The organism is Pseudorhizobium tarimense, assembly GCF_022968135.1.
Classification (GTDB): domain Bacteria; phylum Pseudomonadota; class Alphaproteobacteria; order Rhizobiales; family Rhizobiaceae; genus Neorhizobium; species Neorhizobium tarimense.
Window position 1 is genome coordinate 57,672 of sequence record NZ_JALJRA010000006.1, and the last position, 57,671, is coordinate 115,342.

Here is a 57,671-nt window from a genome sequence, read left to right on the forward strand (position 1 = left end):
TCTGGTTTCAGGAAGCCGGAAATCATGTTGAAGACCGTTGTCTTGCCTGCACCATTCGGACCGATTAACCCGAGGATTTCTCCTTCCCTGAGGGTGAAGCCGACGTCGTTGGTGACGTGAAGGCCGCCGAAATGCTTTTGCAGGTGCTCCACACGCATGACGTCGGCACCGATCGGTGCCCTCTGCCTTGCGTCTGGCGTAGCCGCGCTTGCGGCAATCGTGCCTGCTAACACGCCCCGCTCACGCCTCTGCTTCGTGAAGCGAGAGATCAGCCCCATCAGTCCATTCGGCATGAACAGAACGACCAGCATCAATACGACGCCATAGACGAAGCCGTGGAGGCCAAGCGCATGCGCGCCAAGCCAAGCGCGCGCCAGTTCGCTGATGGGTACGAGAAGAACAGCGCCGAGGAGGGGACCGAACACGGTCCCCAAGCCGCCGATTAGGGCAAACATCGCGATCTGGATCGACATTTGCAGTGAGAACATCGCAGCGGGCTCAATGAATGTCAGATACATGGCATGAAATGTGCCGACAAAGGCCGTGAGTGCGGCAGATACCGCAACGGCTGCGAGCCGCACCCGTACCGTTCCAACGCCAGCGGCCAGTGCGGCCGATTCCCGCTCGCGGGTCGCGACGAGGTAGAAGCCTATCCTGTGCGAGCGGATCCACCAGGCGACTGCCAACGTCAGCAGAAGCAAACCGAAAGCGATGAGCAATTGCGGGAGCCGGTCACGGAAGACCATCCATTCCCAGCCGATCTGCAAAGGGATCATCAACCCGGTTGCGCCACCAGTGAGTTCACGCCAATGAAGGGCGAGAACCCTGAACACTTCCAGAAAAGCAATGGTAGCAAGGGCGAAGAAAGGACCGTGCAGGCGGAAACAGGGATAGCTGATGATCACTGCGGCAAGGACGGCTATCGCAGCGCCCGCGAACATCCCGATCCAAGGACTGATCCCCATGTTCATCAGGATGACACCGGTGTAGGCGCCAATCCCGTAGAAGATGGCATGGCCTAACGAAAGCTGGCCGGCAAAGCCACCCACGATATTCCAGGCTGTTGAAAGGGCAGCGAAGATGCAGATCGTGATGAAGATATGGTAGACGAACTGGTTGCCGACAATGACGGGGATGAGGACTAGCGATGCCAGGATTGCAGCAAGCGGGATAGCCTTCAACATCCAGCCGTTCGAGGCTGCTTGCGATCGAGGGGAGGTGGTGGAGATATCTGTCATGGCGACACGTGCGAGAGGTTGAGGCGCGAGCTGAACAGGCCCGACGGCTTCAGGATGAGGATCAGGAGGAACACGCCGAAGACGGCGACCTCACGAAGGTCGGAGCCGATGTAGAATCCGGCAAAGCTGTCGATCAGGCCGATGATCATGGCGCCTGCGAAAGCCCCTCCGATCGATCCAAGACCACCAAGCACGACGACGACGAACGCGGTCAGTACAAAGTATGTCCCGATTCCTGAGGAGGTTGGATAAAGCGGGGCGATCAGGACGGAGGCGACCCCGACACAAGCGGCGCCGATGCCAAAGGTCAGGATGTAGATCCAGTTGACGTTAATGCCCATCAATTGAGCGGCCGCGCGGTTCTGGGCCACGGCGCGGATCGCGCGCCCGGTTTGGGTTCGCGAAAGAAAAAGCTGGAGAACCACGACAACAGCAATTGACGCAACCAGGATGGCGACCTGTCCCGAGAGCAGACGTACAGGGCCAAGCTGCAGGGGAGTCCGAAGTCCACTTGCCGGCGTGCTGGCGATGTCGGCACCGAAGACCAACAGCGCCAGGTTGATAAGCGCGGTCGAAAGTCCAACGGTAGCGAAGATCTGTATGTGATCGTCGTCGGCAGACATCAGGGGCTGTATCAGGAACCGCTGTGTCACGGCGCCCAGCAGAAAGAGGGCCGGTGCAACGAGAATAACCGTCGCAAATGGGTGGATCCCCATCCAAGTCGTCAGCACGTAAGTCAGATACATGCCCACCATGAGGAATTCCCCGTGGGCGAAATTGACGACTTTGACGATGCCGAAGATCAAGGTCAGGCCCACGGCGACGATGGCGAATAGACTGCCGAGCATGATCCCGTTGGTGAGAACTTGTAAGAAAGTGTTCATTGGCCTCTCCAGGACAGAAAGGTACCGGGCGGTTGATCCGCCCGGTACGTCAGAAGGGCTTATTCGCCCAGCTTGATCGGCGTCATGGCGGCTGAATCCGGGAACACAGTCACAAGCTTGCCGTCCTGCCACTGCATGCCCATCATTTCGGCGCGTTCATTCTGGTTATCGTCGCCGAACTTGAAGCCGTAGCCCGCAGCGGTGACACCAGCCTCAATGTCGATGCCCTTCACCGTTTCGATGATGGTGTCTGGCTCGAGGTCTGAGGCTTTCCCGAGAGCTTCAAGAATGACCTTGGCACCCACATAATTATTGAGAGAATGTCCCGAGCGAGGAGCCGAGCCATACTTCTTCTGATAGGCCTCAACGAACTCTTCCAGGCCAGGTGTGTAGCTGGTGTTGACACTGTACTGGGTGAAGTCGACATCCAGCACACCCTCGATCACGGAATGACCGACCGCGTCTGCAGTAGGCTGCATCGAGTAGCCCCCGCCGCCGCCGATGATAGCAGCAGGCTTGAAGCCCGCCTCGTTCGCTTGCTGTAGAAAGAGCACAGAGTCGTTCTGGTACGAGGTCTGAAGGACAATGTCCGCCTCACGATTTTTAAGGTCGAGAACCAACGAAGACATGTCGACCGTGGCGGCAGGATACGCTTGGGTGGTTACGATGTTGAGGCCAGCTTCTTCGGCATAGGCGTTTTGCCGCTCGGCGACGGATGTGCCGTAGCTGGAGTCTTCGTGGATAATTGCGATCTTAAGATCGGCAGGCTCTTTGCCGATACCTGGTCCAACCTTCTCCACGATCATCTGGATGATCATTTTGGCCATGTCGTCAGCGGTGGGGTTGGTGCGGAATAGGTACTTCAGCCCACGCCCAGTAACTTCCTCAGCTACCGCACCGAGCTCGAAATAGGGAATGCCAGCCAGTTCCGTGACCTGACTTGCTGCAATCGAGCGGGCAGATGAATAGGTGCCGAAGATGGCTTTTACGCCTTCCAGCGATGTCAGGCGCCGAGCTTCACCGATCGCCTGATTGTTGTCGACTGCATCACCCCGGACCAAGGTGATCTGCTCACCTTGAATGCCACCCGCGGCATTGATTTCCTCCACGGCCAGCTCAAGGCCGCGGGCACTTTCCTCACCCAGCAGTGCGAGCTGCCCGCTGAACGGATAGAGCGCGCCGAACTTGACTTCGGCTTGTGCCGCAGATGCGGTCAAGGCCAGAGCGATAGCTGTAGTCTTCAATAGGTACGACAGTTTCATTGTTTCCTCCCGTGAAAGCGTCGTTGCTGATGGGTCTGTAGGTTAGTAGTTCAAGGCCTCCTTGCCTTCGAAGCTGGTGATGGGCGGATAGGCCCGCTGGTCGGTGATGACGTCCAGTACCGTCGTCCGTCCGCTTGCTAGCGCATCTTTCAGCGCAGGCAGGAAGTCCAATGGCTTCTCAACACGGATGCCTTCGCAGCCAACAGCGCGTGCGATCGCCGCGTGATCGACGGCTTCGAAGTCACATACGTCTGTGAAGTCGCCGAAGAGGCTGAGCTCTGCGTGTTTCTGATAACCCAGAATCTGGTTGTTGAGCACGACCACCACGACGGGCAGCTTCATCCGTCGAGCGGTTTCCAGCTCCGACCAGACATGTCCGAAGCCGCCGTCGCCCGTGAGGCAGATGACAGGTGCATTCGGCCGCGCCGTCTTTGCACCGATTGCATAGGGCAGGCCCCAGCCAAGCCCGGCTATGCCCCGCGGTGTGAGAAAGCGCTGACCGGCCTTCCGGGCCGTAAGAAAGTTTGAAACCCAGATAGACGAGTAGCTGGCGTCCGCCACCGTAATTGTCTCAGGCGTCAAAACGGCGTCGATGTCGGCAAGAATGCGCTCTGGACGAAGAGGAGCAGCATCCATGTCGACGAGACGCGTCATATCTTCGCCGTGGGCCGTGCGGCCGCTGGCGATGGTGGTTTCGAGCGTTGGGCGTCTCGATGCGATGGCCGAGAGGTCCCGCTTCTTCAGCTCTGCTTCCAGCGCCGCAAGCGTGAGCTTGGCGTCGCCGACAAGGCGGAGGGCTTCATAGTTTCGACCGACCTCGCTGCTCTCGATGTCGATATGGATATAGGTGGCGTTCTTCGGGTACAGCGACCAGCTATCGGTGCCGTTCTGGTTTGTTCGGTTGCCAACGAGGACGACGACGTCGGCTTCGGTGACCAGCGAGCGTAGGTGGGATGAGCGGCCCCGCGGCGCCATGAAGTAGCCTACGACGCCGACGGAAAGCGGATTACGCTCGTCTACCGCGCCTTTACCCATGACCGTAGTTGCAACTGGAAGACCAAGCGCTTGCACGGCTTCCAGTTGCGTCCACGCTTGGGAGGAATGCACTCCGCCACCGGCGATGACGATCGGCGCCTTGGCGGCAGCGATCAAATCGGCTGCCACCGAGACACGTTCCGGGTCGGCGACAGTTCGGTCGAGCGGGAACGCGCCGAGCGAGGCCGAACGCTGCGGCGCAGCAGGATCGAGATCAGGTCGCTCGTCCAGCACGTCGAGCGGCACCAGAAGCACTGCAGGACCAGCGCGACCGCTGGCGGCTGCCGTGAACGCCATGTCGACGTAGTCGTCAATGCGCTGAGGATCAGCGACCCGGCGCACCCATTTTGCGACCCCATTGAACAGAGCGAAATGATCGAGTTCTTGGAAAGCATTCTTGTCGGTGAAGCGGCGCGATACGTCTTGGACGATTGCCACCATCGGGATCGACGCCTTGAACGCCTCAGCAAGGCCTGGAACAAGAAGCGTAGCTGCAGGACCGTTCTGGGCAGTGACAACGGCGACCTTGCCGGATGTGCGGGCATAGGCGTCCGCCATGGCAGCACCGGCGTTCTCGGTACGGTAGCCGATCTGACGGATCCCGTAGTCCGGTGCTGCCAGAAACAGCGCGGAGGGAATGCTCTGGCCGAAGATCTCCTTCACACCATGTCTTTGGAGGGCAGCCGCCAGTAGGTGGGCCCCGGTCATATTGCTGCCTGCGGACTTGCCCGGATGGTTCGCGACCATGTTCATGCCCTTGCTCCCTGTTTTGGCTGGTCTTCGTCGTTCTGCATAGAAAGAACGATCTTCCCGATATGTGCTCCCGTATCCATACGGGCATGCGCGTCCTGGACGTCCTCGAAGGCGAAGACGGAATCGATTAGCGGCTTCACCTTGCCTGCTTCGATGAGCGGTAGGACAGTTTGGCGCAATGCGTTTGCGAGCTTGGCCTTCATCTCGATTGGACGAGCTCGAAGAGTGGATCCAGTGAGGGTGACGCGCTTCATTAGCAGTGGCGTGAAGTCCACCTCTGCTTTTGCCCCCCCGAGGAACGCGATCTGTGCGATCCGACCATCAACCGCGATGGCTCCAAGGTTTCGGGCGATATACTCGCCGCCAACCATGTCTAGAATAACGTCCGGGCCGCGGTTATCGGTGAGTGTACGGCTCTCCCTGACAAAGTCCTGTGTTCGGTAATTGATCGCCGCGTCCACTCCCAGGTCGAGGCAGGCCTGGCATTTTTCGTCCGAGCCCGCCGTTGCGATCACTCGCGATCCTAATGCCTTGGCGAGCGATATGGCCGTCGTACCAATCCCTGACGTACCGCCGTGGACCAGGATCGTCTCGCCCGGAGCCAGCCGCGCCCGCTCGAAGACGTTGCTCCAGACGGTGAAGAACGTTTCCGGAAATGCGGCAGCCTCAGTGAAGTCAAGGCTGTCTGGAATTGGTAGCGTGGCACCCTCTTGAACGATCGCCCAATCTGCATAAGCACCGCTATGAACGAGCGCCATCACTCGATCACCCTGCTTGAATTCACGGACGTTGGGGCCAACTACTTCCACCGTACCGGCAAGCTCCAGGCCCAGAACGTCGGAAGCTCCGGGAGGTGGTGGGTAGTGGCCCTGCCGCTGCATGACATCGGGCCGATTGATGCCCGCAGCACGGACACGCACCAGCATCTCTCCAATACCAGGAGTCGGGCATGGGCGGTTGACCATTTCTAGGACTTCCGGCCCACCCGGCTGTCTCGCAATCACGGCTCGCAAAGTTGAGGTCATACGTGTTGTCCTTCAGGAATTAGGAGGACCTTGACTGCCTCCCGACTGCGGGCGAGTTCGAACCCGTCGACGGCTCGTGAGAGAGGGAGGCGGTGTGTCGCCAGGGTTGATAGAAGTTGCGTGTGTTCAGCCAAGAGGGAGATCGCTTCCGAGAGCGCCTCATTGGTCGTGTCATGGGCTGCTCGGAGTTGCTTCTTCTCACGCACAAACCGGGTGAGGTCGAGCTCAAGAGGACGAGAGTGGATGCCGGCCACAACGAAGATGCCGCTGGAGCGAAGAACGGCGAGACCTTCCGCCACAGACGTGCTGATGCCGGTGGCCTCCAAGACCCGGTCAACCGGCCGACCGAAATGTCGTTGAACCGCTTCAGCCAGTGTTTCAGTTGAGAGATCTACGGTCCCAGCAATGCCAAGATCCCGCGCATGCTGCAGGCGCACATCATCCTTGAAGCCTGCGATCAACACGTCGGCACCGCGCCGCGATGCAACGAAAGCCATGCCAAGCCCGATTGGACCAGGGCCTAGAACGACAACGCGATCGCCGTCCGAAATCTCGGCGACATTTGCGGCGTGAACTGAAACCGCAAGTGGTTCGGTCAAAGCGGCGATGTCTAGTGGAAGATCGTTAGGTACCTTTCGACAATTGATCGCCGGCACCGTGACACGCCCGGCGAAGCCACCATCAACGTGAAGACCGATGATGCGCCGATCAGGGCAATCCTGAGGGCGTCCGGACGAGCATGCAAGGCACTTGCCGCAGGCAATCGTAGGCCAGCACACGACTCTGTCGCCTACTTCGATATCGAGGACGCCTGCACCAACGCCCTTCACGACGCCGGAGAACTCGTGACCGAGCGTCAGGGGAAGGCGACTCTCCATGAACTCGTAGCCCGGCGTCCACTCGTACGCATGAATGTCGCTGCCACAGATCCCCGCTGCCGCCACCTCGACAATCGCCATGCCTTCTGCTGGCAAAGTGGGCTCGGGAATTGTAACGATATCGGCGCCGATAGCCGGCGTCGTCTTACGAAAGGCAAGCAAATGTCACTCCTCCGATCGCACCTAAATTGGACCTCCTCGTCCAAGTTCATTCGCGAAACAGGCTTCGCTTGAACATCTTTGGGTGCTATATGTAATTTGTTATAACACTTTTTCTTAAAGGATCTTGGGTGTCAAGACGGCTGGTGCAGAATTATGAGCAGACCGGGCAGGGGGAGGATTGGGCCCGCCCACTCGTCAAGGAAAACCTGAGCGAAAGGGCGTATTCCGACCTCAAGAGCGCGCTCATGCACGGCAAGTTGAAGCCGGGCGAGCGATTAAGATTGCGCCCGATGTCAGCGCGTTTCGGTATCAGCGCCACTCCGATGCGCGAAGCCTTGCTGCGCCTCGTCAGCGAGAAGACGCTTACCCTGGACGCACGGGGAACTGTCGTCGTTCCTAGGTTGAGCCTAGATGAGCTTGTCGAGATCCGCAGTATCCGCGTCGACCTGGAGGGACGGGCAGCCGCGGCGGCAGCCGGATGCGCCACGGAAACCGAGATCAACACCTTAGAAGCAATCCATTCGGAAATATCGGAATGTCATCGCCTTCAACAATTCGAACGGGCAATCGTTCTGAACACGGAGTTCCACCTCGGGCTCTGCCGTTCGGGGAGAGTGCCCATCACCTACGATATCGTCGAAGGCCTGTGGATGCGCTGTGGCCCGATCTTGTCACACCTCTACGACAGTGGCTTGCCTGACTGGGAGCCGCATCCGCACAAGAGGATAATAGCCGCACTTAGGGCCGGTGACCCAGCGGCAGCCGAGGACGCCATCAAAGAAGATATTGTCCGAGGCGGACAAGGGCTTCTTGCGCATGTGAAGGCGGCGGACACGACGGATTGACGAGAAGGATCACGTCATCGCTAAGGAGCACCCGCTGGCATCACCAACGTGCTAGGGTCCCCAGCCAATTTTGTTAAGGATGTTCGAACGCCGAGGATCAGCCAAGGAACTGCGGCCGAGGTCGCCCAACTTTTTGAGAAGACGCCACTTTTCCGTGCGGGAGACAGCTGCCAATTCATATCGAAAAATCGGTCAGAAGTGACTTGCGTGAGAGACCTTTCTCACATGATTCCAATGACTTGATAGAAAAGCCTCTGAATTCCCTCTGTTTTCCCATCGCGAGCGACCGTGGGTGCCAACTTTGTGCCCTGGCTTCGGACATCAGTCAACTGGACGGCCGAAGCGGCAATGATTTCCGCTTTCGGACGTCAAGTTTGCAGTGAGCCGGCCATGCGCCGCTCCCGGCTCGCCGCGAGCGGCTTCTCTGTTACTTGTGCTAAGCCCGCGGTCAGCAACCCTCCCTGTTTTATAAGCAGCGATGGCGCGCAGCGTGGTCTCCGCTAGGCAGCTTCATTCTTCTGCTGAAAGGCACCTCTTGCGACCCCGTAACGCCAACGGTGGTTAGTGCTCTCGATGCGGCTTTGGTAGATCAACACAATCTCCCCATCATGCACAAGCACTGTCGAATGGCCGTTTTCACCCGCCTGATTTTGGTCAAGAACGGGACCCACGGAAACGTAGGGACCTTCAACCTTATCGGCCAGAGCGAAGAATACGCGCTGGCGGTTCCCCCGTAGCCCCGAGGGCAGAAAGCAGGTCGCGTTTAGCAGGATCTTGCCGGTGGGCAGTTCGACGAGCTGCGCGCCCTCGATCCCCCATTCGTAGTCCGGGTCATCGCGGCGGTTATGATGCGGGACGTCGTTGTGATCCAGGATCTTGCCAACGCGCTCCCAAGGGCCAAACCAGCTGTTGGATAGGCTTTTGGCGAGGAAGATGTCAGGTTGCGGTACACGATCGAACTGCGGCATCGCTGAATAGACAATGTACTTCTGACCCGCAATCTCTGCCGGATGCGGGTCATAGATCCCGTGCTCATCCGTACCGGATAGCGCAGTGAGGACGGGATTTAGTACAACCCAACTGAAGCCGTCATTGGAGACTGCGTGCTCGATCCGCCCGTGCGGCTTCATGAACTCCGTCTGGATGAACATGTGAAAAACGCCATCCACGTGGATCACGCCAGGGGCGGCTACGCCAGAGCCAGAGATAGGAAGTTCGATTGAGGCTTGCTCGGCCCAGGGTCCTTCCAACGTCTCTGCGACGGCGTGGAAGATCTTCCAGGTTTCCGTGGTGACTGTACCACCGGAGCCGAACATGTGCCAACGAACACCGTCAAAGACGGGGCAGGGATCTTTTACGTCGTCCATCCCCTGCGGATGAAAGAGCGGAAAAATGTTCTTTTGAAAGACGACCTTCATGACTGCCTCGGCGCGACGCACTCTTCGATTCGCGATCATCATGATCGGATGCGTCTGCTTAGCACTTTCAGCGCAGTCATCAATGCGATTTCATGCCTCATCCTCCTCCTGTTGACCGCCTAAAACACGCCCTAATTGCCCTCCTTCTACGCCGTCCAGCAATGTGAGGGAGGCCGCTGACAGATTAACTCTGCGCCGTTTTAGATGCGGTTGGAACTGCGTCCGCTTCCTACAGTTAGACCGGGGCCCACTTGGACTATACCGCTAGGCGGCCATCGCCGATGATGCCGTAGCAGGGCGGCAATCGCGGAGGCCGCATGAGCACTTCCTTTAAGACGCTGTCATTGGAACAGTCGCCTCTCCTGTGCTTCTCACACCTGCGATGGAACTTCGTCTATCAGCGACCACAGCATCTCTTGAGCCGTGCTGCGCAAAACCGCCAGGTCTTCTTCTTTGAAGAGCCCGCTTTCCTGGCAGGCATTGCGCCACGAATCGATCGCAGCGTAACGGATGAGGGCGTCACCGTTCTTACCCCAGCACTTCCAATCGGCCTCAACAGTGGTCAAGTGACGCGTGCCTTGCGCGTGTTGGTGGAGCGAACCGCCGATGAGATTGGCCGGACCGATCTGGTCTTGTGGTATTATACCCCGATGGCGCTGCCATTCAGCCGCCAGCTGCCTGCGTCGGTGCTTGTCTATGACAACATGGATGAACTTTCAGCCTTCAAGGGCGCGCCACTGCGGATGGTCGCGATGGAGCGCGAGCTGTTTCGGAGGGCCGATATCGTCTTCACCGGCGGCCAGAGCCTCTACGAGTCCAAGAAGAACCGTCACTTCAACCTCCATGCCTTCCCCAGCAGCATAGACGTTCCCCACTTTGCGATGGCCCGGCGCGCCTCGGCCGCCATTCCAGACGATCAGGCTTCCATTCCGTCGCCGCGCATCGGCTTTTTTGGCGTCATCGACGAAAGGATGGACCTTGCGCTGGTGGAGCGAGTTGCGGTGCTGAAGCCGGACTGGCAGTTCGTCATGATCGGGCCCGTCGCCAAGATTGACGCCGCCGCGCTGCCGAGGCAGGCTAACCTGCACTGGCTAGGCTCGAAAACCTATGCGGAACTGCCTGCCTACCTGCGCGGCTGGGACGCCGGCTTCATGCCCTTCGCCTTGAATGAGGCGACCCGCTTCATTAGCCCGACAAAAACGCCGGAGTTCCTTGCTGCCGCTGTTCCCGTCGTCTCCACGCCAATTGCCGACGTAATCCGTCCTTACGGAGAGAGAGGCCTCGTTGCCATTGCTTCCACGGCTGAAGAGCTGGTCACCGAGCTGGAAAGGCTCCTCAGCCAACCGAAGCCAGAGTGGCTAAAGAAAGTCGACCAGCATCTCGCCGGCATGTCCTGGGACCAGACCTGGGCCAACATGGAGCGCCTGATCCACAAGGCATTGCCTAAGGAGGCTCAGGCTGCAATACCGCTCAAGGAGCAGGCGCTTCATGTTTGATTGGCTGATCGTCGGTGCAGGGTTCGCTGGAAGCGTTCTTGCCGAGCGTCTCGCCCGGGAGAGGGATGAACATGTACTCATCATTGACCGGCGGCCGCATATCGGGGGGAACGCATACGACCGCCATGACGCGGCCGGCTTGCTAATCCACCAGTACGGGCCCCACATCTTTCACACGAACTCCGAGCAGATCTTTGACTATCTCTCAGCCTTCACAGGATGGAGGCACTACGAACACCGCGTACTGGCACAGGTGGATGGCCAGCTTGTCCCCATACCCATCAACCTCGACACAATTAACCGGCTCTATGGGCTCGAGCTGACGCCCGACGAACTTGCGCAATGGTTCCAGGCGCGCGCGGAGAAGGTGCAAGACATTCAAACGTCGGAGGATGTCGTTGTCAGCCAGGTCGGCCGAGAACTCTACGAGAAGTTCTTCCGCGGCTACACGCGCAAGCAATGGGGCGTTGACCCGTCCGAACTGGACAAGTCTGTCACAGCGCGAGTGCCAACCCGAACGAATAGCGACGATCGGTACTTCAACGACCAGTACCAGTACATGCCAAAGCACGGTTACACTCGGATGTTCGAGAACATGCTCGACCACCCGAACATCAAGATAATGCTCCAAACGGACTTTGAGGAGATCCGCAACGAAGTGGCCTTCCGCCGCCTCGTCTTTACCGGGCCCGTCGACGAATTCTTCGGCTATCGTTTCGGCAAACTCCCCTACCGCTCATTGCGCTTTCACCATGTGACCCATGAGAAGGAATGGCACCAGCCGGTTGCCGTGGTGAACTATCCGATGGAGCAGGATTACACGCGTGTTACGGAGTACAAGCACCTGACGGGGCAAAAGCATCCGCTCACGAGCCTCACCTACGAATATCCTTCTGACCTGGGGGATCCTTATTATCCGGTTCCGCGCCCGGAAAATGCACAGCGCTACAGGCTTTACGAAGCGCTTGCCAAATCCACCACCGACGTCTGGTTTGTCGGACGCCTCGCTACCTATCGGTACTACAACATGGACCAAGTCGTGGGGCAGGCACTGGCGACCTTCCGTCGGATCGACTCCTCTGTGCTGCGTCAAAGAAGAGGGACGTCCAATGGACACCGCCGAAGCGCGGATGGGATCGCCGCAGAAGCCTCGACCACCTTTCCAGCCCCTTGAGCTTTGGGGCGGGCTTGAATGCACAATTGCCCGGTTGTGCGATGGCTATCGGGATCAGTTTCGCGAAACCGGTCACCAGGAGCGGCCGGGAGATCTCGATGAGATTGCCAAACTCGGCATCCGAACGCTTCGTTACCCGGTCCTGTGGGAATCGGTATCTCCTGATGATCCCGGCCAAGTAGATTTCAGCTGGCATGATTCGCGATTGGCGAGACTGAGGGAGCTTGGAATCGAGCCCATCATTGGCCTCCTTCACCATGGCAGCGGACCGCGTTACACGAACCTCCTTGATCCTGCATTCCCGGCTCTTTTCGCGCAGCACGCCGCCCGCGTTGCTGAACGATATCCCTACCTTCGCGCCTTCACCCCGGTGAACGAGCCGCTCACGACGGCGCGCTTCTCCGGCCTCTATGGTGTCTGGTATCCGCACAAGACCGACATTCGCTCTTTTGCTCGAGCCTTCATCAACCAGTGCCTGGCGACTGTATCTGCGATGGAGGCCATTAGGTCCGTTATTCCCGATGCAAAGCTTGTGCAGACGGAGGACCTGGGCAAGACGTTTAGCTCAAAGCTGCTGCAATATCAGGCGGATTACGAGAATGAACGGCGCTGGCTGACCTTCGACCTGCTCTTTGGCCGCCTTACACCGCGCCACTCGTGGTACCCGATACTCCAGGACTACGGGATCCGCGAGTATGAGCTACAGGATATAGCCGACAGAGCCTGCCCCCCTGACGTCATTGGTATAAATCACTATCTTACCAGCGAGCGTTTCCTTGAAGATCGTGAAGATCGATGGCCTGCTGGTCACCCTGTGGGCGGTAATGGCAGGCACCGGTACGCCGACCTGGAAGCAATCCGCATGGACCTGCCGGAAGAAGCGCTAGGGCTTGAGGCAAGACTGATGGAGGTCTGGGAGCGATATCAGACGGCCATCGCAGTCACTGAAGTTCACCATGGGTGCAGCCGTGACGAACAACTGCGCTGGCTTATGGAGGCTTGGCAGGCCGCTTCCCAGCTGAGAGAAAAGGGAGTGGCCATTAAAGCCGTCACCATCTGGTCGATGTTCGGGGCCATCGACTGGAACAGCCTGTTGCAGATTGACCAGGGTTGCTACGAACCTGGATCTTTCGACATCCGAGCCGAAAAGCCTCGCTCAACGGCGCTGGCTACAGCAGCAAGGGCGTTGGCTACGGAGGGGAGGTTCGATCACCCCGTTCTCGACACCGCGGGTTGGTGGCGTCGCGCCGATCGGTTCTATTGGCCTCCACCCCGCGCTTTAAACAAGACAGCGCCTGCCCGCAGGCTAATCTTGATGGCCGGAGAAGGTCCTTACCGACTAGCACTGGAGGGTGTCTTGCGTCATCGCGGGCTGGATTTCGAGCCCGTCTGTTGCGCGGAGCTCGATATGACGGACATGCTCTCCGCGGGGCGGATGCTTGACGAACGCCGTGCTTGGGCGATCATTCGTTCGCCGTCAGTTCAGAGTAAGGTGCCACAGGCTGCCATTCTGGCTGCCGCAGCATCACGCGGACTACCAGTGTTGACATTCACAGTCGCTTCTCTGTCGAGCCAAACCCGCACGGATTTGCATGTCACGGCGCGCGAACAAGTCTGGGACCACGGCTCTTTGGATGCGACAGGACCAAACCTGGTGATCTCGGTCAACCGGCCCTTTAGCGTGTGGGAGCGTGAGAACTTGCTGTTTCAGATCCTCGAGCATGTCCGACGCGGGGAAACTATCGAGTTTTGCGCGATGACCTCGGCGAGCGCCGCATACATGCCAGATGTCTTCCATGCAGGGCTCGATCTTTTGATCGATGGAGTGCGAGGTTCCTGCTGCTTGGAGAACGTCAGCGACAAGTCCTGGTTTGATTTCGCGCGATGGTTCGCGGCGAGCGCGGGGCTTGAGGAAGATTTGATTGCGCGAACCGACCTTAGTGCCGCGCTTAAGAGCCCAAGCCTATCTCCTGCCATCCATCGCCTGATGCCAAGCCTAGACGACGCCGCGGGTCGATACCTCAGTAGCCTTAATGCATGTGCCTGCACCAGGTAATGCAGGCGCTTGTTGAGCAAGTGATATGAAATCGGGCTTGTTGTAGGGGGCGTAATTGGCAAACCAGCGTTCCTCACGCTGTTAGGTTGGACGCAGATCAAGACCAAGACCACTGAATCTTTTCGTATTCTGGAGAAAGGCGATTTCTCTCGTCGTACCGGGATTGTCGTGCACTGTCCGCCGGCTGATGCTTTCAGGGAGAGCGAAGAACCCCACGCGATTGCAACTCGGAAGACAAGCCCGCTCGGGCTGCTGAACTGAAGTTTACCAATCCTCCGTTAACTTAAACTCTCAGATCTTGGGCCATCGGTTCGATTCCGCTCAAGACGTAATGCAGGCGGCATCGCTACCCGATCTATCGCTCCAGATCGCAGACCACGTTCTGAGCGGCGCTTCGCCAATCTGCTTTCCATTTTGGGTGATGGACGTGCCCAGCCGACTTCGTCCGATGCTATGATCAGAGTTTCGATTGCCTGCGCTTCGTTGAAGGCGTTGATCAGGCCCGTGTTTGGCGCCTGATCCTGTTGAGAGGGCGACCGCCAGCATGAAGGGGTCAAGGTAACGGGAACGTCCTCGTCCAGAAACGGACATCCTGGCGCTGATGTTGTCACCCCCGCTAGGCGGAAGTCGTTCGAGGTCTGATTAGCCCTGACGGCGGGTTGCTCCAGGATCTTGTTCACCCATCGTTACATGGCGCTGATGCTGGCTATGCGCCGAGCGTGGCGACGGCAATGGAGGGACCAGGTCATTGCGGGAGAACAGAGCAAACATGATTGTCAACTCGACGCTACTCGCAAATCCAAGGCGCTAGTTCCGAAAGAACTTCTTTGAAGGAAACTGACGCTAGTTCTACACCTGTTTCATCCGCAATAACCATGACAGCAGGGCCGAAGACGCGGCCGGAGCGGATGCGCTCACTGATGAGGCTGCGAACATCCTCTTTGGCTGAGGCAAGGGCGGCTGCTGGGTCCGGCAGCTCAGTCCCATCTGGATCTTTAAGGAAGATCTCGTCGCGGAGGTGGAAAAAGAACTTCGGCATACGCGATGAACTATCGCGGCTTTAGGAAGTTCCTAGCTGTTGCCGTACCGAGGCGCAGCTTTAAAATCAGCCTTCGGGAACTGAACCCTCTTCTCCATCTTTCAGTGAGAATTGCAAGGAGCCTGCGAGACCGCATGATCGAAACCAACAACCACCTCCTCAAGCAACTATCGTCACAAGATGCAGCGCTGCTGACGCCGATGCTGGAGCATGTTGATCTTAAGCAGAATGACATCCTATTCGAACCCTTGCAGGAAATCCCATACGTTTACTTCTTCAACGGTGGCCTTTCCTCAGAAGTGGCCACTAATGCAGATGGCCAGCGAATCGAGGTCGGATGCATCGGCTATGAAGGGTTCTCCAGCGTTCCTGTGATCCTGGGTGCCGGTAGTTCGCCTCACCGTAGCTTCATGCAGGCTGGTGCATCGGCGCTCAGGATAGGATCTGCTGATTTAAGGGGGGCGATGGCGGCAAGTTTAACTCTATCATCGCTGCTTATGCGGTTTGCCCACGTCTTCATGTGCCAGATCGCCGCGACAGCTCTCGCCGACGGCCGCTACAAAGTCGAACAACGCCTGGCTCGCTGGCTGCTCATGTCGCAGGACAGGCTTGGCCAGGAATTGCCCCTTACGCACGACTTTCTCGGTCTTATGCTCGGTGTCAGGCGTCCGAGCGTTACGGATGCTCTGCATGTTCTGGAAGGAGAGCGGGCGATCACTGCGGAGCGCATGCTGATCAAAGTCAGAGATCGGTCCAAACTTGAGACCTTTGCGGGCGATGCCTATGGCGCTCCTGAGGCCGAATACCGGCGCGTGATCTCCCACAAGTGGCCAGCATAACAGTGTCAGGCTGACGCCGTAGCCGAGATGCCGGCAGTAACGGCGCAAGCTCGGCTACCTTGTCGTCACTGACGCGGAGCACCGAACTCTCCAGGGCGTTGGAGGTGGAACCTCGGCATACGTGAGGATCAGGCAGCCATCATCTCGTGGGTTGCGGACGCAACTGAACCAGGATCATAAGGCTTAGGGAGTGAAGCGTCCGACGAGGGGAGATCGCCTCGGTTGAACAAGTGTTTGCCGGAGGTAATGATGATCTTGATCGGCGGCCAGCGCCCCCGAACAAGCTCGGCGAGAGCCAGCCCGTCCAGGTCACCAGGCACATGTCTATGTCCGTAAAGAGGACCTCGATTCCAGGATGTAGAACAATTTGCTCTATGGCCAGCCGCGCACTACAAGCCTCGAACACCCCCAGACCGAGATCGGAACGGCGGTCGGGCGCCCGGTGATCCTTTGCCGTCAGGTGGTTCTAGCTGCTGATCTTGAGGCAGAACTCCTGTCTTTGCTCGGCCCGGTTGGCTGGACGAGTGGCGTATGCCAGACCCTGCCGTCCGAGATGTTTTTCCGGCGCAGCCATATATGCTCGTTGCAGTAGCGGCTGGATGGTTGGAACTGGAGCTCGGTGGGGCGGGCGGGCGAGAGGTCAGGTTGAGTCCTGGAGACGCCGCCGCCATTGCGGCAGGCTGTATTATCGTAGTCACCTTGCGAGTGCCGACTTGGCGGCGTTGGAAGCTCTGCCGCTTCACGCCGACCAAACCCTCCAGCGAAGGCGGCCGAACGCACCCCAGCTTAGGGACTTTTTTCCCTTCACGTTCCGGAAGTAGGCCCTCTCTCAGAACGCGGCGTGTGGCTGAGGGAGTTCTGGCTGTGAAGCCAGTGGCCCGGCGTCTGCTGGAGTGGCATGAGCCAATGGACCGCCTGCGCCCTGGTTGTTGAGTTGGGTCAATTCGATTTTTTCTGGTTGCACATTATGTGATCTCGGACGGCTGGCTATTTCACCAACACCGCCACTTGACGATCACGAGTCGCGATGCGAAGAGGCTCACCCATTGTCACGGAACTCCGGGTAAAGCGACATGCCGCCGTCGACGAACAACGTTGTTCCGGTCACATAATCGGCCTCATCTGACGCCAACCAGACGACGGCCCTTGCAACGTCTTCAGGCTCGCCGATCCTGCCATACGGTATGAGCCGAAGAAGATTTGTCAGGGCCTCCTCTGTTTCCCATGCCTCCTGATTGATGGGCGTCCTGATAGCCCCAGGAGCGATCGCATTGACACGTATTCCTTCGGCCGCAACCTCTTGGGCGAGCGACTGCGTCAACATACGTACTCCACCTTTGGAGGAGGCATAGTTGACGTGCCCCGCCCAAGGGATGATCTCGTGGACTGAGCTCATCGCGATGATATTGCCGGCGCTCCGGCTTGGAGCATCTTTCCGCGGTTGGGCGCGAAAGCTGCGAACTGCCTCACGGGCGCAGAGGAACTGACCCGTAAGGTTCACATCGATCACTGTCTTCCAGTCCTCCAGGGTCATGTCGCCGATCGCGGCATCTTTCTGCACCCCTGCATTGGAGATCAGAACATCAACGCGCCCAAAGGCAGACACTGTCTCAGCGAACATACGGATGACGTCTTCTTCGCGCGAAACATCCGCCTGCACCGCTATGGCCCTGCCACCCGCCTTGATGATACCCTCAACCAGTTCTTCCGCAGGCTCATCATGAGATCGATGATTGACAACGACGCTGGCACCCTCCCGTGCCATGGCTTGCGCGACGGCTAGCCCAATACCGGAGCTCGCGCCTGTGACGATAGCTACATGATTGGTAAGTCGGCCCGCGGAATTGGACATGACATCTCCTGGTCGGAGCCCTGACCTATTTACCGGACCGGCTCTTGTATTCGTAGTTGCAGCGGGCGCCCTCGGTGGGTGACTTCGGGAGCCACTGCACCACCCAGCAGGTGGATCACCCGGTCGCTTGCTCAGCGGCTGCGTTGAGCGTCTGCTCTGCCAAATCGGTCAGCAACTCGTCCGTCTTCTTTTCTTCATTAAGCGTCGTTTCCAGAAGCTTTGCGGCATCGTCCATGCCAAGCTGGCTTGCCCAGCTCTTGAGCGTGCCGTAGCGGCTGATCTCGTAATGTTCGACAGCCTGAGCTGCCGCGAGAAGGCCAGCATCGAGAGCAGGCGAACCTTTGAACTCTTCCATGATCTCTTCAGCTTCGTCCAGAATGCCCTCAATTGCGGGACAGGTCTTGCCACGTGGACGCTTGCCGATCAGCTCGAAGACTTGCTGCAGACGTTCTACCTGCTCTTCCGTCTCCTCCCGGTGTTTTTCAAATGCAGCCTTGAGCTGCTCGTCCTGCGCACCGCGGGCCATCTTCCGCAGTCCGCTGATGATCTTCCGTTCTGCGTAATAGACGTCTCTGAGTGTGTCGTAGAAAAGGTCGTCGATTGTCTTGTTGGCCAAGGTAGGGTCCTCCTGCGTTCGCAGCGAAGCAAACCTGCACGAGGCGCCAGAGTTCCCGCAGCCGGGAGCGGGTGGCTCCGATTATGCACTGATGACGCTGTTGGGCGAACCCGCGCCGATCCCGGAGCTTGAAGCTGGAGATTTACGCGTGATCCGGGTCTTCGCTTTGGCGATCGCCTCGCGTGCGGCCTCTGCTCGAGATCGGATGGCCTCTTGATCGAGCGTGCCAACATCACCGACAGCCTCCACGACGGCTGACAGGTGTTCATCCAGAAGGTCGCATTGTTGTGAAAGCTGAGCATGGTCTGCAATGCGTTGTATCGCTTCGATCAGATGCATGATGACGAAAGGCTTCCCGGCCGCGTTTTGGCGGATCTGGTTAAAGGCGGCACCGACCAAAGAGGCGTACGTGGCGCGGGGAAGAACGATACGCGGTTCCCCCGCCGAGCCCGCTATGACGGAAGAGGGGAGCGCGCGCCGCATGAGGTGAGCAAGCCCAGCCGATAGTTGCGCAAGAACGGCAACCGCCGTGTAGGGGTCGTTTATGCCCGGTGACAGTGCCCTTATCGCCATTTCCACGAGATGCCGGATGGCAAACTCCGGATCCTGGGTTGAAGTGCGCCTTGACCCAATCACCACGGCTCCACAGACCTGATCTTGAAGGTCTTGAGTCCACCGAGAAGCGGGGAAAATCCCGATCCCTCCACCGTCGGTGATGACATAGTCTCCGGGCTTGAACGAGAAGCCAATGAAGACATCGCTCTTCTGAGCGAGTTCGCAAAGCCTTTCAACGTCGATGCTTTGCACGAAGCCGTCGACACTTGGCCCAAAGAAGCGAGCATTCTGATCGAAGCCTTCTGGTAGAGCCTTTTCCGGATCGTTATTGCGATCCTCGGCGAGATCATCGAGTTCAGAAAGCATATCGGTGATCTCGCTGCCCAGGCGCTTGATCACCGTCTCCGACACGATGGAGCGGGCAAGGAAGTGAAGATAGGCAACGAGAACCAGGACGCTCATCAGGGTGAGCGCGATGCCAAAGGAGACACTAGGATAGGCCTCAGCGTCGTTCTTGATGCTGGAGCCGACGGAGGCGAGTTGAAGAAGACAGTACACCGAGGTCATGATGAACGTGCCCAGCGCAAGCTGCGTGTGCCGAGCGGACATAAAACTGCGGATCAGGCGCGGTCCGAACTGATTTGCTGCAAGTGACAGCACGACCATGGTGATGGAGAAAACCAGGCTGGTCATGGTGATCATTGAGGTCAGCAATGAGGATAGGACGTCGCGGGCGTCACTCGGTGTACTGACGAAGACAAATATTGGCACTTTAGCAGGATCGAGGTCGGCCAGGACAGCATCGACTGATGTCGCAGCCGCCGAGATTGCTATGGCCGTGATTGCCATCAGCGTCGGGACCAGCCAGAGGCTAGTCCGCAGCTTCTCCCGCACCACCTTCAAGCCCGGACTAGATCCGCCGGCCGTAGAAACGCTGTTGAACATCACCACCTCCATCGCGCGAACCTGAGCCGGATCAAAAGGTTTCAGATGTCAGGCTGCGGGAGACGTGGCTACTTTGTGGAACTTGATCACATTTCTCCAGTTCGCGGTCTGCAATTCACCAGAACCATGAGGAGATTTCCATGTTCTTTCGAACGAACAAGTTTCAGTATCATGCCAAGCCCGCAGCCCCCGACCCCGTCTACGCAAAGAAGCTGCAGGAGGTACTCGGCGGCCAATGGGGTGAGATCAGCGTGATGATGACCTACCTGTTCCAGGGCTGGAATTGCCGCGCCCCGGCCAAGTATCGCGACATGATCCTCGACATCGGCACGGAAGAGATCGCGCATGTGGAAATGTTGGCGACTATGATCGCCCGCCTGCTGGAAACGTCTCCGGTGGAAGCCCGCGAGGACGCCGCGAAGGATTCGGTGGTCGGTGCCGTCATGGGCGGTGCTCGGGTCGAGGATGTCATCGTCGGCGGGATGAACCCGCAGCATGCGATTGTTGCCGGCATGGGCGCCACCCCGACCGATAGCGTCGGCTATCCCTGGACTTCGCGCTACACGGTCTCGTCAGGCAACCTGCTTGCCGACTTCCGCTTCAACGTGACAGCCGAATCGCAAGGTCGCCTGCAGGTGTGCCGCCTGTACGAGATGACCGATGATCCCGGCGTGCGCGACATGCTGTCATTCCTGATCGCGCGCGATACCATGCACCAGAACCAGTGGCTGGCAGCTATCAAGGAACTTGAGGAAGACGGCCTCGATCAGACGCCAGCGCCAATGAGCTTCCCCCAGGAGAAGGAGCTGTCCCAGGTGGCGTATCAGTTCTGGAACTGCTCGGAAGGCACGGAGAGCCGACAGGGACAGTGGGCCGAAGGCCCGACGCCGGACGGCAAGGGGCAGTTCGAATATCTCGCCGATCCGCAGCCGCTTGGCGAAGAGGTGACCGAGCTTTCTCAGCTCGATCCGCGCCTACACAGCACCCCGAAGAAGCCCATGCCGCCAATGTCGTCCTGAGCCCAGACGGTGGCAGCGCAAATGCTGCCGCCGCGCTGTTGCCGAGTTTTCGGCACGTCGAGCTCCAAAGGTGGCTTTAAAAAGGCGCGAACGGCGCACGTTCAGCTACGCCATTTGAGGAACTGACGCCCTTCGCTCCGGTTAGCGTTCCAGCGAACCGGCGTCGGCTGCCTCAGCCTGTCTCCGGAGCTCGCGTGCCATTTGCCGAAGACGAGCTTGGTACTGCCGGTATGATTATCTACGACGACTGGGGATCACTCAATGGGCTCAGATCCGCACGATGTTGCCCCTCAACTGCCAGACCGGCTGAACATTTTGAAGTCACCGCTCTCTGGCGATAAGGAGGGGTATGAGCGACTGCTCAGTCTGCTTCTGGAGTTGAAGGCTATGATGCGCCAGAAGATCAGTCCCGCCACGCTGCGAGAGTGGGAGGGGCGCGCGCGCCTCTTCCTTGATTCTCATGAAGTGGACTTGCTCTTCGCTCGGCCGGACCACGACGATTTCGATATGTCTGCGCTGCCCGGAGAGCGCTACGAGAACCTACGCCGTATTTTGCTCCGCCGGAAAGGCCTATCGGCTTGAGCGGGAAGGAAGTCTGTACCATCCCAGACAATGCAGTCCCGGAATGGAGCATCCGTGGAACTCGCTCCCCTGCGTCTTGTTCGATCTCCCGCGGGGGCAAGGAGAGAAAGCCAATGAACAGACGTAACCTTCTCATCGGCACCGCAGCCACGGCGGCGGTGCTTCCTTTGACAAGCTCTGCTTTCGCCCAGGGTGCAGCGGTAGATGAGGCGAAACTGCCCGCTCTTATGGGCGGCGACTTTGCAACAGCGACCAGTCAGCTTGCACTGCAGAAGGCAAACCATCGGGCCGTGAAGACGTTCGCGGAACTTGAGATCGCGGAGCAGGCCGCAGTCGCCGAAGCCTTTGGCTCTAAACCAGGCGCCGCAGGCGTAAGTCAGAAGCACGCGGCGATGATTGAGAAACTTCAGGCAGCAGAAGGTGCCGACTTCGATGCCATGTACATCAACGGCCAGATCGACGGTCACGAGGAGCTCCTGGCGATCCACAAGAAGTATGCCCGCAGCGGCGATGACCCGATGGCCCGCGGAGCGTCGATTGTCGGCGTCACAGGCATCCAGAGCCACCTTGCCATGCTCAAGGGCATCAAGAGCATGATCGGGTAAGACTTGGCCGCAGCTCTTGATGAGCCGGAAAAGACAGCGGGCGCAGATCGAAGATGTGCCCGCTGCTCATGGTGGGCGAGCTGCTCACGAAGGCTCGGCGGCTCCCGGAGGTCCAGGCGCCTCAGTTCTGCACCATGCAGACGGTAGACCGAACGACCTTCGATGGATTTAAATCCCGCCATCTAGCTAGGACATTCTCCGTCTCCGCTTTCCCTGCCGCTACCGTCGCCGGAGGGACTGCGCGAAGATTCAAGCGACTGGCCGCTGATTCCTGGTCATTTCCGTCATAGGAAAGATGCACGATGGCAGCCCCGGTGAACCCGAGGTCATCGAACGTGTCACCGCTTCCAAGGCATGTCGGCTTTGTAATGTGAATCAGATCATGCACCCGTTCAAGGCATCATCAAGAGAGTTTGGTGGCTTGCCGGGAGCCGGTACCAGATCCCCGAATTGGCGCAGCCGGTTCACGCGATGTTGCGGCGCGTTGCCGGCGATGAGTGCGACAATGATCGGGCATTTGAGGCCTCCTGCGATGCGCGTAGGTATCGCTCCCGCGGCGGACAATGCCCCATAGGCGCCGGCACGGTAAGCACAGAGTGCGTTGCCTGCGGACAGCCAGAGCCAGACTCCCTTTAGTCAGTTAAACGGTTTCTTTCTCGCTGCATCCAGCAGGGCAACTTCTGAGGCGAGGCCGCTCAGGAAATTGATCAATGCACGACCAGGCTCCTCTGTTTCGTCGCGCAACACCGATATTCCCCAATGCCTCAACACCGCCTCTTGCACCTCGTTCCCACGCGGCATGAAGATGAAGGATGGAGGCCGATCCTCGGCAAAGCCTGACCGGTGCCATGTCTGCCAGAGGCGATACAGCAGAAGCCGGATATTCATGTCGGACATGCTGTAGCCGATGAACAGAACGGTCTTTCCCAGCGCATCGGCGCGGAACCTGACGTCGAGTGGCGTCTCGAAGGATAGGCGCTCGAAATGATCGGATTCGGCGAGAACGAGAGAGGCCGGATCGTCAAGGTCCCCGTGAAACTTGATGATCTGCGTCACCCCCTCCGACACCTCCGTCAGATCCCGCGCATTGGTAATCTTCGCGTATGGCTTGCCGTGATGCTCGAAAGCTGCTTCCAGGTTCCGATCGTAGTTGGTCGTATAGATGATGGGAAAATCGAGGCTCACCAACAGTTCGTGGGCAGCCGATCTGGCAACCTGCTCCTGGCAAGTGCTCCAATTGTCTCGCAACCAGTGGCCGAGCAGGTCCATGTTTCCGCCCCTGAGGCGGTAGTATTCCGCCACTGTTTGATAGTGGACGTCTGGTTTCGAAAGAAGATCGCGATCCAGCTCCAGTTCGTCGGCCATGTACTCCGTCAATGCCTGCCAGGAAGGCAGGCCAACCTGCATGGAGACACCTGCGCCCACGAACAGGATTGCCCGGCGGTCGATGATGGCTTGCGCCAGCGCCGAGAGGCTTTCATGCCGCTCCCAACTGTCTCCCATACTAACTCAACATCTCGTGGCGATACATATCGGGCAGCCTTCTCCTGCTAAGCTTGTTGCTTCCCGCCCAACGGTGGCGGCTGCGCGCCAAGTTCCTCCATTGAGATCTGGTCTACGTTGGCGGGCGCCGCGAGGGGAGGCGACGCATCATCCTGTGGGCACAGCGGTGCGGGTTCAGCCGCTTCGCGGGATGCGAGTACAGTTGCTTCACGCCTTTCCGACGCTGAGAGATAACCGGCCTCGAACGCTTCACGGATCCGGGCCGTGTCTCGTTTGCACCGGGCAACGTGCCCCAGGCTTTCCCACCACTCCTTCCACGCCTTCTCCATATCCGTCACCGCCTCCTGCTAAGCCCAATCATCCGGCTTACATCCTTCTGATCACCTATCAACGAAGCATCCTCGTCGATTATCCGCGCGCCGCGTTGGCGGGTAAGATAGCGCCAGATCCATTGGATGGTGACCAAGACGCGCTTTTCAAGATTCACGAGGAGATACACGTGAACCAATGCCCACAGAAGCCAGGCAAGCCGCCCCTTCAGCGTCCAGCTGCCGAAGTCGAACACGGCTGCGTGTCTTCCGATGACTGCGGTATTTCCGCGGTTCCTGAACCGGAAGGACGCTTGAGGCCCACCTTTGCGCAGTTTCCGGCCTAAAAACTCTCCTTGTTGTTTTGCGACTTGCGCAAGTGCGGGAAGAGGTTTGCCTTCTGCGTCAAGCGCCATAGCAGTGTCGCCGATCGCATAGATGTCGCTGAGGCCAACCACCTGCAGATCCGCATCGACAGGGATGCGGCCTCCGGGCGGCTCCTTCATGCCCAACCAAGCAAAGGCGGGCGAAGCCTTGACGCCCGCGCCCCATACAATGCAGCCGGCATCGATACGCTCGTCGCCAACTATAACGTGGCCTCCGCCGACGGCAGAGACCCGTTGACCCAGCCTGATCTCGACGCCGATCCTTTGGAGATAATTTGCGGCATAGCTGCTGAGGTGTTGGGGGAATGAGGCAAGGATCCCTGGACCCGCTTCAAGCAGGATCACACGCATCTGGTTAGGTGCTAACGCGCGATAGTCCCGGCTGATCATGTAGCGGCCAAGCTCAGAAATAGCCCCCGCCATCTCCACACCAGTCGGGCCACCGCCAATGACAATGCTGGTCAGCAGCGACTGCTTTTCCCGCTCCGTATGTGCAAGCTCCGCCTTCTCGAACGCCAGCAGCAGGCGCTGCCTGATCTGTCGCGCCTCGTGGATCGATTTCAGTCCGGGTGCATGGAACTGCCAGTCGTCATGGCCGAAGTAGTTATACTGCGAGCCTGTGGCAATGACGAGTTGGTCGTATGCGACTTCGCCAGCGTCTGCGAGGCGGACGCGCTTTGCTCCACTATCGACACCAACAACTTCGGCCATCAAGACGCGGATGTTGCGGTAGCGTCCCAGGCTGCGTCGAATCGGCTCAGATATATCAGCGGGCGACAGCGCCGCAGTAGCAACCTGGTATAGGAGCGGCTGGAAGAGATTGTGGTTGCGGCGGTCGATCAAGGTGACATCGACATCCGAATCGCCTAGTGCGCGGGCGCAAGCCAGTCCACCGAACCCACCTCCGATTATGACGATATGGCGCCTCGAATTATGTGAGGCTGACAGCCGCAACCTGATCCCGCCGCTCATGATGTTCGTTTTCTGCAATCAGCGGGTCCCGCGCCGACTGGGGCGGAGGCCCAGCTAGCTTTCAGGCGAGTGGTGTCAATCACGTGACTTAGGGAACAGAGCATCATCGTAGCAATGCCCCGAGCAGAACTGCAGCGCCGATCACGATGACGGCGATAACCGGCAGGAGGGCGGGAAGGCTCGGTCTGCGTTCGAGCGTCCCTTTGTAGGAAGAGGTCATCGCGACATCGAAGTTCCGGGATCGCAGGTGGGAACCCTGGCTTCGTTGTGTCGTGGTGGCGGTCCCGATCTGCTCGGGCGACAGCGGCGCACCGCCAGCCTCTGAATCAGTCTCGAGCGGTGCCATGGCCGGATCGAAGCCAGGTCTTTTGTCTCCAGTCAAACCCCGCTGGATGTCGCCTCTGATCTGTGCAGGGTTGGGCGTCGGGTCGTGTGATCTGCTGGGCATGAGTTTGGTCTCCAAGGCCATGCCAACTGCTGGAAGCACCGCGGGTTCCTGCCGCCAGGCGACGGCAAACCGGAATGTACGGCAGCGGACCATCCGTCCTGAAAAATGCTCAGCGCGCGAAACATTGGGCAGCGATGGTCAGTTCAGCTACGGCGACAACAAATCATTGCAAGCGCGAGGCTGACTGGCCGGCGGAGACAGGAGACACCATGAAGATCACGGGAATTCAGACCATAGCCGAAGGAAGCGGCACGGCAGGCCACACTGTCGAATACGTTTTCGACAGCGGCGCCGTAGTCGCCGTCCGCTTCAGCGGCGAACAAGCAGAGGTCAATCGCACCAATGCGGTCAGCCAGGCGAAGTTGTTCCTGGAGCGAGTCGTGCGCGAGGGAGTGCTGCCGGAGCAGATGGAGGATGGCGAGAACGTCGACGGACGAGCGGCGACGATGGCGTCCTCTCCAGCCTCTCCGGCACAGCGGCTCGACAACCGGTGATGCAGGTGCATCATCCACCTTTCTCCATCAGAGACGGTCAGGATACCTTGTCTCGAACGAGGCGTTCCTTCGTGGGCCGGAGATTGAGAGAGAGAGAGTGTGTGTGTGTGAACCGCTGAGATCGGATGATTGTGTGGCCGCACAACCCTCGATCAGTGCTCCACAAGAGTGGTCGCTGCGCGCCAAGGAGCTCGCCCGCGAGATCGAACGCCTGCCGCTGCACTACCGCTCTGCTGTTGAACTCATCCTTATTGAGGAGATCGGCCACGAGGCTGCCGCCGATCGAGCTGGATGCCCTGTCGGCACCATCAAAAGTCGCGTGAACCGGGCACGGAACCATGCTTGAAACAAGACTGGGCGAAGCAGGTTAAAGAGCAGGAAGTTTTCAGCCGAACAGACTGCTCCACCAGGGGAGGTCAGGTCGCGTGATCATTAGCCAGAAAATGCTCAGCACCGCCGCGAATGCTGGGAAACCAAAGATGAACCAGAGGCGAAAGAGGGAGTGGTAACGAGGGGGCAGGTCCTTGCCAGTGGAGACGGCAGAGACGGCGAGATTTCGCATCTCGAGCTGCATCCACACAACGGGGAGCCAGAATGCCCCCGTAAGTAAATAGAGGAGGATGGACAGCACGATCCAGCCCTCCGTGAGCGGATAGCCCACGTGCCATGCGAGGGCGACGCCGGTTATCGGCTGCAGGATAACCGCAGTCGTCGTGAACAGGAAATCCGCAATAACAACTATTCTAGCCACCGCCGCAACCGCCGCCGTGTTCCTGGTGCGGTGCGCGAGCAGCATAAAGAAGGCAATGCCGGCGCCGGTGCCGAGAAGGACTGTGGCGCCGATGACGTGCACAAACTTGAGCAGGAAGTAAACCATCACCGCTCCTCCAGAACCGCGAGCGCCACGAGATGCAGCACGAAAATTGGCCAGATCTTAAGGAGTGGCCCCAGAGGATCCCCCCAGAGTGCAGGAAGCAGCAGGCTTCCCGCAACGACATAAAACAGCGACAACCCGATGCCGGCGTAGAGGCCCCATCGGGCACTCCTCCTGAAGGCGATAGCAGTTCCGATCGCCATGTCGGCCAAAGCTCCGGCAATCACCGCTGGCACACCGACCTCCGCCGCAGGGGTGCGAAGCATGAGGTCCACGCCTTCCCTGAATCCGCTCGTTAAGGAAATTATTCCCGTGGCAATCCAAAACAAGGGAAGGACGATGAATGCCAGTGGCTTCAGGAAGTACAGCTTCGCGAACCAGCGTTCCTGAACGCCAGCGGGGCGAGATGCAAGGGCTTCCGCAAGTGAAGTGGGCTGAATGCTAGTAGCCTCCATCCAGGATCCTGCGTCGCCCACTGCGCCTCGTGTAATCTCCTTCTCGGCATTGGACCGCATCGGCGGCCGCCAACCCAGGTGCCCCGCCACGTCCCCGAGCTTGTATAGCAGGCGCGAAAATGGTCCTGGCAAGGTTACCTTACGCGCCGGACCCCAGCCTAACCAACGACGGTAGCTGGCAACGACATCGGCGAAGGTTAGCTGCTCTGGACCGACAAGCTCGAGTGTCAGCCTTGACGGCGCATTGGGCTGAAGTAGCGCCACGACCGTTTCCACGACGTCGCTCAGTTGGACGACCTGCAGTTGACCTGTGTGAGGCATCAGCGGCAAAACCGGCATCGCCGCCAAGCCTCGGAACAACGCGCTGGCGCCATAGGCGGCGGGGCCGAGAACAACCGATGGCCTCAGGATCACCCAATCCAGTTCGCGCGCCATCAGCAGATTGTCTCCAAGGGCCTTGGATTGAGAAAATTCCGAAGGCTGTTCCCGGTCAACGCCTAGTGCTGAGAAATGGACGACTCGCCGTATACCAGCTTCCTCGCATGCGAGAAAGAGAGCTGCTGGAGCCTCCACATGCACCGTTCGGACCCGGTCCTGCCCTGTGTCCTGGAGTGCGCCTGCGCAATTGACCACCGCGCCTATCCCCTCAAGGTGCGGCAGCCAGTCAGAGGCGCTGGTAGCATTCGCCAAATCCAGGACTACTTGCCTTGATACGCCCATGGGAAGAAAAGCGGAGCCGCTCCGAACGGCTGCAACAACATGATGGGCATCTGTGGAAAGCCTGGCGCAGATAGCGGAACCAATCAGTCCTGTCGCGCCGATGACGAGAATGTTCATGTCGCTCCTAACCATCCTTAGTTGAACCGCCGCGGAACCACCAAGGTTGGCTAGCGCACACCACCCCAGTAGATCATAAAACATCATCCCGGTGCGATCGTTACCCCGCTGCTGCCGAAAGATGCTATCGCGGGCTACCGGCCCAGTTTTGCATGTCGCCTGACAGATACTGCACCCCATTGAAATGAGCGGATTCACCAGATCTCTCGCAACAATGCGCACAGGAACCTCCAGGTGACAGCGACGACGCCTGAGCGGTTGGCGGCCGCCTCGCCGGCGTTGCTGCCTAAACGATGACGATGAGCGAAAACAACCACGGCGGCCCGATGTTGCGGTACGGTCGTGGACAGAGAGGAAGCTGCTCACGCCCGATCACCCAGCCTCCGCAGCGTCTCACAGGTCCGCAAGCGTACAGACGGGGAACAGCCATGAAAGGTCGAAGTTTTCTAACCATCGCGAATGCAAGAGCATTCCTGCATGGTCGGGGGAGATGTAATGCCATTCCAAAGCAGATACCGGCCCCTTGTCGACTCTAGTTGGGGGAACTGGGACAAGCCGATCAACCTCAGGCTTGGGAGGAGCAGCACCCACGTCGTGCACAGTCCTCAAGAGGCGTTGAAGTTAATGTCAAGCGAGTGGCCAGGTGAGCGCGGAGACAGCTATCACCAAGCTCGTCGCGCCTGCCTAGCCTTCCTGAAGCGGCAGGCGTCACCCGCTCAAGTGCGTCGTGCCTTTCTCGTTGCCGCCGCTGAAACAGGGCTGCTTCACTAGCTCTGCCGGCCCCCGACAGTCGTCGGCACCGATTTTACGGCTTCGCCGTTGGAGTTCTAGGGCATCTTGGAAAAGAGAAGCCATTTTAGCGCCCATGGAAGCGCCTTGCAAAAAGACCTACTCGCTTTTTTCTGAGATCAAAGAACCAAGTCGTAGCGGAATGCTCTCAGCACTACGCGAACGCTATCGAGCCATATGAACAAGGAAGCGAACTGATCGCGGCGGCCGTTGTAGAGGCGATGCACAAAGCTCCTTCAGATAGATCAACGATCCATACAGGGCTGTGAAGCAAGGCCACAGGGCGATCCCGGGTTTAGAGGAACGAGCAAGGAAGTTTGCCACCAAGGCCCACGGATCTATCAACCAGCGGCGGAAATATATAGGCGAGCCTTACATTGTGCACCCTATTGCGGTGGCTGATCTTGTACGGTCCGTACCTCATTCGAGGAGATGATCGCCGCGGCGCTTCTCAATGATGTGGTTGAAGTCACTCCAGTGACGATTGATGAAATCAGAGCTGAATTTGGCGAGGATGTCACTGAACTGGTCGAGTGGCTGACGGACGTCTCCAGGCCATCCGATGGCAATAGAAGGGTGCGCAAGCATGAGGATTTGATGCACCTTGCAGGAGCGCCGCCCGCGGCCAAGATCATCAAGCTAGCTGACCTGATCGGCAACACGTTGACGATCTCCAAATACGACCCAAGCTTCTGGAAGGTCTTTCGCCGCGAGAAAGAAGCTCTCCTCAAAGTCCTGAAGGAGGGTAATGTTACCCTGTGGAGAACTGCAGCGAGTCAGACGAGACGACGTTAAGCGTCACCGACGATCACTGTTATTGTTCCCGTGCCGCCGCAGTCGGTACAGGTCTGGCGGCCAAGTCTGCCGGTGCCAGCGCAAGCTGGGCAGTCAGAGCCCGGCAACTCACGTCACGCATGCGGAACGCCTCTCAACGGCGTCAGGAGGTATCAATTGATTTACGGCTTCATAGGGACCGGGACGATCAGCGCTGCGATGATCGAAGGAATGATGGCGTCTGAGCTCGATGTAACGAAGGTGCTTGTGTCGCCCCGTAACGCTGAAATCGCGGCGGGACTGGCTGGTCGGTTCTCGAAGGTCGAGGTGGCAACGAGCAATCAGGCGGTCGTCGACGAAGCGGAGATTCTCGTTCTGGCAGTGAGACCACAAGTCGCCGAGGAGGTTCTCTCTTCCCTCCAGGTTCCCTCCCACCGGAAAATCATCAGCGTCATCGCCGCAACAGAGCACTCGAAGCTCGGATCGTGGATGGGATGCTGTGAATCCGAAATCATACGCGCCATTCCGCTACCGTTCGTCGCTGATCGAAGCGGTGTAACGGCAATCTATCCCGGCGACAGTGTCGCATCCGAGCTCTTCGCGGCCCTGGGCGAAGCTGTCGAATGCAGAGACCAGAACGAATTCGATTTGCTGGCGGTCGGCAGTTCCATGATGGGCGCTTACTACGGCCTGATGGAGAGGGTGGGCGGCTGGTTGGTGGAGCACGGCATGGATGATCGGACCGCCAGCCGCTACCTTACGCCACTCTTTGCGAGCCTCTCACAGGTTGCGGTGACAAGTCCGGGAGCGAGCTACTCCGGTCTCAGGCGAGAGTTTTCGACGGAGGGCGGACTTAATGAACAGGTTTTCCGGGAGTTCGAGGAAAACGGCGGCTCGTCCGCGCTTTTGAAGGCGCTCGACGGAGTTCTCGAGCGCGTCAGAAAAGGCTAGCCGGGCTTGATCAGTTCGTCGGGGCGCTCGCCCTGGTCGGGCGAACTTTCCGGGATTTCCGGGCACGATCACAGGAGAAAGGTTTAAGCCGCCGCTGTCACCCAAATGGCCGCTCGATCGACTGCGACGGCTCGGTGAAGAAGACCGGACCGTCCTCCGTCATGTAGATGATGTCTTCCAGACGCACGCCGCATTCCCCGTAGATCGCGAGCATCGGCTCGTCTGAGAAGACCATGCCGGGCTCGAGCGGCGTCTTGTTGCCGAGAACGATATAGGGCTCTTCGTGCACATCCATGCCAAGCCCGTGGCCAGTGCGATGAGGCAAGCCCGGCACCTTATAGTCGGGACCGTAGCCTGCGTCGATCAGCACCTTCCGAGCCGCAAAGTCGACCTCTTCGCATGCCGTGCCAATCCTGGCGGCATCGAAGGCGGCGCGTTGGGCCCTCTGCTCCAGAGCCCAGATTTCGCGCTGGCGCTCCGTAGGCTGTCCAAAGACATACGTGCGGGTGATGTCGGAGCAATAGCGGTGAATGTGAGCGCCGAGATCGATCAGGACCATGTCACCCTGTCTCAGCGTCTGCGCGTAGGGCACGCCATGGGGATAGGCGGTCGCTTCGCCGAACTGGGCTGCGGCAAAAGTGTGGCGCATGCCGAGCTTGGTATGGGCGGCGGCGATGAAATCGGTCACCTCCGTCGTCGAGACACCTTCGTAGAGACCCTCCCAGACGGCCTTTTGGACCCTAAGACTGGCGGTCATCGCCGCTTGAATGATGGCAATCTCGGTCGCCGATTTGATCTGTCGGCACTCGGCGATGAGGTCTTTGGCCCCGACCACTTTCAGGCGATCGCCGACATAGGCGGTGATGGGATTGGAAAAGACAAACGGCGTCGCCGGATCGAAGGCCAGGCTATCGCCTTCGACGCTCAGGCCGCAGACCAGGTCTGCCACCAGAAGCGCCGGATCCTCGTGCTCTTCCCATACCGCGATCTCACCGGAATTTATGATCAGCGTCTCAGTTTTCGGCTCCTCGAAAGCCGGGCTGATATAGATCGGAGCGCCGCTGGAGGGGATGATCGCCCCATGCATTCGCTCGCTTGCCGCGAGCGTGATAGCCGTGAAATAGGTAAGGCTCGTCGAGGTGTCGAGATAGACGGCCTTGACGCCCGTTGTTCGCATCAGTCCCTGTAGCTTGGCGACGCGTGCATTAAGTTCCTCGGCCGAGATCGGCGGGATAGTGACTGCGATGTTGTCGAATTCCAAAAGCGATTGTTCGAAGGACCTGTAGGCAGGGGCACTCATGCTGGGTCTCCTAATGGGGCCAGGCGGCGGGGGTTTGCCGGCTCGCATCGATGACATTGGTGGAACTTTAAGAGGCGTAGCTATAGCGCCTGGCGATGAACATGCTGCTGGCGACAGTGAGGATCAGCGTGACGGCCATCAAGATAAAGGACAGCGTCGCACCAAATGGCCAGTTTGCCTTGCCAAGCACCTCGTCAACAACCATGGGCGCCATCATCCGGAAATTGGGGCCGCCGAGCAGCACGGGTGTCGCATAGGCGTTCATCGTCAGAATGAAAGAGAGCACAAAAGCAGCAAGAATGCCCGGCATGACGAGCGGAATCGTGACCAGACGAAAAGTCTCGAATGGGCCGGCGCCCAGGCTGAGCGAGGCGTCCCTGGTGTTGGGATCCAGCCCTTCGAGGACACTTTGTAGTGTCAGGACAACATAGGGCAGGTTGACGGAGACGATGCCAACGAACACCGCAGTCGGAGTATACATCAACGTCAGCGGTTCGCCGATCAGGCCAATCGCTCCGAGCAGATAATTGACCACGCCGTTCTGACCGAAGGCAACCATCCAGCCGGCGGCGCGCACGGCATTGCTAACGAAGAGCGGCAGGATGATCATCAGCAACAGGAGTGTCTTGAGATTTCCCTGCTGACGGGCGATGAAACTTGCCAGCGGCAGGCCTAGAAGAATACAGGCGACAGTGACGCCGAAGGCCATCAGAACCGTTGTCTTCAGCCCGTCAAGGTAGTAGCCGTCGGAGAGGAGCGAGACGTAGTTCGCGACGGTCATGCCTTCGACCATGAATTCGCCGGGCACGTAACGATTGAAGCTGTAGCGCAGGAGCAGCAGCATCGGCAAAGCAAGAAACACCACCACCATCAATGTGGCAGGAGTCAGCATGGCGGCCGCCGTCCTTCCCTTCTTGATCATTTCGTCTTCCTGAGGCCTCGTGAAGTTTATTGCATCGGCCGGGACTGGCCGATGCCTGAAACAATGACCGGATGGCCAGGATCAACCCTTGAAGGACTTGTTCCACCAGTCCTGGAGCGCGGCGTCGTTCTTTGCCAGATACTCCATGTTCTGAACCATCAGGGCCTTGCGCTGCTCCTCTGTGTAGTCGACCAGCTTTGCAAGTTCCGGATCAAGCTCGACGGTCGAATTGGTCGGCGCGTAGCCCATGCTTTCGGCAAAGGCGGTCTGCGGCCCCGGCTCCATCATGGCGTTTAGATAGGCGTAGGCGGCTTCCTTATTCTGCGCGTTCTTCGGTACGCACATCTCGGAAATATAAAGGACCAGGCCTTCCTTCGGCACGGCGATCTCGACCGGGATGCCGGCCTGTTTCCACATGTAGCCGCGGGCATTCCACATGATGCACATCACGCATTCCTCGGTCTTCAGGGCCTGCGCCATGGCCTCGTTGGTGGGGTAGATCTTTACCCCCTGCTTCTTGAGCTCCAGCAGCTTTTCCTTGCCGGGCTCGTAGTTGTCGAGGCCGCCGCCTGCGATCATCGCGGCAGATTCGATCGTCGTCTGGTACTGGATGTCGATGACGCCGACCTTACCGGCATATTGTGGATCCCACAGATCGGCATAGGAAGTCGGCGGCGTCTTGACGTACTTCGGATTGTAGAGAATGACGCGGCCGGTATAGATGTGCGGAACGCTGTAATTGTTCCGGAATGCCGCCGGCACATGCTTCATGTTCGGGACCTTGCTTTCATCGAGTTCCTCGAGCAGGCCGTTCTCGTTCATCTCGTATGCGCCCTGGCCGGTCAGGCAGGCGATGTCCATCGAGCCGCGCGGCAGGCGGCGCTCCGCCAGCAACTTAGTCTTGCGAACCGTATCGTTGGCGGTATCGAACACCACGTTGACGCCTGAGTCCTTCATCTCCGCATCGACGATGAACTGCTGTTGAAGGTTCTGGTAGTCGCCACCCCAGGTTCCGACCACCAAGCGGCCGCTCGGAGCGGCGCGCGCGCCGGTTCCCGCCAGTGCGGTGCTGGCTGCGAGGGCTCCGGCCATCAGGCCGAATTGTCTTCTGTTGATGCCATTTTTCATGCTGTTCCCTTTCTCTGCTTCTAGTTCGTTCACATCAGAACCGCGGATTGACGGTTGAAGGAGACATACAGGCGGCTGCCGACTTCGGCCGGCAGGCCAGCACCGGTGAGGCTTTTAATGGTGGTGACGACGGTGAAGGCATCTCCGGTGGCAAGGGTGGCCAGGATTTCCAGGTTGCCGCCGAGGAAGACGCTGCGGGTGATTTCTGCCTCGAAGCAGTTGGCGTCGGCCGTCTTGGTCGCAGAGAGCTCGATCATTTCCGGGCGCACCATCAGTTCCGAATGATTGCATTCGGCCTGTTCGGTCTCAATCGTGAGGCCGCTGTTCGTGACGAAGGCTTTGTCACCGGCAGAAATTGCGCCGGCGAGGAAGTTCGTCCTGCCGATAAAGGAGGCCACGAAGCGATTGGCGGGATGGTTGTAGAGTTCCATCGGGGTGCCGATCTGCTGGATCTTCCCCGCCTGCATCACGACAAGCCGATCCCCGACATACATGGCTTCGTCCTGATCGTGGGTGACCATGATCGTTGTGATCTTCAGCGCCTGCTGCAAGGCCCGCAGCTCGTCGCGCACCTGCAGGCGCAGCTTCGCGTCCAGGTTGGACAAGGGCTCGTCGAGCAACAGGATGTCGGGACGGATGGCGAGCGCACGGGCGATTGCCACGCGCTGTTGCTGGCCGCCGGAGAGCTGCTTGGGATAGCGATCCTCCAGGTGACCGAGCCGGACCAGTTCCAGTGCTTCGCTTACCCTGGTCTTGATGTCGTCCTCCGGCAACTTGCGGCGGCGAAGGCCGAATGCGACGTTCTCGAAGATGTCGAGATGTGGGAACAGGGCGTAGTTCTGGAACACCAGGCCGATATTGCGGCGATAGGGCGGGTCCGCCGTGATGTCGCGGCCGCCGATCTCTAGCTTGCCGGTGTTCTGCTCGATGAAGCCCGCCAGCATGCGCAGGGTCGTCGTCTTGCCGCAGCCGGAGGGACCGAGAAGGATCAGGAATTCGCCATCCCGAACTTCAAGGTTCATGTCTTCGACAGCAACGAAATCGCCGTAGACCTTCTGCAGGTTCTGGATCGTGACTGCTGCCATGTTCATACCATCCTGGAAAGATTGACGAAGCGATTGGTGATGATCAGGGCAAGCCCGATGATCGTGACCTGCATCACGGAAGCGGCGGCGATCGTCGGATCGATCTTCCATTGCAGGTACTGGAGGATGGCCACCGGCAGCGTGAGCTGGCCGGGGGTCGACAGGAACATCGAGACCTCGAGATTTCCGAAGGACACGACGAAGCTGAAGATTGCCGCCGCCATGATGCCGGGCCGGATCAACGGCAGCGTCACCTTCCAGATCACGGCGAAGGGCGAGGCGCCAAGGCTGGCGGCCGCTTCCTCGACGACTTCGTTGAGGCCGGCAAGGTTGGCCGTCAGGAGCCGCACGCACCACGGGATCGTCAGGAGCACGTGGCCGGCGATGAAGCCGGTCAGCGAGCCTGTGGCCGGAAGCCCGGTCCGGACTTCGAGCTCGACCAGCGTCATGTAGAGCGAGGCGCCGATCACGATGGCGGGCACGATCAGCGGCGACATCAGCAACTGCATGATTGCACCGCGACCGATGAAGCGCTTGCGCACCAGCACGATCGCAGCAGGTATCGTGACGATCATGCCGATGATGGTTGCGCCGACCGCCACCATCGCACTGAGGTAGAAGCCGTCTATGAACTGCGGCTGGCGCCAGACCTCGCTGAACCAGTCCAACGTGTAGCCTTCAGCCGGCAGCGAAAGCACGCTGTTGGATATGACGGAAAGCCAGAAGATCAGGATGAGCGGGAGAACGCATATGCCCAATCCCACCCCGTTGATCAGGTTGACCGCCAAGCGGCCGAGATGTTCTGCGAGCGTCTTGCCCTGTACCATGGCGCGTCTCCCGCGGTCAGGCCGACAGTTCGTTCTTGTAGAAGCGTCCGTCCTTCATGATCGCCTTCAGCCTGTCGTGCTGCTCGAGCACACTGATATCTTCCAGCGGATTTCCATCGACCACCAGCAGGTCGGCAAAGGCGCCGGGCGACAGCTCGCCAACCTTGCCCTCCAGGCGGCAAAGCTTGGCAGAAATCAGGGTGGCAGACTGAATGATGTCGGCAGCCGGCAGGACCTTGTTGCGCGTCGAGAACTCGATCGACTGGTACTTGTGAAGCTGACCTAGAAGGTCAGAGCCATAGGCCATCGGCACGCCCGCATCCCGAAGGATTTCAAGCGAGCGAAGCCCGCCGACACGCACCGTCTCGATCTTGGCGACGGAATCGGGCTTCAGGCCGAACGCTTCGCCTTCCATCGCCAGTCCCTCGTATGCGGCAAGTGTCGGGCAGGCGATGGCGCCGTACTTGGCAGCAAGCTCAGCCGTCTCCCTTTCGATCAGGTTGCAATGCTCGAGCGAGTGGACGCCGCATTCGACTGCGCGCCGGATGGCAGCGTCCGTATAGACGTGCGCCGAGACGTAGGTGCCGACATTGTTGGCTTCCTCCACGACTGCAGTGATCTCTTCGCGAGAGTACTGCAGGACGTGGATCGGGTCGGTGGGGGAGGCGACGCCGCCGTTTGCCATGATCTTGATGAAGTCGGCGCCATTGCGGATTTCCTCGCGAGCGCCCCGACGGACTTCGTCAGTGCCGTTGCAGATGCGGCCGAGTGCGCCAAGGCTTGCCTCGTGCAGCGGGCGGTTGTCGAACCGGGTGCGGTAATCGGTATGGCCGCCGGTCTGACCGAGTGCCTTGCCGCAGATGACGAGGCGTGGACCGTCGATCAGGCCTTCCTCGACGGCGAGTTTGAGGCCGAGGTCTGCCCCCGCGAGGTCGCGCACGGTGGTGAAGCCGCGCATCAGCATGCCGTTCATGATCTTGGAGGTGCGCAGTGCAACCAGTGAACTTGGCAGTTCGGCGTTGGCGGCAAGATCGACGAGAGTTGCAACAACGTGCACGTGAGCATCCACGAGACCGGGCATGATTGTCCTGCCGCCCAGTTCGATCCTTTGGGCGGAAGAAGCCGTGATCGGCTGGTCGGAAATGTTGCGAACGATACCGTCCTCGACAAGAACCTCCACGCCTTCGACCATCTTCTTGGTCTTGACGTCGAGGAATTGGCCGCCGGTGAAAAGATATGCTGTCATTGGAAAGCTCCCGGTTCGAAGGCACGCGCCCGCATGTGCCTAAAAGTGGGCGAGTTGAAGCAATGCGGTGACGTCACATCGTCAACCACCTGATCCACCGGCGGGCTTAATTTTTCTTTCGCATCACGAGCCGGCCTCTCGACCACTTGATCTCGTGTAGTTCCCGTTGTTCTCGTTGATGCGATAATACAAGTTGTAGACAGAGGCGCAACAGGCTTTTTCCAGATGGCAGACCTGTCGTCATGATCTTTAAGCTCTGGGAGCAGAGCTCCAGTGGAACCCGGACGCTCGCGCTTCACGCCAGCAGTGGCAACTCAGAGACGACATTATGCTACCTGATCGGGACGAGCAGATTTCCGGCTTCCTGAGAGTTGTGCGCGGAGCGGCCATGTCCCCGATTTTGTCCGGACGCAGCTTGGCTGATCCCGGCCTCGTCCGCGGTCATTCCCGCGGGTTGTCCAACTCGTGACGATGCTCCAGTATCCGCCGGAACCCTAGGATTTGCGCGCTCAGTCATGCAATTAACTGCAAAGACATCGCCTTTTTCTGCTAGGAAATTGCGGCCACTGGACGGAGGGAAGGGGCCCAAAAATGGCTTGCCTGGGGGATTTGAATTCTCACACCATTTCAACGGCTTAGTGGAAGAGCCTCGAAATTCCCTCTGTTTCCCATCGCAAGCGACCATGGATGCCACTCTTGTGCCCTGGCTTTGGGCACCAGTCAACTGGACGGGTTTCGACCAAAACTTGCTGGGAGCGATCATAGCGGCCGCCGAACAGCTGGATCTTGAATGGAAGGCCTTACTTTCCGGAGCCTTCCACGAGCCACAACGAGGCGGAGTATGTTGAGCCCATACCTTCCTTGGTTGGTTGCCGGCTTCTTGCGAAGACGGCCACAATACTGGCGACGGGTGTGCTCTAAGTACCCGGCGGCGCGACCGTCGCGGCTTGTGGTCGTCCATGTAGATGATGAGTCCTGCTCACGAACGACGACCACCATGCCTGTGGATGACCCAACAGCTCGGTTTTCAGATCGTCAGCGCTGTCGAGCAGGGTGGCGGGCTACGAGCTACTCCCCGAGCGCCACACCCTCGCGCCTCGGATCGGCACTGCCGAGGAGGCCGCTTGGCGTGAGCTCGATTGCATGCAGGCCTGAGTTCATCTCTCCCACCTTCACCTCGTATCCCAACGACTGCAAAGGTTCGGCCATCTCTTCTGCCCATGTGCCGGCCTCAAGATCGTAGGTACCGAAGCGGTTAATCAGATGCGGCATGGCAACGATCTCCTCCACTGGCATCTGCCAGTCGATGTAGGCGACCAGCGCCTGGGCGACATAGCCGATGATCTGGCTGCCGCCCGGCGAGCCGACGGCGAGAAGCGGCTTGCCGTCCTTCATTACGATCGTTGGCGACATCGAGGAGCGGGGACGCTTGCCCGGCTCCACCCGGTTTGCCACCGGAATTCCGTCGGCATGGGTCTTGAAGGAGAAGTCGGTCAGCTCGTTGTTGAGAAGGAAGCCGTTGGTCATCAGCCGCGAACCGAAGCCGTTCTCGATTGTGGTGGTCATCGACACGACATTGCCTTGCGCGTCGACAATGACGAAATGGCTGGTCGACGGAAGCTCGATCGCATCCCCCTCGCCGAAGAGGAGGGCGTGATCCCAGGTTGGCTCGCCGGCGGTCACGGCGTCCTTAGATAGTGCCTTCTTGGTATCGAGCAGGGACGCGCGGCCCGAGAGGTATTCCTTCGCCAGCAGACCTTTGATGGGAGCCGGCACGAAGTCGGTGTCGGCAAGATAGCGCTCGCGATCGGCGAAGGCGAGCCGCTGCGCGTCGCCGATCAGCCGCCAGCTTTCCGGGTTGCGCGGCCCAAGGTTGCGGAGGTCGAAGTTCTCCAAGATGCCAAGGATCTGCCCAACGGCGGCTGCTCCGGAGGAGGGCGGTCCCATGCCGCAGACGTCCAGCGCCCTGTAGGTGAGGCAAACGGCCTCCCGCTCCTTGATGCGGTAGTTTGCAAGGTCCGCCAGCGAGAGGACGCCGGGATTGCCCTCCGCCTCGCGTACGGTCTTGACGATGGCTTCGGCGATAGCGCCCTCGTAGAAAGCATTCGCGCCGCCAGCCGCGATGGTCCGCAGCGTTTGGGCATAGTCTTCGTTCTTCAGGACGTTGCCAGCCTGCAGCGGCGCGCCGGCATCATCGAAGAAGTAGCCGGTTGTGCCCTCATAGGTTTTCAGCCTGTCGCCTTCCGCTGCCACGAGGGTGGCGAGACGGGGTGAGACTTCAAATCCTTCGGAGGCCAGCTTTATTGCGGGATCGAAGAGGCCTGCCCATTCTGCCTTGCCGAGCTTGGAGTGAACCTCGTGCAGCAGCTTGACCGTGCCTGGCGTTCCGACCGACCGTCCACCGACCACGGCATCCATGAACTTCAACGGCTGACCCTGGTCATCGAGGAAGAGCTTCGGCGTTGCCTCCATCGGCGCCGTCTCGCGACCGTCAAACGTGGTCACCTTGCCGGAGGACGCGTCATAATAGACAAGAAAGGCGCCGCCACCGAGGCCGGAGCTTTGCGGCTCCACGAGACCCAGCACCGATTGAACGGCCACCATTGCGTCAATGGCGTTGCCGCCGCGCGCGAGAACATCGCGTCCCGCCGCTGCTGCCAGTGGATTGGCGGCCGCCACCATGAACGTCTTCGCCTCGGCGCGCTCCGCCGTTGCCACGCCGGTTGCCCGTTCCGGCGCCATCGCGTCGGAGGCCTGTTGCGCAGCCAGGGGCGACGCGATCAGTGACGAGGCCATCGAAAGGGTTGAAAGCAAACCGAGACTTATCGCGCGCATGTCCATCTCCTGCCGTTGGAGCCCACCATCATCAGCATGTGGAGCAGAGTCAGCGGCCGGCAAGAGATACCGCGACGCTCAGCCCTGCGCGATCTGGCTCACACGCCGCAGCGCGGTGACCTGCTCGCTCGCCTGGATCTCGAGCGCCATCTCCTGCCGCGACAGCATGGTGGCGGAAGGAATGATGGTTGGTCCTCCCGGCTGATCGATCGCGGTACAGTTGCGGCCAGCCTTTTTTGCGGCATAGAGCGCGCGATCCGCAGCCGGCAGGAGACGGTCGAGCTCTGCCGTTGCGGCGCTTTCCAATGCTATCCCGCCGCTCACCGTGACGGTGAGGGAGTGTCCTGCCGCTCTGATTGGCTGCAGGGCGAGCGTCATCCGCAGCCCCTCTGCGATACTGGCGGCCTCGACAAAATCCGCCACGCGCAGCATGGCTGCAAATTCCTCACCTCCCATGCGGCCGAAGGATCCGCGTCTGGACAAGGAGATGGACGCCAGTTGGCAAAACGCCTTTAGCACGTCATCACCACCCTGGTGGCCACAGCGATCATTGATCTGCTTGAAGTTATCGAGATCGAAGTGAAGAACGGCGATCAGCGGCTTGTCCGGGCTACCCTCGGCGCAAAGGCGGTCGAACTCGTCCATCAGACCGCGTCGGTTGAGGACGCCGGTCAGGGGGTCGGACGTGGCAAGTGCCTTCAGCTTCTCTTCGGATCGCTCCGTCAGCATCTGTGCGCCGGCAAGCACAGCTGCAACAAAGCAGAAGGCGCCTGGCAGGAGGACCAGCCCGGGAGAGGGCATGGAGGTGAACGACCCTGCGGCAGAAATTACGGCCCAGGAGGCGTTGGTGAGGCTACTGGCGATATGGACGCCAAGTACGATGGCGAGTGCACGACGGCCCCATGTGACACGACTGCCTGAGCGTAGCAGGATGGCGATGAAGATCGCAAAGCCGACGCTGGCCGACCCGTTGTAGAGCGCGACGCGCAGGTTGAAGCTCTCGTGGACGACGGGAAGCAGCATCCCCCCGACCCAAAGCAGCGCAGGGATCAGCACATATCCTTCGATCCGCCGCCCGTCGAACTGCTGCATGCCGCCGATCAGCAGGCCGATGGCGGCAAGGATCATGGTGTTGGCGATCTCGATCGACAAGAAGCTAGGAATGTTCGGGCGAAAGCCGACCAGAAGCATGCCAAGACCGAGCAGCCCGAAGCCACCGCTCCAGGTCAACGCGAAGCGCTCGCGGCGACCCCGCATCCACCACATGAACAGCAGCAGGCTTAAGGTGAGCGCCTGCGCTGCCCAGATGACCAGGCCGGTCAAGATGTCCATCCACGTTCCCCGTCTGCCGCCGATGACGGAAGCTATATCGGAGGTTACTTAAAGTAGGGTTGCCAGCCTGAGAAGAACGTTCTCCGGCTGGTCGGGAAGGAAGGTATTGCGTGCCTTGTGCCATAGCAGGTGATGGCTAATCTCCGCCGAGATGTCTACGCGGATAGTTTGAGCAGAAACGTTTTGCTACCGGCCATGCTCAAGCCGGGGACGATTAAGGATATCAGCCACGCCGTCTTGAAGTGCCCGCCATTGACACTCTATGTAGGGGTTGACCTATTCCATATTGATTCCGGGGCTTTTGACCCTCGGCCAAGCGTTGACAAAGGACTGACATGAAAAACCCCGTCGATACCGCCATGGCTCTGGTTCCGATGGTCGTGGAGCAGACCAATCGCGGCGAGCGGTCATACGACATCTATTCGCGTCTGCTGAAGGAACGCATCATCTTCCTGACCGGCCCCGTCGAAGATCACATGGCGTCCCTGGTCTGCGCACAGCTCCTCTTTCTCGAGGCGGAAAACCCGAAGAAGGAGATCGCTCTCTACATCAACTCGCCGGGCGGCGTGGTGACAGCCGGCATGGCGATCTACGACACCATGCAGTTCATCAGGCCAGCCGTTTCGACGCTCTGCATCGGTCAGGCGGCGTCGATGGGCTCTCTGCTGCTCGCTGCTGGTGCAAAGGGCATGCGATTTGCAACACCGAACTCCCGCATCATGGTTCACCAGCCATCTGGTGGTTTCCAGGGGCAGGCGTCGGACATCGAGCGCCATGCTCGTGACATATTGAAGATGAAGAGACGCCTCAACGAGGTGTACGAGAAGCACACCGGACGGACCTATGAGGAAGTTGAAAAAACCCTCGATCGCGACCACTTCATGGCTGCGGACGAGGCCAAGGACTGGGGTGTCATCGACAAGATCCTTACCTCGCGAGAGGAACTTGAGGGCGCTTCAGCGAATTGACCGTCAAGTATCGCCTTCCATTGTCACCTGCATGTGACGAAGCAGGGGTTTCAACCGCAATGGAAAGCGCTATTAGTAGCCGTTAATGCTGTGTAGAGCATTTTTTGCATAGCATTTGGAATTCTAAGGGGGTCCGTTGCCGCCGATCTGGATCACGGTCAAGATTGGTAGAGTACCCCGGGCAAGGCCGGCACGTCGGTCACGAGCGTGGACGTGGCGGCAAGCGATGAGTGTACCGCGCCCGGCAACGGGCAAGCGGAGTGCTGGAAGGAAAGTGATATGAGCAAAGTCAGCGGCAGCAACGGCGGCGACTCCAAGAATACCCTTTATTGTTCGTTCTGCGGCAAGAGCCAGCACGAGGTCCGGAAGCTGATCGCAGGCCCGACAGTGTTCATCTGCGATGAATGCGTCGAGCTCTGCATGGATATCATCCGGGAAGAGAACAAGACTTCGATGGTGAAGTCGCGCGACGGCGTGCCGACACCTCAAGACATCATCAAGGTTCTCGACGAATACGTGATCGGTCAGCAGCAGGCCAAGCGGATCCTCTCCGTGGCGGTGCACAACCACTACAAGCGGTTGGCACACGCCTCCAAGGGCGGCGACGTAGAGCTGGCGAAGTCGAACATCATGCTGGTGGGCCCGACCGGTTGCGGCAAGACCTATCTTGCGCAGACGCTCGCCCGCATCATCGACGTGCCCTTCACCATGGCGGATGCAACGACGCTGACCGAAGCCGGTTATGTCGGCGAGGATGTGGAAAACATCATCCTGAAGCTGCTGCAGGCGGCAGACTACAATGTCGAGCGCGCGCAGCGCGGCATCGTCTATATCGACGAAGTCGACAAGATCTCGCGCAAGTCGGACAACCCGTCGATCACGCGGGACGTTTCGGGCGAAGGGGTGCAGCAGGCGCTTTTGAAGATCATGGAAGGCACGGTCGCTTCCGTTCCGCCGCAGGGTGGCCGCAAGCATCCGCAGCAGGAATTCCTGCAGGTGGACACGACGAACATCCTGTTCATCTGCGGCGGTGCCTTTGCAGGGCTAGACAAGATCATTTCCGCCCGTGGTGAGAAGACCTCAATTGGCTTCGGCGCCACTGTGAAGGCGGAAGACGACCGTCGCGTCGGCGAAGTGCTTCGTGAGCTTGAGCCGGAAGATCTCGTCAAGTTCGGCCTCATTCCGGAATTCATCGGTCGTCTGCCGGTTCTGGCAACGCTTGAGGATCTCGACGAGGACGCCCTGATTCAGATCCTCTCGGAGCCGAAGAACGCGCTGGTGAAGCAGTATCAGCGCCTGTTCGAGATGGAAGACGTCGAATTGACCTTCCACGAGGACGCTCTGCGCGAGATCGCCCGCAAGGCGATCGTCCGCAAGACCGGCGCGCGCGGCCTGCGCTCCATCATGGAGAAGATCCTTCTCGATACCATGTTCGAGCTTCCCGCCCTGGAAGGGGTACGCGAGGTCGTCATTTCCGACGACGTCGTGAAGGGCAATGCCCGGCCGCTCTACATATATGCGGATCGCCAGGAAGAGAAGACCAACGTCTCTGCCTGACGCAATCCAGCAACAAGCTTGAAAAAGAGGTCCGGTCCGGGCCTCTTTTTTGTTTGCAGAAGGTGCCGCGTCTTGAGCGGCGCGGTGAGGCGGCGCAAGGTGCTTCGCTCTGCTTCGATTTCAGGCTAAGAATGACGGTTAAGATTCGGCTGGGCCGATGCGAGCCGGGGCAGGGTGCAAGTAGTATTCCGTGCGTCCGAAGTACCTGCGTCTCATCGGACTTGAGCGCCATTCCCAGGTGGGGCGAATGGTGAACAAGGCTTGAAATCAATGGTCGCACACTCCACTTGGGGATCAAGTGGATTCCCCGCCAAACTGGCGAGGGGACGGGTCCCGGAAACGGGATATGAAAGGAAGAAGAATGACGAATTCAACGTCTGAGGCAGTCGGCGGCGAAACCTTCCCGGTGCTGCCCCTGCGCGACATCGTGGTCTTTCCGCATATGATCGTGCCCCTGTTCGTTGGACGCGAAAAGTCCATTCGGGCACTGGAAGAAGTGATGGGCTCCGACAAGCAGATCATGCTCGTCACCCAGATCAATGCCGGTGACGACGATCCGGAGCCTTCGGCGATCTACAAGGTCGGCACGGTGGCAAACGTATTGCAATTGCTCAAGCTGCCCGATGGCACCGTGAAGGTTCTCGTGGAGGGCCGTTCGCGCGCCACCATCTCGAGCTATACGGATCGGGTAGAGTTCTATGAAGCCAAGGCTTCGGTTCTTGCCGAGCCGGATGAGGATCCGGTCGAGGTCGAGGCGCTATCGCGCTCCGTGGTCTCCGAATTCGAAAACTACGTCAAGCTCAACAAGAAGATCTCGCCTGAGGTCGTCGGCGCCGCCAGCCAGATCGAGGACTATTCCAAGCTCGCCGATACGGTTGCCTCGCACCTGTCGATCAAGATCACCGAAAAGCAGGAAATGCTGGAGACGGTGAGCGTCAAGGGTCGCCTGGAAAAGGCGCTCGGCTTCATGGAGGGCGAAATCTCCGTTCTGCAGGTGGAGAAGCGTATCCGTTCGCGCGTCAAGCGCCAGATGGAGAAGACGCAGCGCGAATATTACCTCAACGAGCAGATGAAGGCGATCCAGAAGGAACTCGGCGACGGCGAGGACGGCCGCGACGAGATGGCCGAACTGGAAGAGCGCATCGCCAAGACGAAGCTTTCCAAGGAGGCCCGCGAGAAGGCGGATGCCGAGATGAAGAAGCTTCGCCAGATGAGCCCGATGTCGGCGGAAGCAACCGTGGTTCGCAACTATCTCGACTGGCTGCTCTCGATCCCGTGGAACAAGAAGTCGAAGGTCAAAGCCGATCTCAACAACGCCGAGAAGATCCTCGAGCAGGATCACTTCGGTCTGGAGAAGGTCAAGGAACGCATCGTCGAGTATTTGGCCGTGCAGGCGCGTGCGACGAAGATCAAGGGTCCGATCCTTTGCCTCGTCGGCCCTCCGGGCGTCGGCAAGACTTCGCTCGCCCAGTCGATCGCCAAGGCGACCGGCCGCGAATACGTGCGCATGGCCTTGGGTGGCGTGCGTGACGAGGCCGAAATCCGCGGTCACCGCCGCACCTATATCGGCTCCATGCCCGGCAAAGTGATTCAGTCGATGAAGAAGGCGAAGAAGTCGAACCCGCTCTTCCTTCTCGACGAGATCGACAAGCTCGGCCAGGACTATCGCGGCGATCCCTCCTCGGCCCTCTTGGAAGTGCTGGATCCGGCCCAGAACTCAACGTTCATGGACCACTATCTGGAAGTCGAATACGACCTTTCGGACGTGATGTTCATCACGACGGCGAACACGCTGAACATCCCCGCACCCCTCATGGACCGCATGGAGATCATCCGCATCGCCGGCTACACCGAAGAGGAAAAGCGCGAAATCGCCAAGCGTCACCTCCTGCCGAAGGCGATCAAGGAGCATGCGCTGCAGCCGAACGAGTTCTCGGTTTCCGACGATGCCCTGATGGCGGTGATCCAGCAGTACACCCGTGAAGCGGGCGTGCGTAACTTCGAACGCGAACTGATGAAACTCGCCCGCAAGGCGGTGACCGAGATCATCAAGGGCAAGACGAAGTCGGTGGACGTGACTGCGGCCAACATCCACGATTACCTCGGCGTTCCGCGCTTCCGCCACGGCGAAGCCGAGCGTGATGACCAGGTCGGCGTGGTGACGGGCCTCGCATGGACCGAGGTCGGCGGTGAACTGCTGACGATCGAAGGCGTCATGATGCCCGGCAAGGGCCGCATGACCGTGACCGGCAACCTGCGCGACGTCATGAAGGAGTCGATCTCGGCTGCGGCATCCTATGTCCGCTCCCGCGCTGTCGACTTCGGCATCGAGCCGCCGCGTTTCGACAAGTCGGACATCCACGTACACGTGCCAGAAGGTGCGACGCCGAAGGATGGTCCTTCGGCCGGTATCGCCATGGCGACCGCTATCGTCTCCGTCATGACCGGCATCCCGGTATCAAAGGATGTGGCGATGACGGGCGAGGTCACGTTGCGTGGTCGCGTCCTGCCGATCGGCGGCCTCAAGGAGAAGCTGCTCGCAGCCCTCCGCGGCGGCATCAAGAAGGTTCTGATCCCGGAAGAGAACGCCAAGGACCTGGCCGACATTCCGGACAACGTGAAGAACAACATGGAGATCATCCCGGTTTCCCGGATGGGCGAAGTGATCGAGCACGCGCTCCTTCGCAAGCCCGAGCCGATCGAATGGGATGGCTCCATCGAGACGCCGGTGATCGCCACCGTCGAAGGTGCGGACGAAGCGGGCAATACGGTCGCGCACTGATTGGCTCCGCTTTGTGTATGCCAATTTGGCACGATGACGAAAAAAAGCCGGCCTAGCGCCGGCTTTTTTTGTGAAAATGTATCAATACCTCTTGTTTTTCAGGCGTTGGCGGCGCTTGTGAGTTGTGAAGGCCCACAGGTGAATTAGTGTGGGGCCCGATTAACTTGAGTCGTTTCAATACCGTTTGAAAGGGGTGGAAACATGAACAAGAATGAACTGGTTGCCGCGGTTGCGGAAAAGGCAGGCCTGTCCAAGGGTGATGCTGCTTCGGCTGTTGACGCCGTGTTTGATACTGTTCAGTCCGAATTGAAGAATGGCGGCGACATTCGTTTGGCCGGTTTCGGCAGCTTCTCGGTTTCCCGTCGCGAAGCATCCAAGGGCCGCAATCCGTCCACCGGCGCCGAAGTTGACATCCCTGCACGCAACGTGCCGAAGTTCTCGGCCGGCAAGGGCCTGAAGGACGCTGTGAACAACAAATAAGTTGTTAAGACGCATCTTTGGAAAGGGCTCGGTTTCGACCGGGCCTTTTTTGTTTTCAGAATATGATATTCAGCTTTAGCTAACCTTCGCAGCCTGTCATCTGCGTGTCATGCAGCTGCCGCAAAAGCGCCCTGTTCCACTTCATGGACAGGAGGGCTTCCCATGAGAATTTCTGCTCGCGCCGCGCTCACTGCGGCTTTGCTCGCGTCTGCGGCACTTCCCGCAGCTGCAACCCAAGTCTTCAACCGCATTGCCTCTTTCCCCGTCGCAGCCAACCTGCCTCCCGACAAGGACAAGACGAGCACCACCTCGGCCGAGATCATCACGGCGTCCGAAGACGGCAACATGCTGATCTATTCCGACAGCCCGCTTGGCGGTATCGGACTCGTCGATATCACCGATCCCAAGGCGCCGAAGGCGGCCGGTGCGCTGATGATGGATGGCGAGCCGACTTCGGTTGCAGTTGCCGGCGGCAAGGCGCTCGTCGCAGTCAATACCTCCGAAAGCTACGTGAAGCCATCAGGCAAGCTGGCGATCGTCGACCTCGCCTCTAAGACGATTGAAACGACCTGCGACCTCGGCGGCCAGCCGGATTCCATCGCCGTTTCCCCCGACAAAGTTTTTGCGACCATCGCAATCGAAAATGAACGCGATGAAGACCTCAACGACGGCGAAATCCCGCAGATGCCGGCCGGCGACCTGGTGATCGTCTCGCTGAAAGACGGCGTCGCTGACTGCGCGTCGGTCAAGCATGTCACTCTGACCGGCCTTGCCGACGTGGCAGGTGACGATCCAGAGCCGGAATTCGTCGCGATTAACAGCCTCGGCGAAATTGCGCTGACGCTGCAGGAGAATAACCACATCGTCATCGTCGACGGCCAGACGGGTGAGGTGAAGAGTCATTTTTCCGCCGGCACCGTTGATCTCGACAACGTCGATACCAAGTCCGACGGCGCTCTGAAGTTTACGGGCAAGCTGGAAGGCGTTGCGCGGGAGCCCGACGCTGTAAAGTGGCTCGACGAAAACCGTCTGGTCGTCGCCAACGAGGGCGACTACAAGGGCGGTTCACGCGGCTTCACCATCTTCGACAAGACCGGCAAGGTTCTTTACGAATCCGGCCCGTCCTTCGAGATGGCCGTTGCTCAGATCGGTCACTTCCCGGACAAGCGTGCCAAGTCCAAGGGCGTTGAGCCCGAGGGCCTGGAGGCTGCGACCTTCGGCGACCAGAAGTACTTCTTCGTCATGTCCGAACGCGCTTCGATCATTGGGGTCTACAAGGACACCGGCGGCGAACCCGAGCTTGTGCAGCTGCTTCCTTCGGGCATCTCCCCGGAAAGCGCCATCGCCATTCCGGGCCGCAACCTGCTCGCCACCGCCAACGAGGTCGATCTCGTCGAAGACGGCGGTGCCCGCTCGCATGTGATGCTCTACGAACTCGCAGAAGGTGAGGCAGCCTATCCGATGCTTCGCTCCGAGATGGTCGACGGCAAGCCGATCGGTTGGGGCGCGATGTCCGGTCTCGTCGGCGATGCAGTGAACGCCGGCACCCTTTATGCTGTGAACGACAGCTTCTATGGCGCGCAGCCGACGATCTTCACGATCGATGCGACGCAGAAGCCCGCCGTCATCAAGTCGGCCCTTCCGGTCACCCGTGGCGGTGCGGCGGCTCAGAAACTCGACATGGAAGGGATTACGCTGGACGGCAAGGGCGGCTTCTGGATTGCCTCCGAGGGCGACCCTGCCAAGCTCATCGGCCATGGCATCTACAACGTCAATGACAAGGGCGAGATCAAGTCGGAAGTCGGTTTCCCGGTCGAGCTGCTGGCAGGTCAGACCCGCTTCGGCCTCGAAGGCATCACCGCAGTCGGTGAAGGCGACGACGTGACGCTCTGGATGGCTGTTCAGCGCGAGTGGAAGGACGATGCGAAAGGGACGGTCAAGCTCGTTTCCTACAATCCGAAATCCAAGGAATGGGGCGCCGTGCGTTACCCTCTCGAGAAGGCCGGTGACGGCTGGGTCGGACTTTCCGAAATCACCGCCCACGGCGATCACGTCTATATCGTCGAACGTGACAATCAGATCGGTGACAACGCCAAGCTGAAGAAGCTTTACCGCGTTGCCATATCCGACCTGAAGCCGGGCAAGCTTGGCGAAGACCTTCCGACGGTCACCAAGGAGGAAGTCCACGACTTCATTGCGGACCTAAAGTCCGCCACCAACGGCTATGTCGTCGACAAGCTGGAAGGTTTCGCCTTCGACGCATCCGGCAAGGCCTATGCCGTAACCGACAACGACGGCGTCGACGACTCCTCCGGCGAGACGCTGTTCTGGCAGGTTGATCTGAACGTCACTAACTGAGCGGATCGGTACTTAGAAAAGGAAAGGCCGGGCGAGTTGCCCGGCCTTTTGCATGAAGCGGTTCCGCTACCAGCGCTGATGGACGTGCGGAGCGATCAGCCGGGCGTAGATTTCCTTCGCTGCTGTCATCACATCGTCGGACAAGGCTTGAAGATCGGCTGCGGCGGCATTGGAGCGGGCCTGCTCTACATTGCGCGCGCCCGGAATGACCACGGTGACCGCCTCGTTCATCAGGATCCATTTCAGTGCAAAAGCCGCCATGGAGGCGCCCTGCGGGACCAGCTTGCGCACTTCCTCGACGGCCTGAAGTCCGACCTCAAACGGCACGCCAGCAAAGGTCTCGCCAACATCGAAGGCCTCGCCGTGGCGGTTGAACTGGCGATGATCGTCGGCGGCAAAGGTGGTGTCGCGTCCGATCTTGCCAGACAGGAGACCGCTTGCGAGCGGCACGCGGACAATGACGGCGACGTTCTTGCGCTTGGCCTCCTTGAAAAACAGGTCCGCCGGGCGCTGGCGGAAGATGTTGTAGATAATCTGGATGCTGACCACATCTGGGTATTCGATGGCCTTCAGCGCCTCCTCGACCTTCTCGACGCTGACCCCATAGTTCTTGATCTTGCCGGCCTTGCGCAGATCATCCAGGGCTCCAAAGACCTCCGGACGATACAGCACCTCCGTCGGCGGGCAGTGAAGCTGGACCAGATCAAGGCTGTCGACGCCGAGATTGGAGAGGCTTCGATCGATGAATCCTTCAAGATTTGCTTTCGTGTAGCCATCGGCATTGTGCGGGTTGAGCCGCCGTCCCGCCTTGGTGGCGACCATGGGTCGGTTGCCGCCGCGCTCCGCCAGCACGCTGCGGATGATTTTTTCCGACCGGCCGTCGCCGTAGACGTCTGCCGTGTCGACGAAGGTGACGCCTGCATCCAGGGCTGCTTCGAGGGCCGCGCGCCCATCCTGTTCGCTCACATCTCCCCAGGAGCCGCCGATCTGCCAAGCGCCGAAGCCGATTTCGCTGACGGTGAATGATGTGCGCCCGAACGCATGCTGTCTCATGATGTCCTCCATTTGTGGGCCGTCGTCCACAGGCGCGTCGCCCGTGCTTCCGTCGTGCCCGGCAATTGCCTAAAACACCTGGTCAGCAGAGACAACAAAGGCAAGCGATTCGATGTCTTTCTTCCGTTTCATACATGCCGCCGACCTTCATCTCGGCAGTCCGTTCCACGGGCTGACGATGAAGGATGCTGCCCTTGCCGTGATCTTTCTGGAGGCAAGCCGCAAAGCATTTTCAGCCCTGGTGGATCAGGCGATCGAGCGGAAGGTTGATTTCTTCCTTGTGGCCGGCGACGTCTATGACGGCGACTGGAAGGACAACAAGATTGGCCTCTTCTTCAACCGTGAGATTGCCCGGCTCGATCGGGAAGACATCCCGGTCTTCCTGCTGAAGGGCAACCATGACGCCGAAAGCGTCATCACGAAGACGATCACGTTGCCGAAGAACGTACGGGAATTTCCTGTCAACAGACCGGGCTCCTTCGAGATCGACCACCTGAAGGTCGTCTTGCATGGACAAGGTTTTGCCGAACGCTCCGCGACTGAGAACCTCGCGCTTGGCTATCCGGCGCCGAAGCCCGGCTGGTTCAACATCGGTGTGCTGCACACCTCGCTGACCGGCCGAGAGCCGCATGCGCCCTACGCGCCGTGCTCGGTGGAGGACCTACGGTCACGCGGCTACGACTATTGGGCGTTGGGTCATGTGCATGACTTCGAAGTGGTGGCAGAAGACCCGCTTGTGATCTTCCCGGGCAACCTGCAGGGCAGGAGCGTGCGCGAGACCGGCGCAAAGGGAGCCGTCCTGGTGACGGTCGAAGATGGCCGGATCAGCCACGAAAGGATCATCACCGACAGCGCTCGTTTCGCCGAGAGCGTCGTTCATGTCGAAGCCGAGGACGACCTTCCGTCAATCCTTCGGCGCATCGAAGCAAAGCTCGAAGCATTTGCCGATATGATGGAAGGGCGGCCGCTCGCCTTGCGTATCCGCCTGACCGGCGAGAGCCGCTACCGTCAGGAACTGATTGCCCGCGCGCAGGATTTTCGCGACGAAGCACAGGCTGCCTGCCACCGCTGCCACGATGATATCTGGCTGGAGAAGCTCGAGGTCCGGCTCCACGACGCCCGCCATGATGGCGGAACCGCCGACGCGGGAGGGCTCGGTCTGGAATCGCTGATCGCAGGAGATCTGCCTCCGGCACTTCTGGACGAGGCTCAAGCAAGGCTGGCCGAAATCGCAGGGCGCTTGCCGGGAGGTCTAGGCGCACGAGAACTTGCGCTCGGCGATGATGCATCCACACTTCTGGCTGAGGCGCGCGAGCTCCTGCTCGGCCGCGCCGGCGGGGTGCGCTGAATGCGGTTCAAGCGTCTCGACATCCTGCGCTATGGCGCACTCACAGACCGTAGCCTTGCCTTCCAGAAGGATGCACGGCTGCATGTGATCTACGGGCCGAACGAGGCGGGAAAGTCCTCGGCGCTCTCTGCCATTTCCGACCTCCTGTTCGGCTTTCCCGAGCGAAGCGCCTACGGTTTCCAGGCCGACTCCTCTGCTCTGCGCGTCGCAGCGCTGGTTGCTGCAAGGGATGGGAGCGAGCTGTCCTTCCGCCGGCGCAAGGGGCGCAAAAGCACGCTGCTTGCGCCCACTGAGACCGAGGAGGCGCTGCCGGACGATGTACTTGCTCCCTTCCTTGGCACCCTAAGCCGTGACGTATTTGAGCGCGCCTTCGGGCTAAACTCCGCATCGCTGCGCGCCGGCGGCGAGAGCATGCTGAAGAGCGGGGGGGAAATAGGCAGCCTCTTGTTTTCCGCGGCGTCCGGCCTCAACGGGCTTTCCGATATGCGCAAGGATCTGGAGGCGGAGGCAGACACCATCTACGCGCCAAGACGCTCGAAGGACCGGCTCTTCTACCAGGTGCTGGACGCACATGAGGAGGCGCGCAAGGCAGAGCGCGAGAACGAGCTGAAGGCGGGTGATTGGAAGAAGCTGGTCGCCGAGCAGGCCGACCTGGAGGCGGAGCTCCAGACGGTGCTTGCGCAGCGGCAGGAGACGAAGCGGGCGCTGGAACATCTGCGCCAGCTGCTGCGGCTCGACCCCATCATCCGTGAGATCGATCGGGAGAACGAACAGCTGGCGCAATACGCGCCGCTCGCCGATCTACCTGCGGAGTTCGAGACCGAGCTTGCATCGCTGCTGGAACGGCTGCGGGACACCCACACCGAAAGGAGCCGCAGCGAGGCGGAGAAGGCGCGGTTGACGGACGAGCTTGCGGCGATCGAGGTCGAGGATCGGCTTCTCGATGCCGCACCCGCCATCATGGCCGCCCATTCGGGCATCGCCGCCTATGTTAATGCACGCAACGATATCGCCCGCGTCCGCGCCGAGGCGGAAGAGTTCGGCCTCCGGCTCGCACAATCCGCCCGCCGCCTCGGGCTTTCGGACGCCGCAGATCTGCAGAAACAACAGCCGACCGATGCCGATCTTGCACGGGTGCGGGCGCTGGTGGAGGAAGGAACGGCTCTTGATCGTCAGCTGCATCAGGTCCGTGAACGTATTGAGGAGCAGCGCGATGCGCTGCGGCGCATGGAGGAAGGGGGACGCTCTTCTCGTGCGGTTGATCCGAAGATCTGGTCGGAACAGCTGGCTTCACTACAGCCGGACCTCGTCGATCTTCAGCGCATGGAGGCGCTGCAGGTTCGTGTCAAACGCGCCGAAGGCAATCTTGCCGATGCGGCAACCCGTCTGGATCCTCCCGTGGATGACGTCGGCAAGCTGTCTGCTCTGCCGCTTCCGGATGCCGCGGAGCTTGCGCAGCACCGCTGGCTGATCGAGGAGGCGCGGCGAGAGGCGGCGGCTGTCGCAACCAAGCGCGATGGGCTTGCGGAGGAGGCGGCGCAGGTGCGGATGGCGCTGGCAGCCTTGGAAGGAACCGGTCAAGTCGTCTCACGCGATGCGATCTTGGGTGCACGCACCAATCGGGATGGCCTGCTGCAGGAGGCCAGAAAGCAGCCGGAGCCCGCCGCCTTCGACCGGCTCGCGAGTGCTATTTCCTATGCGGACCAGCTCTCCGACAGTGCGCTTGCCGGTGCCGATCGGGTCACGCGCCATGCGCAGCTGACGCTGCGGCTTGCCGAACTGGATCAGAGCCTGAGGGTGGCCGATGCGCGGGCGAAGCAGGCGGATATCGAACTCTCCGATGCAGTAACCGCGTTCGAGGATGCGTTCCGGCCGGCGGGCGTCAACCCTTCATCGCCCGAGCGGATGATCGAATGGCGGCAAGCGGTGGAAGACCTCTTCCGGCAGCTGCGCGAGCTTCACCAGCTTCGCGACGAGGTGGAGGCGCTGCGGCTGAAGGAGGAGAAGCTGCGCCCGGCACTGATGACGATCGCCGACGCGACGAGGCTTGCAGCCGCAGCGCTTCCCACCACCGCGATCGCGCGCGCTCTGGAACGCAGGCTCTCGGAGATCGCCCAGCTTTGGACCGAAAGCCGCGCGAGCGAAACGAAGCGGGCGGTGGCCGAGGAGGCAATCGTACGGCTGGAGGAACGCCAGAGGGCGCTGCTTCAGGATGTGCAGCACTGGCAGTCAAAGTTCACCGCCGCGCTGCCAAAGGTGGGGTTGCCGGAAGATGCCGATCCCGCCATGGCACTTGCCGCGCTGGAAGCCTGGCGTACGGTTCCGGACCAGGTGGCGGAGCGCCAGAATCGCGAGCGCCGTGTGCGCGGCATGATCCGCGACATGGAAGAGTTTGAGCAGACGACGCGCCAGGTCGTAGGCGAGGTGGCTGCAGATCTCTCTGCCGTTTCCTCCGATGTCGCCGCAAGCCTGCTGCACGAGCGGCTTGTGGCGGCGACGGCGGAAAACAAGCACCGCGTCGCGGTTGCCGCCGATCTTGAGCGCCTCGACGCGACGCTCGCACGACTTGCGGCGGACCGGCAGGCGCTGGAACAAAAGGCGGACGAACTTGCAGCACGGTTGAAAACGCAGGTCGACGCGCTGCCACAGGTCCTTGATGACCTTCGCCAGCGGCAGCACCTGGTGCGAGCCCTGCAGCAGTGCCATGTGCGATTCGCCGAACATGCCGATGGCCGGTCGGAGGAAGAGATCCGGGCAAGCCTCGCCGGGTTCGACAGGATCGCTGCCTCGCTGGAAATCGAACGCCTGACGGCAGAGGAAGAGCGGCTCGTGGAGCGGATGAGAGCGCTCGGCGTTGCTCAGGCGGAAATCGAGCGGCGCCGTCGCGAGTTGGAGACGGGCATCGGTGCCGAGCGTGCGGTGTTCCAGAAGCTGGCGGCCGAGGAGGAGGCGAGGGAGCTTGCCCGCCGATGGGTGGTGCTGAAACTTGCCGCAAGTATCCTCGCGACCTCGATGGAAAGCTACCGTGAGCAGCAGGCAGATCCGGTGATGAAGCGGGCAGGGGAACTCTTCTGCGGCCTCACCGGCGGCCGGTTTACCCGCCTTCTGCAGCTCTACGACGAAAAGGACGAGCTGCAGCTTGCGGTGGAACGGCAGAACGGTGAACAGGTACCATTGTCGGGCTTGAGCGAAGGCACCGGGGACCAGCTCTATCTGGCACTTCGCCTTGCCTTCCTCGAAGACTACTGCCGCCGCAACGAGCCGGCGCCGCTCGTCCTGGACGACATCTTCCAGACCTTCGACGACGAGCGTACGGCCGCCGGCCTTCGCACGCTCGCCGCTGCCAGCGAAACGCACCAGACGCTTCTCTTCACCCACCAGAGAAGCGTGGTCGAGGCTGCACGGCAGGAGCTCGGGGAAAGCGCCGACATCGTCCAGCTGTAGCGCTTGCGCTCGCGCTGCGGCAGGCCGGTCAGCCTCCGCTTGCGGCCAATCCGATAGCATCAGCCACTTCATCGCAACGCGTCGAGAGAGTACTGGTGGCAACGCGCAGATGCCTGCTGGGCAGGATCGAGAACTTCGAACCCGGCTGAACCGCAATCCCTCGGGCTGCAAGGGTGACCATGGCGAATGTCTCATTCTCCACAGAAACCCAAGCGCACAGACCATGTCCTTCGGTGACACCAACGCCGCGCGCGGCAAGCCCCCTTGTCAGCGCAGTGCGGCGCTCATCATAGGCGTGGCGCGCGTTCATCAAAGCGACAGCTGTGGACGGATCACGCAGCAACCATGCAGCTGCGGCCTGTAGGATGCGGCTGGTCCATGCCGCACTGAAACTCCGGTAGGATTGGATCTGCGACACGATGGTCTGAGTGCTGGAAAGCACCGCTAGACGCAGGTCAGGACCAAGCGTCTTGGAAAACGACAAGATGTGAATCACTCGATCCGGGAAATAGGTCCCCAAAGATAGCCGTAGTTTGCTAGAAATGTCGCCGACACCATCATCTTCTATGATGAGCGTGTCGCGATCGCGCAAAACAACGGCAAGTTCGCTCATTCTCTTTGCGGTCACGGTGCGCCCGGTTACAGAGTGCAGCCGCGGCTGAAACAGAAACGCGACTGGCTTATAATGCATCGCTTCCTGGAGGGACGATGGCAATGGACCGTCATCGTCGCATCTTACTGGCACGATGCGCACACCGTGATCCTCAAGGATGTCGAGGAGGCGCATCGCCGTTGGATCCTCGATAGCGATCGCAGCTCCTGGGCTTAAGAGCGCGTGCACCAATGTGTACACGGCATTGTAGCCACCATTCGTGGCGAGAAATGCTTCAGCTTCATAGGGCCAACTCCCACGCACTTCAGCTTCGAGTTCTGGGAGGATCCGACTTCGCTCGTAGCTGTTGAGGTTTTCGGCAGAGGCGCCGTAAGCAAGCGCAGACTGGAGAGGTGGCAGTAATGTCCGATCCGGAACCGCCATCGTCAGATCCAGAACATCAGGGCCGTAGTTGCCGCTGCTGGCGAGCCGTTCTGGTTGCGCAATGAAGCGATCTCCGCTGACCCAGGTTCCGTTTCGCCCTCTGCCGGAGATGATCTTCTGTTTGCGCAACTCGCTCCAAGCTTCGGAGATCGTTGCAGGACTAACGCCGAGTGAAAACGCTAGGTCGCGGACTGGAGGAAGCTTGGCCCCGACAGGAAGCGCACCGGTGCGGATCAACGCGCTGGTTTCCAATGCTATCCCGCGAATGGTTCGATCGCGCAATTTTTCGGCAAACCACGATGCATCATATATACCGCTCATTTTCTCACCAATTTAAATGTTCAATAACGTAATAACATTTGATTGTCGGTTGGTGAACATTTTAATCTCCGGACATGAAACATTGTGCGAGTAGCTGATGAGCCTGCGTCTTCGTATCGCCCTGCGCGATTGGGATTACATGACCCCCTTGGTGTTGGGGGATGTTGGGTCGGACAAACTTGACCTTGTCGTCGATCGTGTGGGGACGCTGGTATCCCATCTCGGTAAAGACCCCGACCATGAGGTCGCTGAGATTTCTTTCAGCCGGTATTGTCAGCTTCGCCACGATGGTGATGAAACGGTTGTCGCAATTCCCAACTTCATCATGCGCGGATTTCGCCATCGGTGTATCGTAACGACCGCAGATAGCGACATCACGACGCTCAGCCAGCTTGCCGGAAAGCGCATTGGCGTGACGGGTTGGCGCGACAGTGGCAACACCTGGACTCGAGCCGCCCTTCGCCGCGAGGGGGTCGAAGTCGCTGACGCGAAATGGTTTGCGGGTCGCTTGACAGACGCGCATCCGATCACCGATCGACTGGATGGCTTCGGTAAGCCGGGCTTGATCGAAGCCTGCCCC

At 59.7% G+C, this 57,671-nt stretch carries 46 protein-coding genes (2 of these 46 cut by a window edge); 20 read left to right on the forward strand and 26 right to left on the reverse strand.

Going from position 1 to position 57,671, the window contains the following annotated elements; genetic code table 11:
• The 6 genes in view from MUU54_RS08360 to MUU54_RS08385 are tightly spaced (at most 59 nt apart) and all read right to left on the reverse strand, a layout consistent with a single transcriptional unit that may run on beyond the window.
• Positions 1-1,238, reverse strand: partial view of a branched-chain amino acid ABC transporter ATP-binding protein/permease gene (locus MUU54_RS08360; RefSeq protein WP_376742073.1) — the 5' portion only. It extends 574 nt beyond the left edge of the window; the window shows 1,238 of its 1,812 coding nt (coding positions 1-1,238); it begins with the start codon at positions 1,236-1,238; its stop codon lies beyond the left edge, outside the window.
• On the reverse strand, positions 1,235-2,122 hold the full coding sequence (locus tag MUU54_RS08365) for a branched-chain amino acid ABC transporter permease (RefSeq protein ID WP_247243583.1): 888 nt from the start codon (positions 2,120-2,122) through the stop codon (positions 1,235-1,237). The genes MUU54_RS08360 and MUU54_RS08365 overlap by 4 nt, the downstream gene beginning before the upstream one ends.
• A gap of 59 nt (positions 2,123-2,181) precedes the next feature.
• Positions 2,182-3,384, reverse strand: coding sequence for an ABC transporter substrate-binding protein (locus MUU54_RS08370; RefSeq protein ID WP_247243584.1), 1,203 nt, complete (start codon positions 3,382-3,384; stop codon positions 2,182-2,184).
• Positions 3,385-3,426: 42 nt separating this feature from the next.
• The gene (locus tag MUU54_RS08375; protein ID WP_376742074.1) at positions 3,427-5,172 is read right to left on the reverse strand and encodes an acetolactate synthase catalytic subunit; all 1,746 of its coding nucleotides are present in this window, start codon (positions 5,170-5,172) and stop codon (positions 3,427-3,429) included.
• A complete protein-coding gene (locus MUU54_RS08380) occupies positions 5,169-6,197 on the reverse strand; it encodes an NAD(P)H-quinone oxidoreductase (protein ID WP_247243585.1) in 1,029 nt (342 codons plus the stop codon). Before MUU54_RS08380 ends, MUU54_RS08375 begins: the two co-directional genes overlap by 4 nt.
• Positions 6,194-7,237 (reverse strand): zinc-dependent alcohol dehydrogenase, encoded by a 1,044-nt coding sequence (locus MUU54_RS08385; RefSeq protein ID WP_247243586.1) that lies wholly within the window; start codon positions 7,235-7,237, stop codon positions 6,194-6,196. Before MUU54_RS08385 ends, MUU54_RS08380 begins: the two co-directional genes overlap by 4 nt.
• A gap of 128 nt (positions 7,238-7,365) precedes the next feature.
• Here MUU54_RS08385 and MUU54_RS08390 point away from each other — a divergent pair, with 128 nt between their 5' ends.
• Complete coding sequence (locus MUU54_RS08390; RefSeq protein ID WP_247243587.1) at positions 7,366-8,082, forward strand: GntR family transcriptional regulator; 717 nt, start codon at positions 7,366-7,368, stop codon at positions 8,080-8,082.
• Between the two features lie 500 nt (positions 8,083-8,582).
• Here MUU54_RS08390 and MUU54_RS08395 read toward each other — a convergent pair whose 3' ends face one another.
• Positions 8,583-9,500 carry a glycoside hydrolase family protein gene (locus MUU54_RS08395; RefSeq protein WP_247243588.1) on the reverse strand — a complete coding sequence of 306 codons (918 nt, stop codon included), beginning with the start codon at positions 9,498-9,500 and terminating at the stop codon, positions 8,583-8,585.
• Between the two features lie 317 nt (positions 9,501-9,817).
• On the opposite strand from MUU54_RS08395, the gene MUU54_RS08400 reads away from it, so the two are divergent.
• The 3 genes from MUU54_RS08400 to MUU54_RS08410 are packed head-to-tail and all read left to right on the forward strand — an operon-like array spanning position 9,818 to position 14,226.
• Positions 9,818-10,996: a glycosyltransferase family 1 protein gene (locus MUU54_RS08400; protein WP_247243589.1), complete on the forward strand. Its 1,179-nt coding sequence runs from the start codon at positions 9,818-9,820 to the stop codon at positions 10,994-10,996.
• Entirely contained in the window at positions 10,989-12,170 is a 1,182-nt protein-coding gene (glf, locus tag MUU54_RS08405; RefSeq protein ID WP_247243590.1) for a UDP-galactopyranose mutase, read from the forward strand. Before MUU54_RS08400 ends, glf begins: the two co-directional genes overlap by 8 nt.
• A gap of 34 nt (positions 12,171-12,204) precedes the next feature.
• On the forward strand, positions 12,205-14,226 hold the full coding sequence (locus MUU54_RS08410; protein WP_247243591.1) for a family 1 glycosylhydrolase: 2,022 nt from the start codon (positions 12,205-12,207) through the stop codon (positions 14,224-14,226).
• Positions 14,227-15,013: 787 nt separating this feature from the next.
• Here the strand turns inward: MUU54_RS08410 and MUU54_RS08415 are convergent.
• Positions 15,014-15,265, reverse strand: a complete 252-nt coding sequence (locus MUU54_RS08415; protein ID WP_247243592.1) for a DUF6894 family protein — start codon at positions 15,263-15,265, stop codon at positions 15,014-15,016.
• Positions 15,266-15,399: 134 nt separating this feature from the next.
• Here MUU54_RS08415 and MUU54_RS08420 point away from each other — a divergent pair, with 134 nt between their 5' ends.
• Complete coding sequence (locus tag MUU54_RS08420; RefSeq protein ID WP_247243593.1) at positions 15,400-16,104, forward strand: Crp/Fnr family transcriptional regulator; 705 nt, start codon at positions 15,400-15,402, stop codon at positions 16,102-16,104.
• 1,039 nt (positions 16,105-17,143) lie between these two features.
• Here MUU54_RS08420 and MUU54_RS08425 read toward each other — a convergent pair.
• From MUU54_RS08425 to MUU54_RS08435, 3 genes are all read right to left on the reverse strand, one after another.
• Positions 17,144-17,956: an SDR family oxidoreductase gene (locus tag MUU54_RS08425; RefSeq protein ID WP_247243594.1), complete on the reverse strand. Its 813-nt coding sequence runs from the start codon at positions 17,954-17,956 to the stop codon at positions 17,144-17,146.
• A gap of 115 nt (positions 17,957-18,071) precedes the next feature.
• Entirely contained in the window at positions 18,072-18,572 is a 501-nt protein-coding gene (locus tag MUU54_RS08430) for a YciE/YciF ferroxidase family protein (RefSeq protein WP_247243595.1), read from the reverse strand.
• 81 nt (positions 18,573-18,653) lie between these two features.
• A complete protein-coding gene (locus tag MUU54_RS08435; protein ID WP_247243596.1) occupies positions 18,654-20,072 on the reverse strand; it encodes a DUF2254 domain-containing protein in 1,419 nt (472 codons plus the stop codon).
• A gap of 140 nt (positions 20,073-20,212) precedes the next feature.
• On the opposite strand from MUU54_RS08435, the gene MUU54_RS08440 reads away from it, so the two are divergent.
• Together MUU54_RS08440 and MUU54_RS08445 are read left to right on the forward strand one after the other, a co-directional pair.
• Positions 20,213-21,091 carry a manganese catalase gene (locus MUU54_RS08440; RefSeq protein WP_247243597.1) on the forward strand — a complete coding sequence of 293 codons (879 nt, stop codon included), beginning with the start codon at positions 20,213-20,215 and terminating at the stop codon, positions 21,089-21,091.
• Between the two features lie 695 nt (positions 21,092-21,786).
• Positions 21,787-22,278, forward strand: coding sequence for a DUF4142 domain-containing protein (locus MUU54_RS08445; RefSeq protein ID WP_247243598.1), 492 nt, complete (start codon positions 21,787-21,789; stop codon positions 22,276-22,278).
• A 636-nt stretch (positions 22,279-22,914) separates the two neighbouring features.
• On the opposite strand, the gene MUU54_RS08450 is transcribed toward MUU54_RS08445, so the two are convergent.
• From MUU54_RS08450 to MUU54_RS08460, 3 genes are all read right to left on the reverse strand, one after another.
• Positions 22,915-23,781 (reverse strand): SIR2 family NAD-dependent protein deacylase, encoded by an 867-nt coding sequence (locus MUU54_RS08450; RefSeq protein WP_247243599.1) that lies wholly within the window; start codon positions 23,779-23,781, stop codon positions 22,915-22,917.
• A 334-nt stretch (positions 23,782-24,115) separates the two neighbouring features.
• The gene (locus MUU54_RS08455; RefSeq protein WP_247243600.1) at positions 24,116-25,447 is read right to left on the reverse strand and encodes an NAD(P)/FAD-dependent oxidoreductase; all 1,332 of its coding nucleotides are present in this window, start codon (positions 25,445-25,447) and stop codon (positions 24,116-24,118) included.
• 103 nt (positions 25,448-25,550) lie between these two features.
• Entirely contained in the window at positions 25,551-25,895 is a 345-nt protein-coding gene (locus tag MUU54_RS08460) for a hypothetical protein (protein ID WP_247243601.1), read from the reverse strand.
• Between the two features lie 209 nt (positions 25,896-26,104).
• Here MUU54_RS08460 and MUU54_RS08465 point away from each other — a divergent pair, with 209 nt between their 5' ends.
• Together MUU54_RS08465 and MUU54_RS24765 are read left to right on the forward strand one after the other, a co-directional pair.
• On the forward strand, positions 26,105-26,389 hold the full coding sequence (locus MUU54_RS08465) for a hypothetical protein (RefSeq protein ID WP_247243602.1): 285 nt from the start codon (positions 26,105-26,107) through the stop codon (positions 26,387-26,389).
• 133 nt (positions 26,390-26,522) lie between these two features.
• Positions 26,523-26,735 carry a sigma factor-like helix-turn-helix DNA-binding protein gene (locus tag MUU54_RS24765; protein ID WP_247243603.1) on the forward strand — a complete coding sequence of 71 codons (213 nt, stop codon included), beginning with the start codon at positions 26,523-26,525 and terminating at the stop codon, positions 26,733-26,735.
• 39 nt (positions 26,736-26,774) lie between these two features.
• Here MUU54_RS24765 and MUU54_RS08475 read toward each other — a convergent pair whose 3' ends face one another.
• Both MUU54_RS08475 and MUU54_RS08480 read right to left on the reverse strand, forming a co-directional pair.
• The gene (locus MUU54_RS08475; protein WP_247243604.1) at positions 26,775-27,266 is read right to left on the reverse strand and encodes a DUF2269 family protein; all 492 of its coding nucleotides are present in this window, start codon (positions 27,264-27,266) and stop codon (positions 26,775-26,777) included.
• Positions 27,266-28,555, reverse strand: coding sequence for an SDR family oxidoreductase (locus MUU54_RS08480; RefSeq protein WP_247243781.1), 1,290 nt, complete (start codon positions 28,553-28,555; stop codon positions 27,266-27,268). Before MUU54_RS08480 ends, MUU54_RS08475 begins: the two co-directional genes overlap by 1 nt.
• A gap of 495 nt (positions 28,556-29,050) precedes the next feature.
• Between MUU54_RS08480 and MUU54_RS24950 the strand changes: the two genes are divergently transcribed.
• The 3 genes from MUU54_RS24950 (at position 29,051) to MUU54_RS08490 (ending at position 31,069) form a co-directional block, all read left to right on the forward strand.
• Positions 29,051-29,326 carry a DUF982 domain-containing protein gene (locus tag MUU54_RS24950; protein ID WP_354532037.1) on the forward strand — a complete coding sequence of 92 codons (276 nt, stop codon included), beginning with the start codon at positions 29,051-29,053 and terminating at the stop codon, positions 29,324-29,326.
• A 450-nt stretch (positions 29,327-29,776) separates the two neighbouring features.
• The gene (locus MUU54_RS08485) at positions 29,777-30,139 is read left to right on the forward strand and encodes an HD domain-containing protein (protein ID WP_247243605.1); all 363 of its coding nucleotides are present in this window, start codon (positions 29,777-29,779) and stop codon (positions 30,137-30,139) included.
• 156 nt (positions 30,140-30,295) lie between these two features.
• Complete coding sequence (locus tag MUU54_RS08490) at positions 30,296-31,069, forward strand: pyrroline-5-carboxylate reductase (protein WP_247243606.1); 774 nt, start codon at positions 30,296-30,298, stop codon at positions 31,067-31,069.
• A gap of 97 nt (positions 31,070-31,166) precedes the next feature.
• On the opposite strand, the gene MUU54_RS08495 is transcribed toward MUU54_RS08490, so the two are convergent.
• The 8 genes from MUU54_RS08495 to MUU54_RS08530 form a co-directional block, all read right to left on the reverse strand.
• The gene (locus MUU54_RS08495; protein ID WP_247243607.1) at positions 31,167-32,369 is read right to left on the reverse strand and encodes a M24 family metallopeptidase; all 1,203 of its coding nucleotides are present in this window, start codon (positions 32,367-32,369) and stop codon (positions 31,167-31,169) included.
• Positions 32,370-32,436: 67 nt separating this feature from the next.
• A complete protein-coding gene (locus tag MUU54_RS08500) occupies positions 32,437-33,291 on the reverse strand; it encodes an ABC transporter permease (RefSeq protein WP_247243608.1) in 855 nt (284 codons plus the stop codon).
• 81 nt (positions 33,292-33,372) lie between these two features.
• The gene (locus MUU54_RS08505) at positions 33,373-34,419 is read right to left on the reverse strand and encodes an ABC transporter substrate-binding protein (protein WP_247243609.1); all 1,047 of its coding nucleotides are present in this window, start codon (positions 34,417-34,419) and stop codon (positions 33,373-33,375) included.
• A 29-nt stretch (positions 34,420-34,448) separates the two neighbouring features.
• A complete protein-coding gene (locus MUU54_RS08510) occupies positions 34,449-35,504 on the reverse strand; it encodes an ABC transporter ATP-binding protein (RefSeq protein WP_247243610.1) in 1,056 nt (351 codons plus the stop codon).
• A gap of 2 nt (positions 35,505-35,506) precedes the next feature.
• On the reverse strand, positions 35,507-36,331 hold the full coding sequence (locus tag MUU54_RS08515) for an ABC transporter permease (RefSeq protein WP_247243611.1): 825 nt from the start codon (positions 36,329-36,331) through the stop codon (positions 35,507-35,509).
• Between the two features lie 16 nt (positions 36,332-36,347).
• Positions 36,348-37,577, reverse strand: coding sequence for a metal-dependent hydrolase family protein (locus MUU54_RS08520; RefSeq protein ID WP_247243612.1), 1,230 nt, complete (start codon positions 37,575-37,577; stop codon positions 36,348-36,350).
• 1,068 nt (positions 37,578-38,645) lie between these two features.
• Complete coding sequence (ggt, locus tag MUU54_RS08525) at positions 38,646-40,373, reverse strand: gamma-glutamyltransferase (protein WP_376742076.1); 1,728 nt, start codon at positions 40,371-40,373, stop codon at positions 38,646-38,648.
• Between the two features lie 117 nt (positions 40,374-40,490).
• Complete coding sequence (locus MUU54_RS08530) at positions 40,491-41,744, reverse strand: GGDEF domain-containing protein (RefSeq protein WP_247243614.1); 1,254 nt, start codon at positions 41,742-41,744, stop codon at positions 40,491-40,493.
• A 335-nt stretch (positions 41,745-42,079) separates the two neighbouring features.
• Here MUU54_RS08530 and clpP point away from each other — a divergent pair, with 335 nt between their 5' ends.
• From clpP to MUU54_RS08555, 5 genes are all read left to right on the forward strand, one after another.
• Positions 42,080-42,712: an ATP-dependent Clp endopeptidase proteolytic subunit ClpP gene (gene clpP, locus MUU54_RS08535; RefSeq protein WP_247243615.1), complete on the forward strand. Its 633-nt coding sequence runs from the start codon at positions 42,080-42,082 to the stop codon at positions 42,710-42,712.
• 279 nt (positions 42,713-42,991) lie between these two features.
• Positions 42,992-44,269 carry an ATP-dependent Clp protease ATP-binding subunit ClpX gene (gene clpX, locus MUU54_RS08540; RefSeq protein ID WP_247243616.1) on the forward strand — a complete coding sequence of 426 codons (1,278 nt, stop codon included), beginning with the start codon at positions 42,992-42,994 and terminating at the stop codon, positions 44,267-44,269.
• Between the two features lie 361 nt (positions 44,270-44,630).
• Positions 44,631-47,051: an endopeptidase La gene (lon, locus tag MUU54_RS08545; protein WP_247243617.1), complete on the forward strand. Its 2,421-nt coding sequence runs from the start codon at positions 44,631-44,633 to the stop codon at positions 47,049-47,051.
• 201 nt (positions 47,052-47,252) lie between these two features.
• Positions 47,253-47,531 (forward strand): DNA-binding protein HupB, encoded by a 279-nt coding sequence (gene hupB / locus MUU54_RS08550; protein ID WP_239999206.1) that lies wholly within the window; start codon positions 47,253-47,255, stop codon positions 47,529-47,531.
• Positions 47,532-47,693: 162 nt separating this feature from the next.
• Positions 47,694-49,889 carry an esterase-like activity of phytase family protein gene (locus MUU54_RS08555; RefSeq protein ID WP_247243618.1) on the forward strand — a complete coding sequence of 732 codons (2,196 nt, stop codon included), beginning with the start codon at positions 47,694-47,696 and terminating at the stop codon, positions 49,887-49,889.
• Between the two features lie 66 nt (positions 49,890-49,955).
• On the opposite strand, the gene MUU54_RS08560 is transcribed toward MUU54_RS08555, so the two are convergent.
• The gene (locus tag MUU54_RS08560; RefSeq protein WP_247243619.1) at positions 49,956-50,942 is read right to left on the reverse strand and encodes an aldo/keto reductase; all 987 of its coding nucleotides are present in this window, start codon (positions 50,940-50,942) and stop codon (positions 49,956-49,958) included.
• Between the two features lie 112 nt (positions 50,943-51,054).
• Between MUU54_RS08560 and MUU54_RS08565 the strand changes: the two genes are divergently transcribed.
• Positions 51,055-52,290, forward strand: a complete 1,236-nt coding sequence (locus tag MUU54_RS08565) for a metallophosphoesterase family protein (protein ID WP_247243620.1) — start codon at positions 51,055-51,057, stop codon at positions 52,288-52,290.
• Complete coding sequence (locus MUU54_RS08570) at positions 52,291-55,734, forward strand: ATP-binding protein (RefSeq protein WP_247243621.1); 3,444 nt, start codon at positions 52,291-52,293, stop codon at positions 55,732-55,734. It begins immediately after the preceding gene.
• Between the two features lie 28 nt (positions 55,735-55,762).
• Here the strand turns inward: MUU54_RS08570 and MUU54_RS08575 are convergent, their stop codons facing one another.
• Positions 55,763-57,091 carry an aminotransferase-like domain-containing protein gene (locus tag MUU54_RS08575; protein WP_247243622.1) on the reverse strand — a complete coding sequence of 443 codons (1,329 nt, stop codon included), beginning with the start codon at positions 57,089-57,091 and terminating at the stop codon, positions 55,763-55,765.
• Between the two features lie 97 nt (positions 57,092-57,188).
• Between MUU54_RS08575 and MUU54_RS08580 the strand changes: the two genes are divergently transcribed.
• A protein-coding gene (locus tag MUU54_RS08580) for a type 2 periplasmic-binding domain-containing protein (RefSeq protein WP_247243623.1) crosses the window boundary here: on the forward strand, positions 57,189-57,671 show its 5' portion. It continues 489 nt past the right edge of the window; 483 of the gene's 972 nt are visible here — the first part of the coding sequence; its start codon is at positions 57,189-57,191; its stop codon lies off the right edge, out of view.

Excerpts from the sequence above, each read along its gene's own strand:
- MUU54_RS08365 (WP_247243583.1), bottom strand. The coding sequence starts at position 2,122 with ATGAACACTTTCTTACAAGTTCTCACCAACGGGATCATGCTCGGCAGT.
- MUU54_RS08370 (WP_247243584.1), bottom strand. The coding sequence starts at position 3,384 with ATGAAACTGTCGTACCTATTGAAGACTACAGCTATCGCTCTGGCCTTG.
- MUU54_RS08375 (WP_376742074.1), bottom strand. The coding sequence starts at position 5,172 with ATGAACATGGTCGCGAACCATCCGGGCAAGTCCGCAGGCAGCAATATG.
- MUU54_RS08380 (WP_247243585.1), bottom strand. The coding sequence starts at position 6,197 with ATGACCTCAACTTTGCGAGCCGTGATTGCGAGACAGCCGGGTGGGCCG.
- MUU54_RS08395 (WP_247243588.1), bottom strand. The coding sequence starts at position 9,500 with ATGAAGGTCGTCTTTCAAAAGAACATTTTTCCGCTCTTTCATCCGCAG.
- MUU54_RS08400 (WP_247243589.1), top strand. The coding sequence starts at position 9,818 with ATGAGCACTTCCTTTAAGACGCTGTCATTGGAACAGTCGCCTCTCCTG.
- glf (WP_247243590.1), top strand. The coding sequence starts at position 10,989 with ATGTTTGATTGGCTGATCGTCGGTGCAGGGTTCGCTGGAAGCGTTCTT.
- MUU54_RS08415 (WP_247243592.1), bottom strand. The coding sequence starts at position 15,265 with ATGCCGAAGTTCTTTTTCCACCTCCGCGACGAGATCTTCCTTAAAGAT.
- MUU54_RS08420 (WP_247243593.1), top strand. The coding sequence starts at position 15,400 with ATGATCGAAACCAACAACCACCTCCTCAAGCAACTATCGTCACAAGAT.
- MUU54_RS08425 (WP_247243594.1), bottom strand. The coding sequence starts at position 17,956 with ATGTCCAATTCCGCGGGCCGACTTACCAATCATGTAGCTATCGTCACA.
- MUU54_RS08435 (WP_247243596.1), bottom strand. The coding sequence starts at position 20,072 with ATGTTCAACAGCGTTTCTACGGCCGGCGGATCTAGTCCGGGCTTGAAG.
- MUU54_RS08440 (WP_247243597.1), top strand. The coding sequence starts at position 20,213 with ATGTTCTTTCGAACGAACAAGTTTCAGTATCATGCCAAGCCCGCAGCC.
- MUU54_RS08445 (WP_247243598.1), top strand. The coding sequence starts at position 21,787 with ATGAACAGACGTAACCTTCTCATCGGCACCGCAGCCACGGCGGCGGTG.
- MUU54_RS08450 (WP_247243599.1), bottom strand. The coding sequence starts at position 23,781 with ATGGGAGACAGTTGGGAGCGGCATGAAAGCCTCTCGGCGCTGGCGCAA.
- MUU54_RS08455 (WP_247243600.1), bottom strand. The coding sequence starts at position 25,447 with ATGAGCGGCGGGATCAGGTTGCGGCTGTCAGCCTCACATAATTCGAGG.
- MUU54_RS08460 (WP_247243601.1), bottom strand. The coding sequence starts at position 25,895 with ATGCCCAGCAGATCACACGACCCGACGCCCAACCCTGCACAGATCAGA.
- MUU54_RS08465 (WP_247243602.1), top strand. The coding sequence starts at position 26,105 with ATGAAGATCACGGGAATTCAGACCATAGCCGAAGGAAGCGGCACGGCA.
- MUU54_RS08475 (WP_247243604.1), bottom strand. The coding sequence starts at position 27,266 with ATGGTTTACTTCCTGCTCAAGTTTGTGCACGTCATCGGCGCCACAGTC.
- MUU54_RS08480 (WP_247243781.1), bottom strand. The coding sequence starts at position 28,555 with ATGAACATTCTCGTCATCGGCGCGACAGGACTGATTGGTTCCGCTATC.
- MUU54_RS24950 (WP_354532037.1), top strand. The coding sequence starts at position 29,051 with ATGCCATTCCAAAGCAGATACCGGCCCCTTGTCGACTCTAGTTGGGGG.
- MUU54_RS08485 (WP_247243605.1), top strand. The coding sequence starts at position 29,777 with ATGATCGCCGCGGCGCTTCTCAATGATGTGGTTGAAGTCACTCCAGTG.
- MUU54_RS08495 (WP_247243607.1), bottom strand. The coding sequence starts at position 32,369 with ATGAGTGCCCCTGCCTACAGGTCCTTCGAACAATCGCTTTTGGAATTC.
- MUU54_RS08500 (WP_247243608.1), bottom strand. The coding sequence starts at position 33,291 with ATGATCAAGAAGGGAAGGACGGCGGCCGCCATGCTGACTCCTGCCACA.
- MUU54_RS08505 (WP_247243609.1), bottom strand. The coding sequence starts at position 34,419 with ATGAAAAATGGCATCAACAGAAGACAATTCGGCCTGATGGCCGGAGCC.
- MUU54_RS08510 (WP_247243610.1), bottom strand. The coding sequence starts at position 35,504 with ATGGCAGCAGTCACGATCCAGAACCTGCAGAAGGTCTACGGCGATTTC.
- MUU54_RS08515 (WP_247243611.1), bottom strand. The coding sequence starts at position 36,331 with ATGGTACAGGGCAAGACGCTCGCAGAACATCTCGGCCGCTTGGCGGTC.
- MUU54_RS08520 (WP_247243612.1), bottom strand. The coding sequence starts at position 37,577 with ATGACAGCATATCTTTTCACCGGCGGCCAATTCCTCGACGTCAAGACC.
- ggt (WP_376742076.1), bottom strand. The coding sequence starts at position 40,373 with ATGGCCTCGTCACTGATCGCGTCGCCCCTGGCTGCGCAACAGGCCTCC.
- MUU54_RS08530 (WP_247243614.1), bottom strand. The coding sequence starts at position 41,744 with ATGGACATCTTGACCGGCCTGGTCATCTGGGCAGCGCAGGCGCTCACC.
- clpP (WP_247243615.1), top strand. The coding sequence starts at position 42,080 with ATGAAAAACCCCGTCGATACCGCCATGGCTCTGGTTCCGATGGTCGTG.
- clpX (WP_247243616.1), top strand. The coding sequence starts at position 42,992 with ATGAGCAAAGTCAGCGGCAGCAACGGCGGCGACTCCAAGAATACCCTT.
- lon (WP_247243617.1), top strand. The coding sequence starts at position 44,631 with ATGACGAATTCAACGTCTGAGGCAGTCGGCGGCGAAACCTTCCCGGTG.
- hupB (WP_239999206.1), top strand. The coding sequence starts at position 47,253 with ATGAACAAGAATGAACTGGTTGCCGCGGTTGCGGAAAAGGCAGGCCTG.
- MUU54_RS08555 (WP_247243618.1), top strand. The coding sequence starts at position 47,694 with ATGAGAATTTCTGCTCGCGCCGCGCTCACTGCGGCTTTGCTCGCGTCT.
- MUU54_RS08560 (WP_247243619.1), bottom strand. The coding sequence starts at position 50,942 with ATGAGACAGCATGCGTTCGGGCGCACATCATTCACCGTCAGCGAAATC.
- MUU54_RS08565 (WP_247243620.1), top strand. The coding sequence starts at position 51,055 with ATGTCTTTCTTCCGTTTCATACATGCCGCCGACCTTCATCTCGGCAGT.
- MUU54_RS08570 (WP_247243621.1), top strand. The coding sequence starts at position 52,291 with ATGCGGTTCAAGCGTCTCGACATCCTGCGCTATGGCGCACTCACAGAC.
- MUU54_RS08575 (WP_247243622.1), bottom strand. The coding sequence starts at position 57,091 with ATGAGCGGTATATATGATGCATCGTGGTTTGCCGAAAAATTGCGCGAT.